This window comes from Pseudoalteromonas sp. DSM 26666 (genome assembly GCF_900116475.1).
GTDB lineage: Bacteria > Pseudomonadota > Gammaproteobacteria > Enterobacterales > Alteromonadaceae > Pseudoalteromonas > Pseudoalteromonas tetraodonis.
On record NZ_FPAR01000006.1, the window covers coordinates 244,468 to 302,138 of the forward strand.

General features: G+C 38.9%; 52 protein-coding genes, 1 other RNA gene and 1 pseudogene (1 of these 54 running past the window's edge). 13 read left to right on the forward strand and 41 right to left on the reverse strand.

What is annotated here, in order from left to right; genetic code table 11:
- The 5 genes in view from murE to mraZ are tightly spaced (at most 28 nt apart) and all read right to left on the reverse strand, a layout consistent with a single transcriptional unit that may run on beyond the window.
- A protein-coding gene (gene murE, locus BM380_RS12975) for a UDP-N-acetylmuramoyl-L-alanyl-D-glutamate--2,6-diaminopimelate ligase (protein WP_175527466.1) crosses the window boundary here: on the reverse strand, window positions 1-1,072 show its 5' portion. 407 nt of this gene lie to the left of the window's left edge; 1,072 of the gene's 1,479 nt are visible here — the first part of the coding sequence; its start codon is at window positions 1,070-1,072; its stop codon lies beyond the left edge, outside the window.
- Window positions 1,065-2,882, reverse strand: coding sequence for a peptidoglycan glycosyltransferase FtsI (locus BM380_RS12980; protein WP_013464053.1), 1,818 nt, complete (start codon window positions 2,880-2,882; stop codon window positions 1,065-1,067). The genes murE and BM380_RS12980 overlap by 8 nt, the downstream gene beginning before the upstream one ends.
- The gene (gene ftsL / locus BM380_RS12985) at window positions 2,879-3,205 is read right to left on the reverse strand and encodes a cell division protein FtsL (protein ID WP_008110697.1); all 327 of its coding nucleotides are present in this window, start codon (window positions 3,203-3,205) and stop codon (window positions 2,879-2,881) included. The genes BM380_RS12980 and ftsL overlap by 4 nt, the downstream gene beginning before the upstream one ends.
- On the reverse strand, window positions 3,202-4,140 hold the full coding sequence (gene rsmH / locus BM380_RS12990; protein ID WP_008110698.1) for a 16S rRNA (cytosine(1402)-N(4))-methyltransferase RsmH: 939 nt from the start codon (window positions 4,138-4,140) through the stop codon (window positions 3,202-3,204). Before rsmH ends, ftsL begins: the two co-directional genes overlap by 4 nt.
- Before the next feature lie 28 nt (window positions 4,141-4,168).
- The gene (gene mraZ / locus BM380_RS12995) at window positions 4,169-4,627 is read right to left on the reverse strand and encodes a division/cell wall cluster transcriptional repressor MraZ (RefSeq protein WP_008110699.1); all 459 of its coding nucleotides are present in this window, start codon (window positions 4,625-4,627) and stop codon (window positions 4,169-4,171) included.
- Window positions 4,628-5,202: 575 nt separating this feature from the next.
- Here mraZ and BM380_RS13000 point away from each other — a divergent pair.
- From BM380_RS13000 to BM380_RS13010, 3 genes are read left to right on the forward strand one after another with little or no spacing between them, the layout of a single operon-like run.
- On the forward strand, window positions 5,203-5,520 hold the full coding sequence (locus BM380_RS13000) for a hypothetical protein (protein ID WP_008110700.1): 318 nt from the start codon (window positions 5,203-5,205) through the stop codon (window positions 5,518-5,520).
- A gap of 5 nt (window positions 5,521-5,525) precedes the next feature.
- Window positions 5,526-5,966, forward strand: a complete 441-nt coding sequence (locus BM380_RS13005) for a hypothetical protein (protein WP_058154148.1) — start codon at window positions 5,526-5,528, stop codon at window positions 5,964-5,966.
- 13 nt (window positions 5,967-5,979) lie between these two features.
- Window positions 5,980-6,222 carry a hypothetical protein gene (locus tag BM380_RS13010; RefSeq protein WP_008110702.1) on the forward strand — a complete coding sequence of 81 codons (243 nt, stop codon included), beginning with the start codon at window positions 5,980-5,982 and terminating at the stop codon, window positions 6,220-6,222.
- A 22-nt stretch (window positions 6,223-6,244) separates the two neighbouring features.
- On the opposite strand, the gene BM380_RS13015 is transcribed toward BM380_RS13010, so the two are convergent.
- Window positions 6,245-7,090, reverse strand: a complete 846-nt coding sequence (locus BM380_RS13015) for a pirin family protein (protein ID WP_090494728.1) — start codon at window positions 7,088-7,090, stop codon at window positions 6,245-6,247.
- Window positions 7,091-7,344: 254 nt separating this feature from the next.
- Between BM380_RS13015 and BM380_RS13020 the strand changes: the two genes are divergently transcribed.
- Window positions 7,345-10,371 carry a bifunctional diguanylate cyclase/phosphodiesterase gene (locus BM380_RS13020; protein ID WP_254772069.1) on the forward strand — a complete coding sequence of 1,009 codons (3,027 nt, stop codon included), beginning with the start codon at window positions 7,345-7,347 and terminating at the stop codon, window positions 10,369-10,371.
- Between the two features lie 23 nt (window positions 10,372-10,394).
- Here BM380_RS13020 and BM380_RS13025 read toward each other — a convergent pair whose 3' ends face one another.
- Window positions 10,395-11,342: a YihY/virulence factor BrkB family protein gene (locus tag BM380_RS13025; protein WP_036955985.1), complete on the reverse strand. Its 948-nt coding sequence runs from the start codon at window positions 11,340-11,342 to the stop codon at window positions 10,395-10,397.
- A gap of 123 nt (window positions 11,343-11,465) precedes the next feature.
- Here BM380_RS13025 and BM380_RS13030 point away from each other — a divergent pair, with 123 nt between their 5' ends.
- Complete coding sequence (locus BM380_RS13030) at window positions 11,466-12,569, forward strand: mechanosensitive ion channel family protein (protein ID WP_058154144.1); 1,104 nt, start codon at window positions 11,466-11,468, stop codon at window positions 12,567-12,569.
- 293 nt (window positions 12,570-12,862) lie between these two features.
- Here BM380_RS13030 and rnpB read toward each other — a convergent pair.
- Window positions 12,863-13,228, reverse strand: an RNA gene (gene rnpB, locus BM380_RS13035) — RNase P RNA component class A.
- 42 nt (window positions 13,229-13,270) lie between these two features.
- Window positions 13,271-14,128 (reverse strand): 16S rRNA (cytidine(1402)-2'-O)-methyltransferase, encoded by an 858-nt coding sequence (gene rsmI, locus BM380_RS13040; RefSeq protein WP_008468384.1) that lies wholly within the window; start codon window positions 14,126-14,128, stop codon window positions 13,271-13,273.
- Between the two features lie 60 nt (window positions 14,129-14,188).
- Here rsmI and BM380_RS13045 point away from each other — a divergent pair, with 60 nt between their 5' ends.
- The 4 genes from BM380_RS13045 to dolP all read left to right on the forward strand — a co-directional run bounded on the left by BM380_RS13045 (window position 14,189) and on the right by dolP (window position 17,754).
- Entirely contained in the window at window positions 14,189-16,069 is a 1,881-nt protein-coding gene (locus tag BM380_RS13045) for a penicillin-binding protein activator (protein WP_090494730.1), read from the forward strand.
- A 9-nt stretch (window positions 16,070-16,078) separates the two neighbouring features.
- A complete protein-coding gene (locus tag BM380_RS13050; RefSeq protein ID WP_013464045.1) occupies window positions 16,079-16,450 on the forward strand; it encodes a YraN family protein in 372 nt (123 codons plus the stop codon).
- A gap of 151 nt (window positions 16,451-16,601) precedes the next feature.
- Window positions 16,602-17,195 (forward strand): SIS domain-containing protein, encoded by a 594-nt coding sequence (locus tag BM380_RS13055; RefSeq protein ID WP_013464044.1) that lies wholly within the window; start codon window positions 16,602-16,604, stop codon window positions 17,193-17,195.
- Entirely contained in the window at window positions 17,188-17,754 is a 567-nt protein-coding gene (dolP, locus tag BM380_RS13060; RefSeq protein ID WP_013464043.1) for a division/outer membrane stress-associated lipid-binding lipoprotein, read from the forward strand. The genes BM380_RS13055 and dolP overlap by 8 nt, the downstream gene beginning before the upstream one ends.
- A gap of 406 nt (window positions 17,755-18,160) precedes the next feature.
- On the opposite strand, the gene BM380_RS13065 is transcribed toward dolP, so the two are convergent.
- The 8 genes from BM380_RS13065 to rplM all read right to left on the reverse strand — a co-directional run bounded on the left by BM380_RS13065 (window position 18,161) and on the right by rplM (window position 23,795).
- A complete protein-coding gene (locus BM380_RS13065; protein ID WP_028834446.1) occupies window positions 18,161-18,598 on the reverse strand; it encodes a ClpXP protease specificity-enhancing factor in 438 nt (145 codons plus the stop codon).
- Window positions 18,598-19,224 carry a stringent starvation protein SspA gene (sspA, locus tag BM380_RS13070; protein WP_013464041.1) on the reverse strand — a complete coding sequence of 209 codons (627 nt, stop codon included), beginning with the start codon at window positions 19,222-19,224 and terminating at the stop codon, window positions 18,598-18,600. Before sspA ends, BM380_RS13065 begins: the two co-directional genes overlap by 1 nt.
- Window positions 19,225-19,303: 79 nt before the next feature.
- Window positions 19,304-20,047, reverse strand: coding sequence for a cytochrome c1 (locus BM380_RS13075; protein ID WP_008110862.1), 744 nt, complete (start codon window positions 20,045-20,047; stop codon window positions 19,304-19,306).
- Window positions 20,044-21,309, reverse strand: a complete 1,266-nt coding sequence (locus BM380_RS13080) for a cytochrome b (RefSeq protein WP_090494731.1) — start codon at window positions 21,307-21,309, stop codon at window positions 20,044-20,046. Before BM380_RS13080 ends, BM380_RS13075 begins: the two co-directional genes overlap by 4 nt.
- Entirely contained in the window at window positions 21,309-21,899 is a 591-nt protein-coding gene (gene petA / locus BM380_RS13085; protein WP_008110867.1) for a ubiquinol-cytochrome c reductase iron-sulfur subunit, read from the reverse strand. Before petA ends, BM380_RS13080 begins: the two co-directional genes overlap by 1 nt.
- A gap of 544 nt (window positions 21,900-22,443) precedes the next feature.
- Window positions 22,444-22,788 (reverse strand): four helix bundle protein, encoded by a 345-nt coding sequence (locus tag BM380_RS13090; protein WP_090494733.1) that lies wholly within the window; start codon window positions 22,786-22,788, stop codon window positions 22,444-22,446.
- A 177-nt stretch (window positions 22,789-22,965) separates the two neighbouring features.
- Complete coding sequence (rpsI, locus tag BM380_RS13095) at window positions 22,966-23,358, reverse strand: 30S ribosomal protein S9 (protein WP_024600778.1); 393 nt, start codon at window positions 23,356-23,358, stop codon at window positions 22,966-22,968.
- A gap of 8 nt (window positions 23,359-23,366) precedes the next feature.
- Window positions 23,367-23,795 (reverse strand): 50S ribosomal protein L13, encoded by a 429-nt coding sequence (gene rplM, locus BM380_RS13100; RefSeq protein WP_002957960.1) that lies wholly within the window; start codon window positions 23,793-23,795, stop codon window positions 23,367-23,369.
- Between the two features lie 408 nt (window positions 23,796-24,203).
- Here rplM and BM380_RS13110 point away from each other — a divergent pair, with 408 nt between their 5' ends.
- On the forward strand, window positions 24,204-24,551 hold the full coding sequence (locus tag BM380_RS13110; protein WP_028834448.1) for a four helix bundle protein: 348 nt from the start codon (window positions 24,204-24,206) through the stop codon (window positions 24,549-24,551).
- 44 nt (window positions 24,552-24,595) lie between these two features.
- On the opposite strand, the gene mutM is transcribed toward BM380_RS13110, so the two are convergent.
- Together mutM and BM380_RS13120 are read right to left on the reverse strand one after the other, a co-directional pair.
- Window positions 24,596-25,405 carry a bifunctional DNA-formamidopyrimidine glycosylase/DNA-(apurinic or apyrimidinic site) lyase gene (gene mutM / locus BM380_RS13115; RefSeq protein ID WP_090494734.1) on the reverse strand — a complete coding sequence of 270 codons (810 nt, stop codon included), beginning with the start codon at window positions 25,403-25,405 and terminating at the stop codon, window positions 24,596-24,598.
- A gap of 13 nt (window positions 25,406-25,418) precedes the next feature.
- Window positions 25,419-25,919: a hypothetical protein gene (locus tag BM380_RS13120; RefSeq protein ID WP_090494736.1), complete on the reverse strand. Its 501-nt coding sequence runs from the start codon at window positions 25,917-25,919 to the stop codon at window positions 25,419-25,421.
- A gap of 117 nt (window positions 25,920-26,036) precedes the next feature.
- Between BM380_RS13120 and BM380_RS13125 the strand changes: the two genes are divergently transcribed.
- A complete protein-coding gene (locus tag BM380_RS13125) occupies window positions 26,037-26,960 on the forward strand; it encodes a manganese-dependent inorganic pyrophosphatase (RefSeq protein ID WP_076922932.1) in 924 nt (307 codons plus the stop codon).
- A gap of 222 nt (window positions 26,961-27,182) precedes the next feature.
- Here the strand turns inward: BM380_RS13125 and BM380_RS13130 are convergent, their stop codons facing one another.
- Complete coding sequence (locus BM380_RS13130; protein ID WP_090494808.1) at window positions 27,183-28,349, reverse strand: nucleotide sugar dehydrogenase; 1,167 nt, start codon at window positions 28,347-28,349, stop codon at window positions 27,183-27,185.
- A 486-nt stretch (window positions 28,350-28,835) separates the two neighbouring features.
- Here BM380_RS13130 and BM380_RS13135 point away from each other — a divergent pair.
- Window positions 28,836-30,217, forward strand: a pseudogene (locus BM380_RS13135) (MBL fold metallo-hydrolase RNA specificity domain-containing protein).
- A 145-nt stretch (window positions 30,218-30,362) separates the two neighbouring features.
- Window positions 30,363-31,730 carry an MFS transporter gene (locus BM380_RS13140; RefSeq protein ID WP_090494737.1) on the forward strand — a complete coding sequence of 456 codons (1,368 nt, stop codon included), beginning with the start codon at window positions 30,363-30,365 and terminating at the stop codon, window positions 31,728-31,730.
- Between the two features lie 374 nt (window positions 31,731-32,104).
- Here the strand turns inward: BM380_RS13140 and galU are convergent, their stop codons facing one another.
- The 21 genes from galU to BM380_RS13250 form a co-directional block, all read right to left on the reverse strand.
- Entirely contained in the window at window positions 32,105-32,995 is an 891-nt protein-coding gene (gene galU, locus BM380_RS13145; RefSeq protein ID WP_090494739.1) for a UTP--glucose-1-phosphate uridylyltransferase GalU, read from the reverse strand.
- 169 nt (window positions 32,996-33,164) lie between these two features.
- Window positions 33,165-35,141: a polysaccharide biosynthesis protein gene (locus tag BM380_RS13150; protein WP_090494740.1), complete on the reverse strand. Its 1,977-nt coding sequence runs from the start codon at window positions 35,139-35,141 to the stop codon at window positions 33,165-33,167.
- A gap of 95 nt (window positions 35,142-35,236) precedes the next feature.
- Window positions 35,237-36,412, reverse strand: coding sequence for a DegT/DnrJ/EryC1/StrS family aminotransferase (locus BM380_RS13155; protein ID WP_090494742.1), 1,176 nt, complete (start codon window positions 36,410-36,412; stop codon window positions 35,237-35,239).
- 45 nt (window positions 36,413-36,457) lie between these two features.
- A complete protein-coding gene (locus BM380_RS13160; RefSeq protein ID WP_090494746.1) occupies window positions 36,458-37,096 on the reverse strand; it encodes an acetyltransferase in 639 nt (212 codons plus the stop codon).
- A complete protein-coding gene (locus BM380_RS13165; protein ID WP_090494810.1) occupies window positions 37,089-37,685 on the reverse strand; it encodes a sugar transferase in 597 nt (198 codons plus the stop codon). The genes BM380_RS13160 and BM380_RS13165 overlap by 8 nt, the downstream gene beginning before the upstream one ends.
- Window positions 37,682-38,899, reverse strand: a complete 1,218-nt coding sequence (locus BM380_RS13170; RefSeq protein ID WP_090494748.1) for a glycosyltransferase family 4 protein — start codon at window positions 38,897-38,899, stop codon at window positions 37,682-37,684. The genes BM380_RS13165 and BM380_RS13170 overlap by 4 nt, the downstream gene beginning before the upstream one ends.
- A gap of 2 nt (window positions 38,900-38,901) precedes the next feature.
- Window positions 38,902-40,716, reverse strand: a complete 1,815-nt coding sequence (locus BM380_RS13175; protein WP_090494750.1) for an alginate lyase family protein — start codon at window positions 40,714-40,716, stop codon at window positions 38,902-38,904.
- Window positions 40,713-42,854: a bi-domain-containing oxidoreductase gene (locus BM380_RS13180; protein ID WP_090494751.1), complete on the reverse strand. Its 2,142-nt coding sequence runs from the start codon at window positions 42,852-42,854 to the stop codon at window positions 40,713-40,715. Before BM380_RS13180 ends, BM380_RS13175 begins: the two co-directional genes overlap by 4 nt.
- A complete protein-coding gene (locus BM380_RS13185) occupies window positions 42,855-43,739 on the reverse strand; it encodes a hypothetical protein (protein WP_090494753.1) in 885 nt (294 codons plus the stop codon).
- A 94-nt stretch (window positions 43,740-43,833) separates the two neighbouring features.
- The gene (locus BM380_RS13190; protein ID WP_090494756.1) at window positions 43,834-44,931 is read right to left on the reverse strand and encodes a glycosyltransferase; all 1,098 of its coding nucleotides are present in this window, start codon (window positions 44,929-44,931) and stop codon (window positions 43,834-43,836) included.
- Window positions 44,932-45,649: 718 nt separating this feature from the next.
- Complete coding sequence (locus BM380_RS13200; protein WP_090494759.1) at window positions 45,650-46,903, reverse strand: hypothetical protein; 1,254 nt, start codon at window positions 46,901-46,903, stop codon at window positions 45,650-45,652.
- Window positions 46,900-48,804 (reverse strand): asparagine synthase (glutamine-hydrolyzing), encoded by a 1,905-nt coding sequence (asnB, locus tag BM380_RS13205; protein ID WP_090494761.1) that lies wholly within the window; start codon window positions 48,802-48,804, stop codon window positions 46,900-46,902. The genes BM380_RS13200 and asnB overlap by 4 nt, the downstream gene beginning before the upstream one ends.
- 18 nt (window positions 48,805-48,822) lie before the next feature.
- Window positions 48,823-49,746 (reverse strand): glycosyltransferase family 2 protein, encoded by a 924-nt coding sequence (locus BM380_RS13210; RefSeq protein ID WP_090494763.1) that lies wholly within the window; start codon window positions 49,744-49,746, stop codon window positions 48,823-48,825.
- Window positions 49,743-51,254 (reverse strand): oligosaccharide flippase family protein, encoded by a 1,512-nt coding sequence (locus tag BM380_RS13215; RefSeq protein ID WP_090494764.1) that lies wholly within the window; start codon window positions 51,252-51,254, stop codon window positions 49,743-49,745. The genes BM380_RS13210 and BM380_RS13215 overlap by 4 nt, the downstream gene beginning before the upstream one ends.
- An 8-nt stretch (window positions 51,255-51,262) precedes the next feature.
- On the reverse strand, window positions 51,263-51,781 hold the full coding sequence (locus BM380_RS13220) for a GNAT family N-acetyltransferase (RefSeq protein WP_254772070.1): 519 nt from the start codon (window positions 51,779-51,781) through the stop codon (window positions 51,263-51,265).
- 27 nt (window positions 51,782-51,808) lie between these two features.
- Window positions 51,809-52,759, reverse strand: a complete 951-nt coding sequence (locus BM380_RS13225) for a hypothetical protein (RefSeq protein ID WP_090494767.1) — start codon at window positions 52,757-52,759, stop codon at window positions 51,809-51,811.
- 3 nt (window positions 52,760-52,762) lie between these two features.
- Complete coding sequence (locus BM380_RS13230; RefSeq protein WP_090494769.1) at window positions 52,763-53,452, reverse strand: WbqC family protein; 690 nt, start codon at window positions 53,450-53,452, stop codon at window positions 52,763-52,765.
- Complete coding sequence (locus tag BM380_RS13235) at window positions 53,449-54,525, reverse strand: DegT/DnrJ/EryC1/StrS family aminotransferase (protein ID WP_090494770.1); 1,077 nt, start codon at window positions 54,523-54,525, stop codon at window positions 53,449-53,451. Before BM380_RS13235 ends, BM380_RS13230 begins: the two co-directional genes overlap by 4 nt.
- Window positions 54,526-54,528: 3 nt before the next feature.
- A complete protein-coding gene (rfbA, locus tag BM380_RS13240; protein WP_090494772.1) occupies window positions 54,529-55,404 on the reverse strand; it encodes a glucose-1-phosphate thymidylyltransferase RfbA in 876 nt (291 codons plus the stop codon).
- Window position 55,405: 1 nt separating this feature from the next.
- Window positions 55,406-56,509, reverse strand: coding sequence for a dTDP-glucose 4,6-dehydratase (gene rfbB / locus BM380_RS13245; protein WP_090494775.1), 1,104 nt, complete (start codon window positions 56,507-56,509; stop codon window positions 55,406-55,408).
- Between the two features lies 1 nt (window position 56,510).
- On the reverse strand, window positions 56,511-57,542 hold the full coding sequence (locus BM380_RS13250) for an NAD-dependent epimerase/dehydratase family protein (protein WP_090494777.1): 1,032 nt from the start codon (window positions 57,540-57,542) through the stop codon (window positions 56,511-56,513).
- Window positions 57,543-57,671: the final 129 nt, after the last annotated feature.

A 57,671-nucleotide genomic window follows, 5' to 3' on the forward strand; every position in this document is an offset into this window, starting at 1 on the left:
CCAACGCATCTGGCGTATGCGCATAATCAACAACGCAAGTAGGCATACTTGGCGCTGTAAATGCTTGCATCCTACCGGCTACCGGCTGTAAATACTCACATCCTGCTACTAACTGTGTTAATGGATAGCCTAGCGCTAATAGCGTTGCTAACGCAGCCGTTAAATTATAAAGATTAAATTCACCAAACAGCGGTGATTTTATGGCAACATCACCCCAGCTAGTAGTTAATTGCGCCGAAATACCGGTTGCTGAATACTGAACATCTGAAAAATATACAAACTGTGCATTTTTAGGGGCTAAGTTTTTACGGCCATAACAAATAAGACTATTAAAGCTGTATTTTTCAATCCATTGCTCTGCTTGTCTGTCATCTTGATTAAGAATGACATGATCAGCATCAAAATCACGAAACAGCATCAATTTAGCATCACCGTAGCTTTGCATATCGCCATGGTAATCTAAGTGATCGCGCGACAAGTTAGTAAACACTGCGGCTTTAAAATGGCATTGATCAACACGGTGCTGTACCAAACCATGCGATGACACTTCCATAGCAACCAATTGGTATTGCTCATTTTTTAAGCCGCTTAAAATACGCTGTAAATCGACTGCTGAAGGCGTAGTATTTTGCAGTGGTGTTAAGTTATCTGGATGGCCGTAACCTAAGGTACCAATGATAGCGGCTTGGGTATGACAAAATTGCGCTAAATGAGCAATCATTGCTGTGGTAGTCGATTTACCATTGGTGCCCGTTACGCCAACTAAATCTAAGTGCTTGCTCGGTTGTTGGTAAAATTGACTCGCCAATACAGGCAGTTTCTTATTCAATTCTGAGACTAAATAAAGCGGCTCAAAATCACTTTCAAATTCACACAGTCTGTCGGCAATAATTGCACTGGCACCATTTTCAATTGCTTTACTAATAAAGTGCCCACCATCTAACTGGTGCCCTTTTATCGCCACAAACACATCACCTGGTTTTACATCGCGGCTATCTAAACGCAGCTCGTTTACCATTAAACGTGCTGCATCTATTTCTAAATGTTTTAAAATTGTGTGTAAATCACGCACCATCATCTTTGCCCTTCACGTATGCCACCGAGTCTTTGTCTGGGGCAACGTTTAAAATTCTTAATGAATTAGAGATTATTTCTGCAAACGCTGGACCTGCTGTTGCGCCGCCATAATAAACATCTCCACCGGGCTCGTTGATTAATACCACAACGGCTAATCGCGGGTTACTCGCAGGAGCAATGCCCGCAAAATAACCTACATATTCGTCACCATAGCCCCCTGCGGCGGCTTTTTTAGAGGTGCCTGTTTTACCAGCAGCGCGGTAACCATCCACTTTAACGCGGCGTGCGGTACCGCCTTCTTCAAATACGCTTTCCATCATATGGACAACGGCTTCAACATCTTCTTGTTGAAAGACACGCTCACCTTCAGGTATAGAATCTTGTTTTAGTACAGTAAGCGGACGATTAACCCCGCCTGCCCCTAACATGGCGTAAAAACGTGCCATTTGCGCGGTACTCACGGCAATATTGTAACCAAACGAGAGCGCTGCAATTTCATGATCTGACCAACGGCGATTAGGGTAAAATAAGCCACTACTTTCGCCTACCATGCCAGTACCACTATCACTGCCAAACCCCACTTTTTGATACAGGCCCACAAAGTACTCTTTGGGTACTGTTTGGCTTATTTTGGTTACTCCCATATTACTGGAGTATTTTAAAATTTCGCGCAGCGTCATTTCGCCATGATTACGGGTATCTTGTACTAAGCTGCCCCCTAAGCGCATCCAGCCTGGGTAGGTATCAACTTTGTCATCCGGTTGGATTGTGCCGTAGTCTAATCCAGCTAAAATGGCTAGAGGCTTAACAGTTGAGCCGGGTTCAAACAAATCGGTAATAGCGCGGTTACGACGTTTATGAGGAGCCGCCCCGCTTAAGTTGTTAGGATTAAATGATGGGCTATTGACCATGGCTAAGACTTCACCGGTTTTAACATCTACTACCATGGCAGAACCTGAGGTCGCTTTATAAGTTAATACCGCTGATTTAACTGCTTTATAGGCAATGGCTTGAATTCGCTGATCAATACTTAGTTGAATGCTTTCAGGCTCTACTCGCTCGCGTTCATCAAGCACTTCAACTTCACGCCCTTGCGCATCTTTGCGAATGGTACGGCGACCTTCTTCACCGGTTAACGCGTTTTCATAAAGCTTTTCTATGCCCTCAATGCCTTTACCATCAATATTGGTAAACCCAATAACATGTGCGCTTACTTCACCAGCAGGGTAATAACGTTTTGATTCATCCAATAAATGAATACCAGGTAGGCGTAAATCACCGATGTAATTAGCCACAGCGGGAGTCACTTGGCGTTTTAAATACACAAAGCGACGAGTAGGATCATCAAGTAATCGCGTGTTAATTTTACTAGGCTCAATGCGCAACACATCAGCCAATTCACGCCAGCGTAAATCATTTTTATAATACAGGGCGGTACGCTTATTTAACTCAGCAACATTTTCACGAAGCGTTTGCTGATCTTCACCGTTTTTGCGTGCTTGCCTAAGTACTTTACTAACCAGTGATTTATGCAGGGCTTTAGGATCCGCATACACGCTTACCACAGGCACACTAACGGCAAGCTCTTTACCGTTACGATCGAAAATCATCCCGCGTTGCACATGCAGTTTTTCAATCCGTACCGTACGTTTATCGCTTTCAGAGCGCGCTTTATCAGGTTCAATTACTTGCAAGTACGCAGCACGCGATACCAAGGTCACAAACACTAAAAAAATCACCGCGCACACTAAAATAAAGCGCCATGCTATTAGGTTATTGACTGGTTTTTTGCCTCGCATTCTCATTGTAATATAATTACCTGCTCATCTTGGCTGGTTGGCCGCTTCATTTCGAGTTGTGACGTTGCCACTTCTTCAATGCGCGCATGTTGTGAATAAAACTCTTCTTCCACTAAAAAATAACGCCATTCTAAATCCAATTCGTCACGCTCTTGAAGCAACGAATCTTGCTCAATTAATTGCGCTCGAGAGAGATGAGTTACTTGCACCACACTCAAGCTTGATGCGAATATCACAACCAACAAGGCCAAGGTGATCTTGTTCGCACCTAGGCCTTTAATTATTTCAAGAAATAAATTGGGTTGGCGATAGCTCGCTTTTTTACTCATCCCAACCTCTGTGCGATCCTTAGCACTGAGCTGCGAGAGCGTGGATTACGCGCCACTTCATCAGCACTTGGTTTAATAGCTTTACCCACTGCTTTTAACGTCAGATTTTTATTTATTTGTGCGTCGGTTAAAGGCAGACCTCTGGGTATCGCTTCTCCCTTACTCTGTTTTTTAATAAATTGTTTAACAATGCGATCTTCTAAAGAATGAAACGAAATAACCACTAAGCGACCACCCGGCTTAAGAACTTTAATCGCCGCTTGTAATGCCGTTTGAATTTCCTCTAATTCGCTATTGATATAAATACGAATAGCCTGAAAAGTCCGCGTTGCAGGGTGTTTAAACTTATCTTTCACCGGTACGGCTTCATCGACTAAATCAGCGAGCTGCTTAGTAGTAGTGATTGGCGTGTGTTCACGCACTTCTAAAATTTTGTGCGCAATGCGCTTACCAAATTTTTCTTCACCTAGCTTTTTGATCACATGAGTAATGTCATCTAATTCAGCCTCAGCTAACCACTGCGCTGCGCTGCGACCTGTACTTGGATCCATTCTCATATCGAGCGGACCATCTTTCATAAAGCTAAAGCCACGCGCTGCGTCATCTAGCTGCGGCGACGACACACCAATATCAAGTAAAATGCCATCAACCTGACCAATAAGATCGTTTTGCTCAGCTACCTCGTATAACTTTGAAAAACGAGAATGAGCAATTGAAAAACGTGGATCATCAGCAAATTTTTCAGCAGACTTTATCGCTTGTGGATCTTGGTCAATGGCCTGCAAACGACCGCTTTCACCTAAGCGCGCTAATATTTGCCCTGAATGTCCGCCACGTCCAAAGGTACCATCCATGTATATGCCGTCTGGCTTAATTGCAAGTGCATCTATGGTTTCGTCCATTAATACGGATACGTGTTCAAATTGCGCTGTCATTAGCTGTTATTTGCCTTTTATTTTGCTGCTAGAGGGTGAAGTTATCTAAATCGTCATTCGGTTCAAAATCACCGAGCCTTTCAAGCTCAGTGTCTTGGCGCATCTGCTCGTGCCAACGTGCTTCATCCCAAATTTCAAATTTATTCATTAAACCCACCAGCATAATTTTTTTGCCAAGTTCTGCATGTGAGCGCAATGAAGGCGCCAACAAAATTCGACCGTTTTTATCAAGCTGATATTCTGTCGCATTACCTAACAACATACGTTGCATCCGTCGTGCTCTAGGATTCATATTAGATATTTTTGCTAAACGGCTTTCTATTTCTAGCCATTCAGCAAGAGGGTATAACCAAAGGCAAGGCTCATTGAGTGCAACTGTGCAAATTACCGTTCCCTGATCTTCAGACAATAGCGTATCTCGGTACTTTGTCGGTACCGCAAAACGTCCTTTATCATCCAAACTCAGTGAACTTGCGCCACGAAACATAAAAAGCCTATTGTAAATTTATTTTAATCAACTTTTTGATTAACCCGATCCAGTTTGATCCACTAAACACCACTTTTTACCACAGTGCTCCAGTTTAGGGCTTGACAAGCCTTTTTGTCAAGTAAGTCACCCAGCTTTAGCACCCCGCGAAGCCTGAAAAAATAAGGCTCCGATTAAAGCGGTTGAATTGTTTAATAAAAAATCTGATCAGCCAGTAAAAAATTTTTTATCGTGCTTTTCATTAGCTCGTTGGCATTATTTGCTTAATGAATAAACAGTGAATAATTACAATTTATTTGAGCCCTGCTGACCTTTGTGAATTAGAGTTTGGTCAAACTAGATGCGGTTTAATCGCGTCGCGAGGTTTGTAACTGAGTGGACAAAGAAAAAAATCAATCTCGAATGATCAACACGTCCTAGTTTGTAAAAATTACAAACTGTTGTCGCAATAGTTACAGTTATAAACCCACTCAAAATTCGTAAATAAAATACAATTCATATAAAACAACAGGTTAAAGACTGGTTTAATCATTGCATCTAAATAATTACTTTTAAAAAACTATTAAGGATTGATTATGGCTACGGCAACGAAGAGCAAAACTCCTATTGATGCAAAACAAGAGATTGAAGCACCGCTAACAGATAAAGCGACATCAGCAGCGCATGACGCAGTTGATGCATTATCAAGCAAAGCGGCGGCGGCAGAAAGTGGCGTTCGTAAAGGCGCAAGCAGCTCAGCTGAAACGCTTAATGAAAAGCAGTTAGCCGCTCGTGAGAAACTAGCAGAGTGTTCGTCTAAAACGCGTCAACTCGCATCAGAAAACCCATTAGCAACGGCGGGTCTGGCGTTTGCTGCTGGTATGTTAGTTACAGCACTGTTTCGTCGTAAGTAATACTAATGCAAAACCAACACTCAACACCAAGTGAATCACAAGGGACAGATTCGCCGTCATCGGCAAAACACGCCGATGACTGGCAAGATCATGTTGCTAAGCTTGCTGATTATGCAGCGCAGCTCAAGGATGATTATCACCAACAAGGAAAGTTAACGCATCAGCTGGCTACAGCTGAGTGGAAGCTGTCGTTAAGATCCTTAGCACTGATCACCATTCTACTAGGATGTTTTGCCAGTGGCTTGGTGTTACTGTGGGTGGGATTTTTAGGTATTGTAGGCTTTGCCACCTTTGATCTGTTTAGCTCTATTTGGCTGAGCATTGCAGTGGTGATCAGCCTACAAATTTTATGCTTAGTTTGGCTGTGGCGAAACGCCGTTTATCTAAGCAAAAAAATTGGCTTTACTAAAACGCTAAATAGCCTAAAGCAGCTGCTTAAATTATAAGGCACACACAATTATGTTAATCAATTATTTGATCAACTCACCGAACGCTCGCGTGCAACAGCTAGATAAAGAAGTTGTTATGCGATCAGAGCTAAAACGTCAGCATCTTGCAGCTATAAAATACAGAGCCAAGCGCTTTGCAGCAACAAAAGTGGGGCTCGCCAGTGCGTTTGCAGCTGGCGCTGTAGTTGAGTCTGCTAAAGGTGATGCTAACACGATAAAAAAATACACTTGGTTATTAAAGCTACTTGCTTAAAAGTCATTCGCGCATCGATTCATCACGACAATGAGCCAAAAAAACCATTTTGATAATCGCTAACAGCCTGGCGAATTTCAGCCTCGGTGGTCATTACAAAAGGTCCCATGTGCGCAATTGGCTGGTTAAGTGGATCGCCTGCGAAAATAAGAACCCCCGCCGCTTTCTTTGCCTGTAATGCAATGTCACTCAATGGTTCTAATATAAGTAACTTACCCGCATTAAACACGTCACCGGTCTGAGATATTAATGAGCCTGTATGAATATAAATCATCACTTTTTGCTGTTTTAAAGCCGGTAAATTAAGCCCTTCACCCGCAGGCAAAGCTACATCGGCTATAGCGCCATTAGCAGCTAAATTTTGTAAGCTTGCAGCCAATTGGTGTGATTCAAATTGCCATGTCCCTGCTAAGGCTTTAAGTGAAACACCTTGTTGATTAGTAAAACTCGGTGCTGGATGCTCTGTGGTATCTTGGTATTGAGGCTCACGCATTTTTTGAGCACTTGGCATATTGAGCCAAATTTGAAAACCATGTAAGCCTTGTTCAGCATCGGCAAGGGGCATTTCACTGTGCATAACACCGCTACCGGTACTCATCCATTGTACGTCACCCGCACGAATCGCCTTTTTGTTACCCATTTGGTCTTGATGTTCAAACCCGCCTTTTAAAATATAGGTAAAGGTTTCGATCCCCCTATGTGGATGAGGAGGAAAGCCACCAATATAATCACTTTCATCGTCAGATTTAAGCTCATCTATCATTAAAAATGGATCTAAATATTTACCATCAAATCCTGGAATACGACGAATATTAACACCATCCCCATCTTGGGTAGCATAAGCAGTTAGTACTTTGGTTATTTTCATTTTTTTTGCCTAAAATAGGTTAAGTAAAAGTATAAAATATTAATTTATTATTATGACTCTACCCGAAAATTAATTAATAAATTTCAGTTATATACAATAAAAGTAAATTTAATATTTGCGATATAACCTTAGTACATTAAAGGTTATTTATAGTAGAATTATTGGTCAGAGTTTTACCCTATATTTATTTGGATACGATTATTTTTACTGCATCATTAAAACATCAGCTTTATCGACTACTTATGCTAATTTGCATGCCTGTAGCTGCTGTCATTTTAGTAACCTTGTGGTTTAGTCGTGACGCGGCTATTAAAGAGCACGAGAAAAAAGTGCGCTCTATCACTGAGCACCTAATTATCAAGCAGCAAAGCATGATTAATGATGTAGAGCATATTACTGAGTTTTTAGCAAAAAAGCAGAAAGACATTAAGTCTTTATCTTCTCGCTGCCCTTCGTATTTTTTAGATGTTAAGGCACTCAATGGCAATATCGCGAATATTGGTTTAGTAAACAAAGACGGCGATTTAATTTGTTCCTCAAATAATGGTGCCCCTAATATCAACGTTAGTGATCGTCCCTACTTTAAAAACGCACTCGCCAGTAAAGAGTTTAGTATTGGCCATTTCCAGCACGATCGCAGCCTTGAAGCCCAGAGCATTAACTTTGCTTCCCCTATTCTTAATGAAAACAATGATATTGAAGGCGTGATAGTAACTGTAATTGCTTTAGACTGGTGGAGCTCGGCACTTAATAGCTTGAATTTACCGACAGAAGTTCGAGTCGCCATCACTGACTCTAATAATCTTATTTTAGCCAACTCTCCTTTTTCAGCCGATAGATTAGGTTATAAATTGGAAGAGTTTGATTTAGAACATAATTTACAAGCAGGTGTCATTTTTAAAGGAAAAGATGGTATCCGTAGAGTTTTTCATCAAACGACTCTCTATCGAGATGGCAATGACAATAAGCTCTCTATTTATATTACTCAACCAATAGATAAAACACTTGAGCGGATAGATATTAACTTTGTAAAAATGGTTTTAGGATTTTTAATGACCATTCTTCTTTTAGCTGTATTAGCTAGACGACTGGTCAATAAAAGCATTTTAAATCCGATTAAAAGTTTAACGCAGGCGGTTAACCGCTTAGCGGCCGGTAATATGCCTCATGACGATGAGCAGCCCAATAGTCCTGAGCTAAATAGACTTTACCATCGTTTTAAATACATGGCCGAAACTCGCTTAACGGCTGAAGCATGCCTTAAACATAAGCATGACGAGCTCAATAGCCTGCTTAATGCATTACCCGATGCTTTTTTACGCGTAGATGTCAATGGCAATATTCTTGATACTGGTGGACGTATTAAATCGTTAAATTATAGCCATTCAACACCCCCTAAAAAATTATCGTGTTTATTCTCTGATGCTAATTTAAAACAAGTGCAAGGGTACTTAATACCCCTGATCGCCCCTGTCACTGTTGAGCTTGAACAAAAACAAGACAATCAGTTTTATGAAGCTAAAATTAGCCCAATGAAAAAAGCCGATGAGTTTATTATCGTTATTAGTAACATCACGCAACGAAAGCAAAATCAAGAATCGTTGCATTTAGCGTCATTAGTTTACAACAACAGCAGTGAAGGCATGGCAATCACGGATGAAAATGGGGTTATTTATGATGTGAACCCTGCGTTTTGTGAAACAACTTTGTATTCTCGAAAAGAAGTACTCAATAAAACGGTGGGTATTTTATCATCGGGTAAACACGATAAGCAGTTTTATAATTACATGTGGCAATCGCTCAATAAAACAGGGCGTTGGCAAGGTGAAATAACCAATCGTCGTAAAAATGGCGAGCTGTATGTTGAATGGTTAACCATCGATACTATTTACGATAAAAATAAAGCCCCGACTAGTCGTATTGCTATTTTTACCGACCTAACCGAGAAAAAACAAGCAGATGAATTAATTTGGCGACAAGCGCACTTTGATCATTTAACCGACTTACCTAATCGATTAGAACTAAAAGAGCGCTTAAACCAACGATTCGCAAACCTGACCAATGCAGATCAAAAACTGGTCATCATGCTATTAGATATTGATCATTTTAAAGATATTAACGACACATTGGGCCACCATTACGGCGATAGATTACTTAAGTTAGTATCTGAGCGAATTGTGCAAACGGCCAAAGAGGCTGACTTTGTAGCACGAATTGGCGGAGATGAGTTTGTTGTTGTGTTTAGTGATTTACATGGCAGCGATAATATAAAGCAAATGGCAAAATCACTTTTGCTTAGCCTTGCCTCCACTATTTTTATTGAAGATGAAAAAGTGTATATCAGTGCCAGTATTGGTATTGCCTGCGCGCCAGATGATGGCCAAAATCCAGAGCAATTACTTAAAGCCGCTGACCAAGCTATGTATAAAGCAAAAAATAGCGGTCGCAATGGCTTTGAATTTTTCTCACATGATATGCGTGAAGATGCAAACGCAAGAATGCAACTACTCAAAGAGCTTCGCTCAGCTATAGAGCTAGAACAATTTGAATTGTATTACCAACCTATCGTATCGCTTAATGATTTACACGTTCATAAAGCTGAGGGACTTATTCGTTGGCAACACCCAGAAAAAGGCCTGATCAGCCCTGCTGACTTTATTCCTCTTGCTGAAGAAACCAGACAAATAAATGCGCTAGGTCAATTTGTATTTGCTGAGGCACTACAAACACTTAATGATATTAAAAAACACATTCAAGATGAATTTCAAATAAGCATTAACGTTTCACCAGTGCAATTGGCAACCGTCGATAGCGGCATAGACGAATGGTACGATATGCTAGCAACGGCAAATATACCAGCCTCAGCGATTGTGGCCGAAATTACTGAAGGCTTAATGGTTAACCCTGAAGAACTTACCCAAAGTCGTTTGAAAGCCTTGGTTAAGTCAGGGATGCAATTGGCCCTTGATGACTTTGGCACCGGTTATTCATCGCTTGCTTACTTGCAAGAAATGGATACCGACTACCTAAAAATAGATAAACGCTTTGTTGATAATATTCAAAAAGGCAGTCAAGAGCTGGCTTTGTGTGAAGCAATTATCATGATGGCTCATCAGCTTGGTTTAAAAGTGATTGCCGAAGGCATAGAAACAAAATTACAAATGGATTTATTACTTGAGGCCGGTTGTGATTATGGCCAAGGCTATTTGTTTTCAAAGCCGCTGCACAAAGCCTCGTTTATGCACCTGATAACAACAAATCAAGTAATTAGTTTAAAATAAAAGTCATTTAGCCCTAATACTGGTTATTTTGTGTCGAGGTGGTCTGCTACATACGCACCTCGCTGCCCTCTTTTTTTATCTGGTCCAATGGTGCTGTCTTGAGCGGTTTGCTGCTCTAACGCAGCATTGATTGTGGCTCCCAAAATAATGATATAAGCGCTAATAAATAGCCACATAAGCATAATAACCACTCCACCTAAAGAGCCATATGTTTCGTTGTAACTAGCAAAATGAGATACATAAAATGAAAAGCCAAAAGATGCCACAATCCATAATACGGTGGCGGTGAATGAGCCCACGGTAACCCAGCGCCATTTAGCTGCTTTTCTGTGAGGCGCATAACGGTATAAAATTAATAATGCAAAGTTAAAGGTCAATGCCAGCAACGGCCATGATATAATCATGATTAAAAAATCAATACTCTCTTTAATTCCGAGTAAATTAAGCGCTAGCGGTAATATACCTATAATTACCAGTGCTATTACAGCCACCACAATTGCACCCACTGAAAATAACAAACGCACAAGTTGCGCCTTTAAAAATGAGCGTTTTTCGTATTCGTGATAACTAATATTACATGCTGTGATCAACGCTTGGCTGCCCTTAGAGCTACTCCAGATAGTTAACAGTAAAGTACCCAGCGCACTAAGGCTTAAACTAGTTTGTGACTTTTGCGCAAGACTTGAAACTTGAGATAAAATAATTTCTTGAGTGCTTTGTGGTAATAACGCCATAAACTGACTTAAATACACACTAATATCATTCGGTGATGCAAAATAAGCATACACAGACACCAATGCCGCAATGGCGGGAAAAATAGCCAGTAACGCATAAAATGCCACGCCAGCCGCCACTAAAGATAAATTATCACGGCTCATTTGTTTTACTATTCGCCTTGTAATATCCCACCAGCCACGCAGAGGGATATGGTTAGGCTGCTTGGCTCTTTGGCCACGCTTAAAGTCACTCATAGTTAACTCCCTTTTTCTAATTAAGTAGCAAAATGTTTGCCAAACAAATACTGCTTGGTATTAAACTTGCTGCTATTGTTTAACACAGACCCTAATTACTTCGACCTAACACGGATGACCTCTATGCTCAGTGCTTTAATTGCAACACTCGCTAATAACACATCAATTCCTGCAATCGACACCGTTAAGCCAAACTCTATTTCTTGGAGCTTTTTAAAAGATCAAAGCGTGCAATTACTACACACATTCATGCAATTACTGCCCACTTTATTATTAGGGATTGTTATTTTGGTGATTAGTTATTTAATTGCCACACCATTATCACGCTTGTTAATAAAGCCTGTTACCTACATGACCAAGAGTAAATTAGTACATCTAGTTGCTAGGCGAGGTATTAGCACCTTAATTATTTTACTCGGGTTTTATCTATTTTTACGCTTGGCAGGACTTACCGAATTCGCGGTCGCAATTATGAGTGGCACCGGATTAATTGGGCTTATTTTAGGCTTTGCCTTTCGGGATATTGCTGAGAACTTTATTGCCAGTTTACTTTTAAGTGTACAGCGTCCATTTAAAATAGATGATGTAATAGAAGTTGATGGCAGAATTGGTATTGTTAAAAAAGTAACTGCACGGGCAACCACTTTAGTTGACTACGATGGCAATCATATTCAAATACCCAATGCGACTGTGTATAAAAATACCATTAAAAACTTAACCGCTAATCCAAAAATGCGCGGTCATTTTTCAATCGGTATTGGCTACGATAATGACATTCGCGACGCACAAAGTCTGGCAATTAGTATAATATCGCAGCAAACCTCTGTGCTTAGCGATCCACCTCCCCAAGTATTGATTGATAACTTAGGCTCCGCCACTATTAACTTTACCGTTTACTTTTGGGTCAACGGCGAACAATACAGCACGGTAAAAGTAGCCTCACAGCTTATGCGAGAGTTAATCAATAGTTTTACGCAACATAATATAAGTATGCCTGACAATGCCAGAGAGCGTATATTGCTCAATAGCCAAGGTGAAGATATTTATCCCATAGCAAGCGAAGCTAAAACAGAGACAACAGAAGAAATTAACGAGCAATCACATATTCAAAAACATAAAACCACAGAGCATGAACACAGTATTGATGATGTAAGTAGTGATACGGATGATATTCGCGAGCAAGCCGATGAATCACGCGACCCAGAGCAAGGTAAAAATATTATATAGAGAGGTTCGAGGTTCGAGGTTCGAGGTTCGAGGTTCGAGGTTCAGGAATCTAAAAATATGCGGTTAACATTACAAGGTTTTTTTGTTCCTATTGGCGGAAGTTTACCTCGCGCCGGGGTTAGTTGTTAGGTTTTAAGCCCGCAACCCGTAGCTCGCTGAACGCTGACGGCTGACGGCTGACGGCTGACGGCTGACGGCTGACGGCTGACGGCTGACGGCTGACGGCTGGAACTTAACAGCTTATTCCAAACACAAAAAAGCCCGCAGCGTTAACTGCGGGCTTTTTTATTGAATGAGTGAGTCAGCCGGTAAGCCGGGTTCTGTCCTTTCCGAAGAAAGTGATAATCATTCGTCTAGGCCATAAATCGCTCTATGGCTCAAGCAACCTACCCGGTTCCAACGTGGGCCACGCCATAAGGAACCCTATTTGGTCTTGCTCCGAGTGGAGTTTACCTTGCAACCGACTATTACTAGCGGCCCGGTGCGCTCTTACCGCACCCTTTCACCCTTACCAATCCGAAGATTGGCGGTCTTCTCTCTGCTGCACTTGTCGTGGGCTCACGCCCCCCAGCCGTTAACTGGCACTCTGCCCTGTGGAGCCCGGACTTTCCTCCCCCTGCGCATTTTCGTTGCAGGCAGCGATTATCTTGGCTAACTCGGCGCGCAGTATACATGAGAGCACCACACTACGCAGTAAACATTTACTGTTTTTCTTCAATAATTGTTTTATAAAGCGCGTTTTTCTTCATACCGAAGTAATCGGCTACTACACCACAGGCTTTTTTCATTGGCATTTCGTTTTCGAGTAACGCTAACATTTTACGAGCTTCTGGTGGAATATCGTCAACTACCTTAGGTTTACCCGGCAGCATGAGTACTATTTCACCGCGCTGTTTAGTAGGATCGTCAGTTAAAAACTGCTTTAACTCAGTCACTGTGCCATTAAAAAAGGTTTCAAATGTTTTAGTGAGCTCTTTGGCAAATACCACTTGCTGCTCACCACCTAGCGCTGCTTCTAAATCGTCTAAGCTTGCCATAATACGGTGGGTACTTTCATACATAATACTGGTAATACTTGAGTTAACCGCATCAATAAAAAAGTCTTGGCGTGCTTTACTTTTAGCGGGCGTAAAGCCAACAAACTGAAAACGGTCGGTTGGCAGCCCTGAACAACATACCGCCGTAATAGCAGCGCATGCACCAGGTACAGGTGTGACAAGTGCGCCCTGCTCACGGCATAAATTAACAACGGCATAACCAGGATCGCTTATAAGTGGCGTGCCGGCATCGGATACTAATGCAATATTTAACCCTTGATTAAGTTGATCAATAATTTGCTGCGCTTTTTGCTTTTCATTATGGTCATGTAACGCAAAGGTTTTAGCCTTAATACCAAAGTGGCTAAGTAGCTTGCCAGTATGGCGAGTGTCTTCAGCAGCGATTAAGTCAACCTGCGATAATGTCGCGATTGCACGCTGACTTAAGTCGTCATAATTGCCGATTGGGGTGGCAACAACGTAAAGAGTGCCAATTTTCTGTGAATTCTCCTCATTTAACATTGAGGTCTCCTGCGTCAGTCAGTAATATAAGCAAATCGCGTTAACGTATGGGAAATCATTGTGCGACTTAAACTAGTTAGTCTATTAATTATATTGTCAGGGTTATCGGCGTGTAGCACAACCGAAAAACCAACTAAAACCAGCGATAACTTAAATAGCAGTGCCAATACGCTGAAAAATGAAGCACTGAACGCGCAATCAATTTATCAATTAGCGCAAAACCGTTTTGGTGCAGATAAAATTCAACTGCTTTATAGTGCCCGTGATAGCGCCATTACTGAAGAAAACTGGCCGCTACTCGAAACAATATGCAGCGAACTTGCACTTACTGCCAGTGTTGATCAAATTCAAAACCGTTTATATATTGCCTTTGCACAAAAAGAGCAGAATAAAAACCAGCAAGCACTTGAAGTATTAAACTCACTTGAGGGACAACTCAAGCAACCCGAACATTTTGCCTGGCACCAATTTTTAACTGCCAGCATTTTTGCTTCTCAAAACTTGCCAAAGCGTGCTGCACCCTATTTTTTTGCGGCGTCAGAATCTGCAACTAAAAACACTATTTCAATTCCTCAGCTTAGTGATGCACTTTGGAAAAATTTAAAGCAACTCTCATCTTACGCATTAGAACGATTTAACCGTGGTTCTGTGATCCAACAAGGTTGGGTTAACTTAGCTTTGTATCATCAAGTTTACGCCAACAGCTCGGTTGATTTAGACCAAGCCATTAATAATTGGCGCCGCCGTTACCTTGGGCATCCTGGTAACAATGTACTGCCAAAACAAGAAACGTATGCTAATGAATTAGCGCCAATTAATATTGAGCGTTTGGTTGTTTTACTGCCTCAGTCAGGTGCTAATAAGCGCCTTGGAGATGCCTTAAAAGCCGGTATATTGGCAGCGCTTGATAAAAAAGAGATCAACGAAACACTGTTTATAGATGAAAACACTGAAACAGAAGCGTTGAGCGCACAAATTTCTCAGTTACAGCCTGACTTTGTTATTGGTCCACTATTAAAAGCCAATATAGATAAGCTCGCTAATACCAATACATTACTCGATATACCCACCTTACATTTAAATACCTTTGATGGCGAAAGAACCTCGCTGCAACATTACTTTTTTGCACTTAATCCTGAACATGAAGTACAGCAAACGCTAGAGCACTTTTTAGCACAGGGTTATCAAAAGCCGATGTTGCTAGCGCCAAATAATACCAATGGCCAGCGCTTAGTTGACTACTTTAATCTGCAGTGGCAACGCTATAGTGAAACAACCACGCAAGTTGGTTTTTACAACGATAACAAAGATATGCCCAATACGATTACTAGCTTGTTAGAAGTTGATAAGTCAAAAGAACGTATTAAATCTGTTAAAGCACTTTTTAATAAAGAAGTTGAAAGCGAAACACGCTCACGTGGAGATATTGATGCCATCTACATACTCGGCGACGCCATTGAAACCCGATTAATTAAGCCTTACCTTGATGTTAATGTGAGTACCTTTGCCGATAGAATTCCTATTTACGCCAGCTCTAAAAGCCACAGTAAGCAAATAGATACCACTGACAAAGGTGATTTAGACGGACTCTACTTTACTGAACTGCCTTGGATGTTAGACTCACAAATTAAGCAATATAATCTGCGTCAGCAATACAATGATTTATGGCCTGAACAAGCCGATATAAGCCAACGTTTATTTGCGATGGCTTATGATTCCGTCACCATGCTTAACGATATTAGACAATTGAGTGTTACACCCGATAAATACTTTTCAGGGTTGAGCGGTAAATTGTCGATTAATAGTGCCGGTGATATTGAACGTTCACTGCAATGGGCTCAGTACAGCAACCGCCGAATAAAACCGGTGGAGTTAAAAACACAACGCCCTGTACCGCTATTTATGCAATCAGCTAACGATGGCATAACCATAATTAACTAAGGGGTCGACATGTCGTGGTTTAAACAGCTGTGGCAAAATAGTCGTGAAAAAGGCCAGTATTATGAGCGCCAAGCGCAAAAGTATTTAGAAGCACAAGGCTTAAAAGCGATTGAGCGTAATTACTACTGCCCCTATGGCGAACTTGATGTCATTATGAAAGACGGTGACACCTTAGTGTTTGTTGAGGTTAAGTTTCGTAAAAATAATATAAAAGGCGGCGCTAATTATGCTTTAAGCCCGCAAAAGCAAGCAAAATTAAGACGAGCTATTTATCATTACCTCGCGGCTAAAAATTTAAAAAATCAGCCATTACGTATTGATTATGTTGCTATAACAGGCGAGCCATCACTACACATAAACTGGCTAAAAAACGTATTTTAATACCGAGCACATACAAATGAGTGAGCAATTATTACAACAGCTAAATGCATTAATGCGTAGTTAAAAATTAACAAGCTGCTTCTAAAAATCATCATCCTTAATAAAGCGGGTGTGAGCTCACACAGAATTAGATATTAATTGTTGGTAATCCATGCAAGACACAATAAAAGAAATTTTTAAAGAAAGTATTCAAGTTCAAATTGCAGCAGGTGAAGTACTTCCTAGCGCATTGGAGTCAGCGGCATTCACCATTGCACAAAGCCTGATCAATGGTAATAAACTGATATGTTGCGGCACAGCAAACTGCCACATGTTGGCACAACACATGGCTGGCGTATTAGTAAACTTTTACGAAACAGAGCGCCCTTGCTTACCTGCAATTGCCCTTTCGCAAGAAAATATTAACCTAGGTCAAGGCCATCAAATAGATGACCACGATACCTTTGCGCGCCAAGTACGTGCCTTTGCTCAGCAAGGTGATTTGCTCCTTGCATTAGCAATTAATGGTAATGAAAAACATATAATTTCTGCAGTAGAAGCGGCACTAACCAAAGATATGAAGGTCATAGTAATGGTAGGTGATGATGGCGGCGAACTCGTTGGCTTACTTGGGCACAACGATGTAGAAATACGTACACCGTCTAAACGCCCTAGTCGCATTATTGAATCGCATTTAGTTAACCTTCACTGTTTAAGTGAATTGGTAGATTTAACTCTTTTCCCGCAGGATGAAAATTATGTTTAAACGCTCCCTGATTATTTTAGGCACCGTTGTGTTATTACAAGGTTGTGCTGCTGCTGTGGTGGCCGGCACAGCCAGTGCTGTTACTGCAGCAAACGATAGACGAACCATTGGCTCGCAAATAGACGACAACAACATTGAAATAAAAGCCAGCATTGCTATTAGTGAAGATGAACGTCTTAATAAGTTTGCTCATATCAGCGTTATAAGCGTTAATGGCGTGGTTTTAATGGTAGGGCAAGTTCCAAACCAAGAAATGAAAAACCAAGCGTTTAAAACCATTGAGAACCTATCTGGCATTCGTAAAATTCACAACCAATTACGCATTGGCTCTAATATTGGTATCACCACGCAAACTCACGACTCATGGTTAACCTCAAAAGTAAAAGCGCAGCTTTTAGCGGCTGAAAACATCAGCAGTAATAATATAAAAGTAGTGACTGAAAATGCCGAAGTATACTTAATGGGGCTAGTGTCTGACGCTGAAGCAAACCAAGCCGTTAATATTGCCCGTAATATCTCTGGCGTAGAGCGCGTTATTAAAGTGTTTGAGTATTTGTAAAGTATCAGGTTCGAGGTTCGAGGTTCGAGGTTCGAGGTTCGAGAAGTTTAAAAACCTTGCGATTTTAACCGCAAGGTTTTTTTATACCTGTAGGCAATGAACCCGCTTAAAAAACCATATACACAAAGAGAAGTGAATGAGGAGTAAATGAGAAAACAATAACCATGAGCCCGAGTGATTAATTGTTTTTTCACTAGCTCTAAAAGCACAGCGTCTCTTAACCTCTTTGTGAATAAATTTATTACCTAAAACCACATGCGCGGAATAAACCCGCTGCTACACCAATCAACCTTAACCCGTTTCTCGCAGCTCGTCGCCCGTGAACTTTCACCTTTCACCTTTCGCCTACTTTTAATCAGGTATAAAAAAACCGCTTATTAAGCGGTTTTTATCTAACATTTACGGGTTATTTTATAACGCGTAAATGTGAGCCTTTTTTCTTTTCAGGCTTAGGATCAGGTGTTTCATCAACTAGTTCAGGTGATGAATCGACACTTTCAAGCTCTGGAGCAAAATCGTCTTCGTCCTCTAAAAACTCATCTGCAGTAAAGACTGTGCCTTCGCCATTTTCGCGTGCATATATTGCAAGTACAGCCCCTAAAGGCACGTACACTTGCATTGGCTGACCGCCAAAGCGTGCGTTAAAGCTAAGCTGAGAATTATCTAACGAAAACTGCGTAACTGCTGAAGGGCTTATGTTCAATACAATTTGGCCGTCTTGGACAAACTGTGTTGGCACTTGCACTGCAGGAAAATCAGCATTAACCACTAAGTGTGGTGTGCATTCGTTATCAACAATCCAATCAAAAAAAGCGCGTAGTAAATAAGGACGATTAGAGGTCATTATAAACGGATCTCACGCTCTGCTTCAGTTAAAGAAGCTTGGAATGATTCACGTTCAAATAAACGGATCATATACTCTTTAAGTTCTTTAGAGCCTGCACCATTTAGCTCAATACCAAACTCAGGTAAACGCCATAATAGTGGAGCTAAGTAACAATCAACCAAGCTAAACTCTTCACTCATAAAGTAAGGCGCTTCACTAAAGATCGGTGCTATTGCAAGTAATGCTTCTGTCAGCTCTTTACGCGCTTGCGCTGCTTCAGACGTGTTGTTAATGATTTTTTCAGCTAGGCTGTACCAATCAGTATCAATACGGTGCATCATTAAACGACTACGACCACGCATGACCGGGTATACAGGCATTAGTGGAGGATGAGGAAAACGTTCATCAAGGTATTCCATGATGATGTTTGCCTGATATAAACCAAGCTCACGGTCAATCAGTGTTGGCACTGTGCCGTAAGGGTTAATTTCGTGAAGTGCTTCTGGCAGATTATCCTTTTCAGCCATATGAATATCTACACTTACACCTTTTTCAGCAAGTACAATGCGTACTTGGTGGCTATACATACAGTTAGCACCAGAAAAAAGGGTCATTACAGGGCGCTTATTGGCAGCTACGGCCATGCCTACCTCCATTAAATAACTAAAACAGCAATAGGGGCTTAAGCCCCTATTGCAAAATTACCTTTAAATATGTTCAAACTTAATGAACATCTCTCCAGTATTCTTTCTTCAGCATAAATGCCAAGATAAATAGAATCACTAAGAATCCAAGTACCTTAATACCTAGCGCTTCCGATTCGAGACGTGTAGGTTCACCTACATACTCTAGGAAATTCGTTAAATCACGAACTGCTTGGTCATATTCATCTACACTTAATTCGCCCGTACCATCTGTTTCTGTACCAGTAATATGAGTGGTTGTTTTACCATTTACTGTTACTTCTTCAGTAATTGCAGTAGGAACACCTTGCAACTCTTGAAGAACATGTGGCATACCCACCGATGGGAATAACGTATTATTTACGCCAAACGGACGAGATTCATCTTTGTAAAACGATTTTAAATAGGTATAAATCCAATCACTGCCACGCACACGCGCAACATTTGTTAGATCCGGCGGAGCCGCACCAAACCATTTTGCAGCATCTTCTTTCTTCATTGCATTATTGATATGACTACCTACTTTTGAACCATCAAAAATAAGTTGCTCTTGACCAATCTCTGTTGGAATACCAATATCGCGGAAAGTACGTTCATAACGTTGATACTGCATTTGGTGACAACCAAGACAGTAGTTCATGAACAACTTTGCGCCACGTTGCAAAGAAGGTTGATCAGATATATCGTTACCCGCTTCCATTAGAGGAACTGACGGGCCTGCCGCCATTGCTGGTAATACGTTTACTGATAAAGCGAATAAACCAATAAGTAGCTTTTTCATCATTTCGTTAACCTCTCAGGCAATGGCTTAGTTTTTTCATTCTTACTGTAAACAAATAACAGTACGAAGAACATAAAGTAAGTCACAGTACAGATTTGCGAAACAAGCGTTTTAAAGTCAGTTTGAGGTGTAGCACCAACCCAACCTAAAAGAACGAAAGTAACTACAAAGCCTGCAATGTTCCATTTGTGGAAACCACAACGGTAACGAACTGAACGAACCGAACCACGGTCAATCCAAGGCAATAATGCTAGCACGACAATAGATGCACCCATTGCTGCAACACCCATTAGCTTGTCTGGAATCGCACGTAAGATTGCATAAAACGGCGTAAAGTACCAAACAGGGAAAATATGCGCTGGTGTTTTAAGTGGGTTTGCCGGTTCAAAGTTTGGCGCTTCTAGGAAGAAACCACCCATTGCAGGCATAAAGAACACCACCCAACAGAACAAGATTAAGAAGCCAACCACACCCACAATATCTTTTACTGTGTAATAAGGGTGGAACGGTATCGCATCAATAATGTCTTTTTTATCTGTGTAGTATTCATGGAACTTAAATTTAGGCTTGTCTTCTTCAGCCAGGGTTCCTTTTTTACGTTTGTTATCAATACCGTCAGGGTTGTTAGAACCCACTTCGTGCAATGCAACAATGTGTAAAAATACTAAGATAACAATAACCAGTGGTAATGCTATTACGTGTAATGCAAAGAAGCGGTTAAGCGTTGCACCCGAAATAACGTAGTCACCACGAATCCACAGTGTTAAATCATCACCAATTACCGGAATAGCGCCGAACAGTGAAATGATTACCTGTGCACCCCAAAACGACATTTGACCCCATGGTAATAAGTAACCCATGAACGCTTCAGCCATTAGGGCTAGGAAAATAAACATACCGAATAACCACAGTAATTCACGTGGTTTTTGGTAAGAACCGTAGATCATGCCACGGAACATATGCATGTAAACAACGATGAAGAACGCAGATGCACCCGTTGAATGCAAATAACGTAATAACCAACCGTACTCTACATCACGCATGATGTATTCTACTGATGCAAACGCACCTTCAGCAGATGGTACATAGTTCATCGTTAACCAAATACCGGTAAGGATTTGGTTAACTAGTACTAACATAGCGAGTGAGCCAAAGAAGTACCAGAAGTTAAAGTTTTTTGGTGCTGGATACTGTGCAATGTGCATGTTCCAAACACGTGTCATTGGGATACGGTCGTCTATCCACTCAACAATTTTTCCAAACATTAGGCCACCCCTTGTTCTTCGCCCACTAAAATAGTGGTCTCATCAAGAAAAGTATATGGTGGAACTTCTAAATTTAATGGTGCAGGTACCGATTGAAATACACGGCCGGCCATATCAAACTTAGAACCGTGACATGGACAGTAAAAACCGTCATCAGTCCCTTCCACTTTCTCACCAAAGCCACCTTGTAAAAAGCTAGGTGAACAACCCAAATGCGTACAAATACCTACAGCGACAAAAATCTCTGGGCGTAATGAACGGAAATCATTGGTTGATGATTCTAATTGTTGTGGCTCTTGCGATTGCGGATCACGAAGTTGACCTTCATGTTCTTTCATCTGCTCAAGCATTTTTGGGGTCCGTGATACAACCCATACAGGTTTACCACGCCACTCGACACGTATTAATTGTCCTGGCTCAAGTTTGCTGATATCTACTTCTACAGGCGCACCCGCAGATTTAGCTCGCTCACTTGGATTCCAAGACGCAATAAAAGGAACAGCAGCCCCAGCCGCACCAACACCACCAACAACAGAGGTAGCTATGGTTAAAAAGCGACGTCGGCCATTGTCTACAGGCGCATTGCTCATCCACTTATCTCCACTATGATTCTCAACACTTGCTATATTGAGAACATCAGTTACAGCAGGTTAATTTTTCGAATTTTAAAAGAGAAACGATCATAATTAAAACCCTTGTTTAAAACAAGGTTATTCACAGCCTCCTGCTCGAATAATCCTGACTTGCTCAAATAGTTGATTAAGTTAGCTCGAGTATGAAACCAAATGACTATAGTATCGCTTCCGTAAAAACAATTTGTAAACAAGTACAATCTCACCAACTAAGTACAGTAACCACTGAATTTGGCGACATTAAACTCATTCACTTTATTTGCCCGCCAATTGTAGCAAAAAAATTCACCAATTAACTGATGGATTTAAACTAATTGCGATAATTATTTAACTTTTTTTGCGTTAGTCGGTCATTTTTAAGCTTTCGTTCAATAAATACGCATACTTGGCCTATTTTGATCAAGCTAATGTCGACATAAGTCTTAAAGGGAAAAGGTTCGGGGTTCGGGGTTCGGGGTTCGGGGTTCGGGGTTCGGGGTTCGGGGTTCGGGGTTCGGGGTTATCATGCATTTTTAATCATAGAAATCAATTTACCAAGCATTTTCCCAATACTCTCACACTCATTTAAAGCGTATTCTGTTTGTTCATAATTAATATGACCTAACTCAAAAGCAATCATTAGCTGAGTTTTTAATTCACCGACAGACCCTTTAGCCACAGAAAGAAAATAAGCTCTTTCTTTATCAGAGTAACGCTCATAGCCCTCTGCAATATTGCTAGGCACTGAAACTGCGCTTCGACACATTTTATCTTTTAAGCCGAAATCCCTCAAAGCAGCAAAGGTTTGGTATACAAACAAACTTAATGAGAAAGACTTTTTCCATACATCTAAACGTTCATACCTCACAACCACTCCTTAGCCTTAATCCCGCTTTCATCATAAACTATAGTAAACATATAATTTAACGCACGGAACTTAATCTCTTTCGCAGCTCGGTTCTCGTAGCCCGTTACTCGAAACTCATTATCTAAAAACAAAAAACCCAGCATAAGCTGGGTTTTTGAATTCTTGATAACGTAAAAATTAACGTTTTGAGAACTGTGGACGCTTACGCGCTTTCTTAAGACCCACTTTCTTACGTTCAACTTTACGTGCATCACGAGTAACGAAACCTGCTTTACGAAGTTGTGGACGTAATGACTCGTCAAACTCCATAAGTGCACGAGTGATACCGTGACGGATAGCACCAGCTTGACCAGTAGTACCACCACCAGCAACGGTGATGTGTAAGTCAAACTTTTCAGTCATGTCAACAAGCTCAAGAGCTTGACGAACAACCATGCGTGCTGTTTCGCGACCAAAGTACTCTTCTAAAGAGCGCTTGTTGATTACGATGTTACCAGTGCCTGGGCGTAAGAATACGCGAGCACTTGAACTTTTACGACGACCTGTACCGTAGTATTGATTTGCCATGATAGTGCTCCTTAAATGTCTAGAACCTGAGGCTGTTGTGCAGCATGATTGTGCTCAGTACCCGCGTAAACTTTAAGTTTACGGTACATAGCGCGGCCTAAAGGACCACGTGGCAACATGCCTTTAACAGCTTTTTCGATGATCATTTCAGGCTTTGCAGCTTGAAGTTTATCAAAAGTAGTAGACTTAAGACCACCTGGGAAACCAGAGTGAGCATAGTACACTTTGTCTTTGAATTTATTACCAGTAACAGTAACTTTCTCAGCGTTAATAACGATGATGTAATCACCAGTATCTACGTGCGGTGTGTACTCAGCTTTATGCTTACCGCGTAGGCGATGAGCGATTTCAGTAGCGATGCGACCTAAAGTTTTACCTTCAGCGTCAACTACGTACCAGTCACGTTTTACTGTTTCTGGTTTAGCAACAAACGTTTTCATTTATAAAAATCCAATGTTTTTCAATTAAAACCACAGGTAGTTATGTTTAACTACCGCTCTAAGTTTGCTACAACCCCTTCGAGTTTTAGACTTTTGCGCCGCTCACAAGTGGCTAAACTATATGAGGACATAGAACGCAACGTGGCAGACGCGGGAGTATACCAGCACTTAAATCACATTGCTACCGGCCGGTTGTTTTTTCCGCAAGAAAAGTTATTACTCAGCGGTCAGCGGTCAGCGGTCAGCGGTCAGCGGTCAGCGGTCAGCGGTCAGCGGTCAGCGGTCAGCGGTCAGAAAAGCTAATTATAATTTTAGATTCGAAAAAAGTACTTTCTTTGCGAAAGTAACTATTTTTTGTTAAAAAAATCTCAACTATACTTTAAAAATTAAGCATAGGGATTTTGCGTTATGAACTTTGAAAACTTAGAGGTATGGAAGCGCTCAGCCCGCCTTAGCGCTGATATTTACAGAAATACACAACTAATTAAAGACTTTAGCTTTAGAGATCAATTAACACGCTCTGGTTTATCTGTTCCTAGTAATATAGCTGAGGGCATGACAAGAGAGAGTGATAAAGAAAAAACACGCTTTTTAGATATCGCTCGCTCTTCGCTTGCTGAGGCAAGAACCCAAATATATATTGGCATCGATATTAACTATATTGATACCGACATAGGTAAGTCTTGGCTAAATGAAACAGTCCAGCTGTCAAAAATGCTAACAAGTTTGATAGCAAAAATAAAAACAAGTGAGTAACCATTCTTACTGACAGCTGAAAACTTACAGCTGACAGCTATTCTCTACTTCTGACACACCTCACAAAAAACGGTGCTGCGTTGCCCTAGGCGAATTTCGGTTAATTCGCTCTCGCAATTTACACAGGGTTGGCCTTTTCGGCCATACACTAATAACTGTTGCGCAAAGTAGCCAGGCTTACCGTCACTTTGGGCAAAGTCTTTTAACGTTGTGCCGCCTTGAGTAATTGCAGCGGCTAAGGTGTCTTTTATAATTGGGATTAACGCTTGGTAGCGCTTAAGGCTTACCTTTCCGGCTTCTTTACGAGGGTCAATACCCGCTTTAAATAATGACTCGTTAGCATAAATATTACCGACCCCCACCACCACGGCGTTATTCATAATAAACTGCTTAACGGGCACTTTTTTATTACGTGATTGCTCATAAACACGTTTAGCAAAAAAGTCATCAGTGAGTGGTTCAGGGCCTAATTTAGCTAGTAGCTTGTGCTCTTCATTGGGTGCTTGCCATAAACAACAACCAAAGCGGCGTGGATCGTTTAAACGCAGTGCTTTGTCGTTCGCTAAAATAAACTCAACATGGTCGTGTTTTTTAAGTGGCTCGGTTTTATTTACAACGCGCAAGTTCCCTGACATCCCTAAGTGCAATATAGCCGCCCCAAGCTCACATTCTAATAGCAAGTATTTTGCGCGGCGTTCAATACTGCTAACCACCAACCCCTCAAGTTGGTATACCTCATCTGGCACAGGCCAGCGCATACTGGCATTATGAATGTTTACCTTAGTAACGACTTGGTTTAGCACATGGGGGGTAATGCCCATGCGGCTAACTTCTACTTCTGGTAATTCAGGCATTTATAAAACTCACTTATGAAAAGGTAAAACTAGGAAATAATTGCTTGGCAGTGCTTAAATCAAGCAACATTAGCCGCTGACTGGTTTTCTCGAGAAGATAATACTCACCATTTGCTTTATATAATAAGTACATCCAAGGTAGGGGCTCACCCGCGAGTTCAAACGTCGCTGCCGATAGTGGCTTATTAATATCAAGCGCATCAGGTGTGGCTGTCGTCATTAACGCTGTATTTTGCCATAAATAAACAAGCTCACTAAGTTGCTGCTCTGAACCTTGCCAACTAAGCGGTACATTTTTTTGCAAAGCAGTAGTACGCCAGCTTGTACCAATACGCTCAATTTTTTGGTCGCTAAATTCAAGTGTTAACACAAAGCTTTGCACAGGAAGTAGTGGCTGCAGTTGCGCCTGCGTTTCATCGGATCCAATCTTTTTATGAAGACCATTTAAAAAGAAGATCATGATCAACATAGAAAAAATAATAACATTGTTCCAACCTTTGCGGCTTAATCGCATATGCAGTTCCTAATTTGTATAAGGTTTTCAAGTTTAGCTAAAACTTAATTGCACTGTCTATATGTTAAAAGCTGCATACTTTGCTAGAATATCGGCAAATTTTAAGGAGTTTAGTCAATGTCAATGTATGTAGTGGGCCATAAAATCCCAGATTCAGATTCAATATGTGGTGCAATTGCACTGGCTTATTTAAAAAACCAAATTGATGAGCCGGCAATTCCAACCCGCCTTGGTGAAGTATCACCAGAAACACAGTTTATTTTAGATAAATTTGGCTTCGAAGCACCTGAGCTTAAACTTAGCTACGCTGGCGAAGACGTTTACATTGTAGACCACACAGAAAAAACCCAAGCACCTGATGATATCGACCAAGCTCGCGTTGTTGGCGTAGTTGATCACCATAAATTAGGTGATTTAACCTCATCAACCCCGCTTGAATGCTGGATCCGCCCTGTTGGTTGTTCTAACACCATTATTAAGATGATGTACGATTTTTATAACGTAGAGATCCCTAAAGATATTGCTGGCATTATGCTTTGCGCCATATTAAGCGACACGGTTATTTTTAAATCACCAACCTGTACCACTGCCGACATTAAATGTGTTGAAGCCCTTGCTGAAATTGCAGGCATTGAAGACTTTAAAGAACTAGGCATGGACATGTTCCGCGTTAAATCAGCCGTTGAAGATACGCCTGTACGTGATTTAGTAATGCGTGACTTTAAAGACTTTAACATGAACGGTAACCTTGTTGGCATTGGTCAGTTAGAAGTTATTGACCTTGCAGTATTTGACGAGATTAAAGCTGACCTTGAAGCTGACATTGCTAAGCTTAAAGAAGAAGGCGGTCGTCATTCAGTATTTTTACTACTAACCGACATTATGAAAGAAGGCTCACAAATGCTGATTGCATCAGACGATGCCAGCCTTGTTGAGCAAGCCTATGGTGAAAAGCCAGAAGACGGTAAAGTATGGCTAGATGGCGTATTGAGCCGTAAAAAGCAAGTAGTACCACCACTACAAGACGCTTTTAAGAACTAGGTTCGAGGTTCCAGGTTCCAGGTTCCAGGTTCCAGGTTCCAGGTTCCAGGTTCCAGGTTCCAGGTTCCAGATATTTAAAAACCTTGCGATTAATATCGCAAGGTTTTTTTATGCCTGTACAGCGGGTTCACCCCGCGTCAATATTTGGTTTTAGGGTTTAGGGCTTAGGTTTAGGTGCCTAACTCGTCGCTCGCAATCAGCACTTAAGCCTTTAACGATATTTTAATCACTACCAAATAAATCGCGTGTGTATACTTTATCTGTTATGTCACTCAGCTCATCAACCATTCGATTAGACACAACAATATCTGAAAGTTGTTTAAACTCATTTAAATCACGGATTACTCGTGAATTAAAAAATACATCATCTTTCAATTCAGGCTCATAAACAATCATTTCAATGTTGTAGCCCATAATACGTTTCATAATCCCTTGAATGGCTGACGCCCTAAAATTATCAGAGTTGGTTTTCATAACTAACCTGTAAATACCCACAACTTTTGGATTACGTTTAACAATTGAGTCTGCAATAAAATCTTTGCGGGTAGTATTGGCATCAACAATCGCACTTATCATATTATTTGGCACATCTTTGTAATTAGCCAATAGCTGCTTAGTGTCTTTTGGTAAGCAGTAACCACCATAACCAAATGAGGGATTATTGTAATGTTCGCCAATTCGAGGGTCGAGTCCCACCCCCTTTATGATCTGCTTACTATTTAAATTATGTGATTCAGCATAGGTGTCTACCTCATTAAAATAAGCAACACGCATCGCTAAGTAAGTATTAGAGAAAAGCTTTATAGCTTCAGCTTCAGTTGAGTCAGTAAAAAGAACCTCTATATTCTCTTTAATAGCGCCCTGCTTTAACAAATTTGCAAATGCAGTGGCGCGTTCACTTTGCTCTCCGACAATAATTCGTGATGGGTATAAATTATCGTACAAAGCCTTACCTTCACGTAAAAATTCTGGTGAAAATAAGACATTATCAATACCAAACTGCTTTTTTATTCGCTGAGTAAAGCGCACAGGCACCGTTGATTTAACTACTATCACCGCATCGGAGTTATACATGAGTGCATCTTTTATAACTGCCTCAACAGAGCTAGTGTTAAAGTTATTCGTATGAGTATCGTAATCGGTAGGTGTAGCAATAATAATGAAATCAGCATCTGTATACGCTTGATTTTTATTTATTGTAGCAGTGAAATTTAAATCATTTCGCTGTAAATATTCACTAATGTAATCATCAACAATGGGGGACTGCTTATTATTTAATAACGCAATTTTTTGTTCGTCTATATCCAATGCAATGACTTCATTATGTTGTGCTAACAACATTGCATTAGATAAACCAACATAACCCGTGCCCACCACTGTTATCTTCATAAGTAGCCTTAAAATAAAAAGTAATGCTATGAATAACAAAAGTATAGTTAAAGCTAAGTTATTGGCAAATAAGGAGCTCTTTTGTTTATAATTTTGTTCCTTACTTTGCACCTCTAAATCATCATGCGCTCTTCGCAACTTAGTATATAACCCATTTAAGTTATGCATGAACTGAGAGAGAAGTGAGCGAAAGTGAGACACCCTTGCTTCACAACTAAACTTTAAATCGCGCTCCTAGCTCGTACTCTTCAACATTCCACTCTCAACCAAACACCTGTACGGCATAAAGCCCCGCCTTCAGTAAAACTCTATATTAACCCTACCCGTAGTCGGGAGTTTACCTCTCGCAATTTCGCTATGGTAACCCACTAAAATTCCAAACTATTAATTGCCTGCTATATTTACTTATAAAATAAAGGCGTTAGGCTCTAAGTGCTAGGCTCGGGCTTCAAGCCGTAACCCGCAGCCAAAACATAAGGACATAAAATGCACATACTTCACCATGGAGCAGTCAATGGCGTGACAGGCTCATGCCACCAGCTGATAATAAACGACCAAAGCTCTTTTCTAATTGATTGCGGACTATTCCAAGGTGAAGATTCTGTAGATGATCTAAGCATTGAATTTAATATAGACACTGTTCGCGCATTAATAGTTACCCATTGCCATATTGATCATGTTGGCCGAATTCCCTATTTGTTAATGGCTGGCTTTAAAGGCCCTATATTTACCTCTGTTGCATCAGCAAGCTTATTGCCTTTAGTCATTGAAGATGCATTAAAAGTGGGCGTTACGCGAGACCAAAAAATAATAGATACCTGCTTAAGGCTGCTTAAACAACAAGTTGTAGCTGTAGACTTTAAAGCTTGGTTTGAGCTTCCTTGCAAGGTGAACACACAGCGAAAGCCCGACTACAACGAGCAGGGCATATTTTAGGCTCCGCTTATGTAGAAATAGATATAAATAGACCAACTCGTAAAGCTAAAAACAGTCATCGGGTCGTATTTTCAGGCGATTTAGGGGCGCCCCATACGCCTTTACTACCCGCACCTAAAGCGCCCTATAAAGCCGATACCTTAGTCATAGAGTCAACTTATGGTGATAAAAATCACCAAGGCCGCAAGCAGCGTACGCAAACCTTAAAAAACGTGATTGAACGCGCTGTTGCCGACAACGGCATCGTTCTTGTGCCTGCCTTTAGTATTGGCCGCACGCAAGAACTGTTATACGAGCTTGAACAGCTAATTCATGCTTCTGCTAAAAACTCACCTTGGCGCACAATACAAGTAATACTCGACTCGCCTATGGCGGCTAATTTTACTCAGCAGTACCGAAAGTTTAAATACTTATGGGATGAAGAGGCAAAACAAAAAGTAGCCAAAGGCCGCCACCCTCTCGACTTTGAAAACCTCACTACAATAAACACCCATAGCGAGCACTTAGCGTTAATAAATTACTTAGCCAGCCGCCAAACACCTGCCATTATTTTAGCAGCAAGCGGTATGTGCACCGGCGGGCGTATAGTTAATTACTTAGAGCGATTTTTAACCGACAAAACCAGCGATGTACTCTTTGTAGGTTACCAAGGGCGCGGCACGCTGGGTCGCGATATACAAACCTATGGCCCACAAAATGGCTATGTGTTGATAAATAATACTAGGGTGAATATTAACGCAAAAATACACACTATAAGCGGTTATAGTGCTCATGCAGATCAGGCAGGTCTCATCAAATTTGTAACCGGTATGCGCAAAAAGCCCAGCCATATAAAAATTGTTCACGGCGATGATGACGCTAAAAATACACTCGCAGCAAAATGCAGAGAAATATTGGGAGATGAGGTGACGGTAGAAATTGGCAAGGGATAGGTTCGAGGTTCGGTGTTAAGCTCTAGGCTCGTAGCTCGCTCCCCGTTGCCCACCGCTCGTCGCCCGCAACCCGCTGCCCTTTAAATCCTGTACAAGCAAGTATATTCACGTATCATTTTAAGGCTAATAAATAAAAGGATACCTCTTGCTTAACCTCCCCCCCACTACGATTGCACTTATTATCGTTTGTAGCGGCTCTATTATTGGGCCGCTTGGCATGGCAGGCGTTAATATCGCGATTCCTGACCTTGCTGAAGATTTACACGCAAGCGCAAAAATGATTGCGTGGATGCCCACCTTGTATTTACTCAGTAGCGTTATCTTTATGCTGCCGTGCGGTAAAATAGCAGACAACTATGGTCGCAAACGCGTGTATGCATTTGGTTTAGGCTTAAATGCACTGGCCTCGCTAATGTGTGCGTTAGCAAACTCTATTGAGTGGGTGCTTTTTTGGCGCTTTATACAAGGGGCTGCAGGCGCCATGATTTTTGGTATAGGCGTTGCCATTATCACCTCTGTTACGCCTGATAATAAACGCGGAATGGCACTGGGCATCTCTGCGGCGTGTGTATACATAGGACTCAGTGCAGCGCCTGCGGTTGGTGGCTGGCTCACTGAAATATGGGGATGGCGCGCTGTGTTTTACTCGCAAATCCCCTTGGTACTTGTGCTACTTATTGCCATTAAACTATTTTTACATGGCGAATGGAAAAACGATAAAAAATCGCCGTTTGACTGGTGGGGTATGGTTATTTTCTCGCTCTTTGCACTGTGCTTAGTATTAGGATTAAGTGATTTACCGAATATAGCTGGCTGGCTATTAACCGCACTTTCAATCATTTGTTTAATGCTATTTATTGTTCACCAAAGTCGCAGTCGACGCCCCTTAATTAGAGTACAAATGTTTTTAGAAAGTCGTGTATTCAGCCTATCGTTGACTACTTCGTTTCTCATGTATGCAAGTAACTTTTCACTGGCCTTTTTGTTAAGTTTGTACCTGCAATATATAAAAGGATTAAGCCCCGCACATGCAGGACAAATAGTATTACTACAAGCGGTTTCAATGGCTATCATGGCGCCCCTAGCAGGTAAACTTGCCGATAAAATACAACCACGCTTACTTGCCACGCTAGGCTGTGTAATTGTTCTGGTTGGATTTTTTCTGTTATCCCAGTTATCGGTTAGTTCAAGCACCGCTTACATTAGCGGCTCACTGTTATTATTAGGGATTGGGTTTGGCTTATTTTCGACCCCTAACAACAATGCCATTATGGGAGCGGTGGATAAAAGTGAGCTAGGTGTGGCGTCTTCCTCAATGAACTTATCACGCACTATTGGTAATTTATTTGGCATGAGCTTAATCAACTTAATTGTGCATTATTACCTTGGTGACAGCACCTTCTCAGCGCAAAATAGCCACGCATTAATGAGCACCATTTCATTGGCGTTTAAAGTGTCATTAGGGTTTGTCATGCTGGCAAGCTGTATTTCTGCGCTACGAGGCCGGGCTTAAAAGGCTGCTAGGTTCGAGCTGCGAGGTTCAAGGTTCAAGGTTCAAGGTTCAAGGTTCAAGGTTCAAGGTTCAAGGCATCAGAAAAACATAAAAACACCGCGTTTGATACAAATGCGGTGTTTTTTTATACCTGTAGCAGCGGGTTCACCCCGCGTCGGTATTAGGATTTAGGCTCGAGGCCCGAAGCTCGTCGCCCGTAACTTCCTCTAAAAGCGCAGCGTCTCTTAAACTCTTTGTGCATAAATATTTTAAGATCTTATTCACAAAGAGAAGTGAATGAGGAGTAAATGAGAACATAAAACCATTAGCCCAACTGGTTAATTCGAAGCTCTAGGCTCGATGCCCATACCCCGTCGCTCGTAGCTCGTAGCTCGTTACCCGATGCCCGTTACCAACTCTTTCATATATTCAGTAAACTCATCGCCTAAGCTTTTATCGCGCATGCTGTATTCTACAATCGCTTTTAAATAACCGAGTTTATCGCCACAGTCGTGTGAGCGGCCACTCATATGAAACGCTTCTACCGTATCAATAGCCAATAATGCATCAATAGCATCTGTTAGCTGTATTTCACCGCCTGCGCCTACATGAGTTTTAGCGAGTAATGGCCAAATGTTTTTACTTAAAACATAACGACCAACAACGGCTAAGTTTGAAGGAGCAACCTCTGCGGCTGGTTTTTCAACCATCTTTTTAATTGCTGCACTTTCACCAGCAGCAAGCTCTACACCATTAATATCAGCAATGCCGTACTTACTTACATCTTCAATAGCAACAGGCTCTAACATAATTTGACTGGCATGGGTTTGCTTAAAACGTGCGATCATCGCCGCTAAGTTTTCAGTCTTTTGATCTGCCGTATAAGCATCCAATATTACATCGGGTAACACCACAACAAAATCACTATCGCCAACTATTGGCTTGGCGCACAAAATAGCGTGCCCTAAGCCTTTAGCCTCACCTTGGCGTACATGCATAATGGTTACATCAGGTGGGCAAATAGAGCGTACTTCTTCAAGCAGGGTACGTTTTACGCGTTTCTCTAACGTGGCTTCTAACTCAAAACTGGTATCAAAATGGTTTTCAATGGCATTTTTAGAGCTATGTGTTACGAGCACAATTTCTTTAATATCCGCCGCCACGCATTCATTTACTATGTATTGAATAAGCGGTTTATCAACCAAGGGGAGCATTTCTTTAGGGATTGCCTTAGTCATTGGCAACATACGGGTACCTAAACCGGCAACAGGAATTACAGCTTTCACAAATAGTCCTTTAATATAAGTGAGTATATTTGCTTACAAAAGTAGCATAGCTAAATATATACAGCCTGAATCAGCTAAAGGTAAGAATAAATTATAGGTGCATAATATTACACAAAGTAAAACACCGAGTTGCTAACTCGGTGTTTTGATATAACTAACTGATAAATTATTAAAGCATAGCGCCTTTACCAGTTTTAGGTAAGTTAACTACATTGCAGCCACTGTTATGCTCTTTGAAATTTTCATGTCTAGCATTCCATACTAAATCACAAATCCCATCAGTCGGATTAAAGCTAGTTGGCGCATCGAGAAGTAATTGGCGAATCTTTTCATGATCAAAGTTATGACAGGCTGTATCTAGCGCGTCTATAAACACATTAAGCTCACTAAGCGGTAACATCACTTCATTAGCAGTCATAATTCGTTCATGAGTTGTTTGCCCTACGTTATCCCCTATTAATAGCTCTTCGAAGAGTTTTTCACCTGGGCGTAACCCTGTACAAAGTATTTCGATATCGCCATGCGGGTTAGATTCACTTTTAATTTCAAAGCCAGATAGCCTGACCATTTTAGTGGCTAAATCTTTAATTTTAACTGAATCGCCCATATCGAGAACAAATACATCGCCCCCTTTACCCATAGCACCTGCTTGTATAACAAGCTGTGCGGCTTCAGGTATGGTCATAAAAAAGCGAGTTATGTCTGGGTGAGTTAATGTTATTGGGCCACCCTCTTTTATTTGACGTCTAAATAAAGGTACAACAGAGCCACTTGAGCCTAGTACGTTACCAAAGCGCACCATGCAAAAGCGTGTATTATGCTTAGCACCTTGTTCTTGAGCTAACCCCTGTAAAACAAGTTCAGCCATTCGCTTGGTTGCCCCCATTACATTGGTAGGGCGAACGGCTTTGTCGGTCGATATAAGTACAAAGGTTTCTACTTTGGCATTTACCGCTGCCTTTGCCGCATAATAAGTACCAAATACATTATTACGCACCCCTTCAACTACGTTGTGCTCAACAAGTGGTACATGCTTGTAAGCAGCGGCGTGATAAACCGTGTGAACACCAAAAGCCACCATCACAGTTTCAAGTCGGTTAATACGCTGCACGGAACCCATAATAGGAATTAATTCTATTGAAAGTTGATTATGAGCAACATATTCACACAATTCTTTTTCTATTGAATATAGAGCAATTTCACTGCGTTCAAATAAAATTATTTTTACAGGATTTTGTTTAATAATTTGTCTGCACAACTCAGAGCCTATAGAACCACCTGCACCTGTAACCATAACCACTTTATTGGTAATATTAGCCGCCATTAAATCGGTTTTAGGAGTTACAGGGTCTCGGCCTAATAAATCCTCAATTTCAACTTCTCTAAATTCAGAAAGTTGTGCTTTGCCCTCAATAACATCGGCCATACCAGGTACAGACAACACCTTAATCGAAAGCGGCTCTAATTGGGCCAATACTTCTTTTCGCCTTGCTCTAGATACACTAGGTATAGCTAAAAGCACTTTAGTGGCATTGCGCTTTTCAATTAGTTCCTGAACATCTTTAAAAGCAATGACAGGTATACCTTGCACAATAGAGCCATGCTTTGCAGTATCATCATCTATAAAAGCACTTACAAAATACTCAGGGCCTGCATTTAAACCAGTAGCTAGCTGCCGGCCTGCCGATCCTGCTCCATATATAATGACTGACTCTTTATTATTCGTCATTATTTTACCAATAATGGCCCTCACTAAAATCCGTGAACCACCGACTGTAAGCAAGCATAACCAAGCAAATATAAACGGCATAGTTCTAGGTATGTTTACACCAGTAAAAAAAGCCAGCAACACTAAGCTTATAGTCGTTATTAATGTGCCTAATATAATTGCCCATAAAGCCTGTGAGTTCATATACCTGAGTACAGCGCGGTATAAACCTAACTTAATAAATGCACTCAGACTTGTGGGAATAAGTAATGCTAGCAACAACCAATTATTTATACTTTTAAGAGGCTCTAAGCTGTCGAGCCTTACAATAAGCGCCAACCAAAAAGCTAACATAATAAAAAGCGAATCAATACATAACGTAATTATTCGTTTCTTTGCACGTGAGGCGTTAATAATAGAACGGATAATACTATCCAAAACAAGTTCCTTTAATACAAGACTCTAGGCTCTAGAGCTATACAAAATTTATTTAATAACATAAGTACAAAAAACTACACCTGAAACTGTTATTGCTATTTAGATGCAAGCTCAAATACTTCTTTTATTACTTGTGCCGTTTTAGCCATTTCGGTTTCGGTCAGTGTGGGGTGAACTAAAAACATAATTGATGTTTCACCCAGCTCAACCGCATTAGGTAAACGCTTACTTGGTCGCCATGCTGTATTATCAAACGCTTTTTCAAGATAAACCTCAGAGCAACTCCCCTGAAAACAAGGAACGCCACGTTCAACAATTTCATTAACTATGCGATCGCGGCTCCAACCATCAGCTAATTGCTGAGGTTTAACAAACATGTAATGTTTATATTCAGCATGTTTAGTATAGTCAGGTACTTCAACTAAGCGAATACAGCTGAAACCTTTTGCTGCCTGATCTAATAATGCTCCATAAGCTTGGCGTTTTGCTGTCCAATCATCCATTCGTGTTAACTGTATTCTGCCTATAACAGCTTGCATTTCAGTCATGCGCCAGTTTGTGCCAAAACTTTCATGTAACCATCTAAAGCCAGGTGGATGCTCACGATTGTAAATAGCATCAAAACTCTTGCCATGATCTTTATAACTCCACATAGCAGACCACAACTCTTTTGAGTTAGTTGTAACCATGCCACCCTCACCACCTGTAGTCATAATTTTATCTTGGCAAAAGCTCCATGCACCAATATGGCCTATGCTGCCTACCGAGCGGCCTTTGTATTTGGCACCATGCGCTTGTGCACAATCTTCAATTACATAAAAGCCATGCTCTTTACTCAATGCCATTATGTCGTCCATTTCCGCAGGCATTCCCGCCAAATGCACCACAATAACCGCTTTAGTTTTAGGTGTTAATACCGCTTTTATTGACTCTGTCGTGATAGCTTGACTATTTAAGTCAACATCTGCAAATACAGGCGCTGCTCCAGCAGTTACAATACTTGATGCCGACGCTAAAAAAGTACGAGGTGTGGTTATTACTTCATCGCCAGCGCCTACACCGAGCGCTTTTAGGGCTATGTCGAGCGCTAATGTACCGTTACCTAGGGCAACTGCATATTCACTATCAGCCCAAGTAGCAAATTCTTTTTCAAACTCGCGGCCTTCAGTACCCGTCCAGTAATTAACTTTATTTGAAAGAACAACACGGCTTACGGCATCGGCCTCTTGTTGAGTGAAGCTAGGCCAAGGAGAAAATGGGGTATTTAACATGGTATTCCTATTTATTCTGTATAGAAAAAATCATACAAAGTATTTTTAGTGACTTTTTATTACGACAGCGGGAGAGCCAAATGCTGTTATGTTGCTAGGCATATTTTTTACAACTGTACTACCTGCGCCTATTAAACAATTATCGCCAATCGTTATTAATTGTTTTACTTGGCTACCTATACCAACCCAGCTTTTTGTACCAACAGATACTCCACCGGCTAAAACTACATTAGGGCAAATATGGCTAAAATCACCAATACTGCAATCATGTTCAATAACTGCAGCTGTATTTATAATACACCCAACACCAATGTTCGCAAAAGCGTTAATAATAGCGCCTGCAAAAATCACTGTGCCCGGCGCTATCTTAGAATATTGACTTATAACCGCTGTTGGGTGAGTTAAGGTAGCCAAGTTAAAGCCATTTTGTTGTAATAACTTTATTTTTTGTTGGCGAATATCGTTATTACCAATAGCAACTAAAACGTCATTACTAGGCGTTACAGTTAAATTATTAAGGGCTATTAAGTCAGCGCAAGTTCCCTTAATTGCCCAATGCTCAATATGCTTTTTTTTAGGATAAGCATCATCGTAAAAGCTAACAGTAAAACCAAGTTGTTCAGCAATATCAGCAACAACCTTACCATGACCGCTTGCACCTACTATAGCGAGCTTTTTAATCATTATTAGAGCCCTTAAATGGCTCTATTGTGACATGTCCATCAGCATTAATGCCATCGCGAATAAATACCTTTTTTACTGTTAACAACAAAATTTTTAAATCTAACCACATGCTTTGATTATTCACATACCAAACATCAAGCTCAAATTTTTGTTCCCAGCTAATAGCATTTCGACCATTAACTTGGGCCCAACCAGTAATGCCTGGGCGCACATTATGCCTACGAGCTTGTTCTTTGTTGTATAAAGGCAAGTATTGTACAAGCAAAGGCCTTGGCCCTACCAAACTCATATCCCCCTTCAATACATTAAATAGCCCTGGTAATTCATCTAAGCTAGTTGAGCGTAAAAATGAGCCAAACTTAGTCATACGCTGATCATCAGGTAATAAATTTCCCTGTTTATCTTTAGCATCTAACATGGTTCTAAACTTCATCATTTTAAAAATATCGCCATTTAAACCAGGGCGATTTTGAGTGAATAATATAGGCGAACCTAATTTAAAACGGATAAGTGTCGCAACAACGATTATTACTGGTAATAAAGTAAGTAATGCGCAAAGAGCAACTATAAAATCAAAGAGACGCTTCATTTTACAGCCCCAGTTACCCAAGTTACCCATTTATCAGCTAAGTTATGTCGATTAAAATCGCGCTTAGCTAAAGCTTGTGCTCTTTCACCCATTGCGGGTAGAGACTCCTTATTATCAGCCGCATTTTCTAAAGCATCAGCAAAAGCCAGTGCATTATCAGGCTCAATTGCGTAACCACAATTATTATCTTTAATCATACCAGCTAACCAACCTGGATAATTATTAAGCACAGGTAAGCCAGCTGAAATGTAATCAAAAAATTTATTTGGCGATGTACCATAATAAAATGCCGGGATATTCGCTAATAATTGCAAACCAATATCAGCTCCTTTCAAAAGTTCGGCAAGTTTACTTTTATTAACTGGAGAGTGAAATATGACATTATCCAAGTCTGCCCGTTTAGCTCTTGCCTGCAAATCCTCTTTTAACTTGCCTTGACCTACAAGAACGAGTTTAATATCATTACGCCCGCGCATTTTTAGCTCTTTGGCTGCATTCAATGCAGCATCTAAACCATTAGCTAAACCGTGAGTACCGGTAAATACAGCCATTAAATCAGTATCTTCAACACCATCAGGTCGCCAAGGAGCAACATCGTCTGCAAAAATTGTGAAATCACATCCATTTGGGACTATTGCAACTTTACTGGCTTTTACACCACGCTTTTTTATTCCCTCAACTATACCTGGCGATAAACCTATACAACGATGAGCAGAGCGATAAGAACACCATTCAAGTATAGACATAGCAGTTAACACTAATGGATTTTTAATTACTCCCATCTCTTTTGGTAATTCTGGCCATAAATCTCGTACCTCAAAGACGAAGGGCTTGCCTCTAAGCCAACGTGCAAATATACCAGGTATTCCTGCAGTTAAAGGAGTAGTTGTTGCAAAAACTACATCGTACTTATAAGTTAGCGCAATACTAATACTTTTAATTGCAAACTTTAAAAATGTACCTGCGCGCTTTACTAACCCATCAGTATTAGAATAAGCTAAATCAAACTCAACAATATGAATCCCATCAACAATACCTTCCCTACGACCTTTTATAAAATCTGAGATTAAACCCGTTTCACCACCACCATAACTACCACACACCATAGTTACCTGATTACCTTGTTTTAATAATCGCTGTGCCATTTCATAAGAACGAATACCTGTCGATCCATTCGGTGTGGAGAAGTGTTGATGAAAATATAAAACATTCATAATTAAAAATTTACTTCCGTAATGATGATTCCAGGTTCATTGATTTCAATTTCTAGCACTGGAATTTCAGATTCTTGATAGTAATAGCGGGACTCAAAGCCAACAGTTAAATCAATACGCTTAAAGTCTATGTCTGCTGAAAAACTAATTGTGCAAAGCTTACTTTTTAGAACATTACCCACAAGCTGCCATTCTGCAGGTATAAGCCTAAACCTAAGCACTGCTTTTTCCTTAAAACCACTAACACTATCCCGAATCGTTAGTGTAGATGGCTTTAATTCAATAGTTCGTGAATGCGTACAACCAAAGCGGTCTTTGTAACCAGCAGTAATTTCTTGTTTATCAGTTGAAGCTACTAAGTCTTTCTTTATTGATGTTTTTAACCAATCGCCTAATAAAAAACGACTTATCCGAGGCATTTGTTCATGATTATCAAACTCAATTGTATTATGGCTCTTTACTCCACCATAATAATCAATATATTTCTGCCCAGCATTATAACTAAATGTTCCACCGTCTCGAAATATATTTTGCCCATTTAACCAAAAGTCGACGTGTAAAGCGTCACATTGGCTTGGCCTAAACTTAAATTTAGGGTAGTTAAAAAACAGTTCAGCTTGCTCAAATGCTAAATAAGCATAACCGCCATTACTAAAATCTTTATGTTTTTTTGAAGAAACAAGTGAAGTTGGTACGACTAACTCAAGCCAGTACAAAGGAAGATTATAGCTTCCATTATTTTTATAAGCTTTCTGCTTTTTAAACACGGCGCTAGCAAGCTGAACGCTTGGTCTAAAATCTCTATAGTCGCAGTTTGACAAAGGAATTAAACGCGCACCATCATTAGCTCCTAAGTTTGGTGAATCACCACTTTCAACAATTGTAAAATAAAAAAGCCAATCAGTAGCCGTTTTTAACTTTGCATACAAACCTGCACTAAAGGGAGATAAGCTATGCTTTTGGCGCCATACTTCAACTAAACTATAAGTATCGAGCATGACTCGATGGTAATTCACTGAGTACTGGCTAAAACTGCCATCGTCTTCTATTAACTTATCTGCCCTATTTTCAAGCCACTTTAGACCTTGTTTCTGCCATTTAATACCTTCATCGTCACCATTTAGAACAAGCCATGATCCACCAATATAAAGCGCTGCGGCTTCAGAAGTACCATGATTATTATCTTGCGCAATCGCATACATAACTGTCGGTGATATTCTTTTTAAATGCGCCTTTATCAAGCTTAAAAGTGCGGGGGTCGTATCTTTGGTTTGCTTTAATAACAATGAAGCTAACGCTAAATGCATCACTCTTATTGATGCCTCTTGACCACATTTCCAATTAACCCCGTTATAGGTAGGATTACTTTTTATCCAGTCAATTAACCATGAATTTATTTTTCTAAAAGCACTTTCATCTCCAGTCGCTACTTGTTGAGCAAAGCAAACAACCCAATCAAAACGTGATGCTTCCCAAACGCCTTTGATATCACCTAATTGGTGACTAAAATCACCTATTAAATACCAAGGCTTATCAGAAGGCGATAACTTACTAGTTAAACAACTTTTATGCCAATTAGGGATCGCTGAATCAGCTTTTTCAACTCCAAAGTAAGCATGTTTATCGCTCCACTGGGTATTAAATTGCTTTTTTGATATTGAACCGGTGTAAGGGGTAAAAAAAACTCCAGGCTTAATTTTGCTGGTGATACTTTTTACTTTATTAACCCCAGTTTTTATACCTAACTGATACACAAACACTCGAGCTAGGTTTAGTAAACCTAATCCGAGTGCTGTCTTTACTTTAACTACGCTCATTTCTGTATGCGCAACTGCTCTGCAACATCAATGGTTATCTTAGCAACTTCAAATAACTCATCTGCCGCTATTGGTGCTGTGATGCCTTTCTTTATAGAATCAATGAAGGCTGCAGAGCAAGCTGCTTGGCCCTTATCTTGTTTCCATAAATTAAGCTTCTTAAACCCTTTCCAGCCAAAACCTTTTAGTTTTATAAAATTATCCAACTGTAATGTTCCGCCAGCTGCAAACACTTCGATTCTTTCTTTTGGAAAACTAGCAGCGCCATTTGCTAAATAATGAATAGTTCCAAATGATCCATCAGCAAAGCCAAGAATAATTGCCGCTTTATCTTCAGTGACATCAACTGCGTTAGTGTCGCCCATTCTACGTGCTTGAACGCTTACAATTTCACTATCAGCTAAATAACGCATTAAATCGATAAAGTGACAGGCCTCACCAATAATACGTCCACCTCCTACGTTATTATTTTGCGTCCAATGATCGGCAGGAATACTGCCAGCATTCATTGTCATAATAAATGATTTAGGCTCTTTAATAGGTGCTAATAGTTTTTTCATTTTTTGTATTTGAGGTGAAAAACGTCGATTAAAACCAACCATTAATTTAGGTGGTTTTTCTGCTTTAATAGCCTCCTCATAAGCTGTCTTAACTCCAGCTAGCTCCCCATGACTAATTGCTAACGGTTTTTCTACAAATACATTTTTACCTGCTTTAAGCGCTTGTTGAACAAAATATGCATGACTATTATGCTGAGTAACAATAGCAATAGTATTAATACTCGGGTTTTCAATCATAGCCTGTGTATCAGTGGTTGCCTCAGTAAAGCCAGCTTTTTCACCATGAATTACACCATTAATGCCACCAGAAGTTGAAATACTATGGAGTTGTGCTCCCGCTTGTTTAAAAGCTGGAATCAACATACGTGATGCATAGTTACCAGCACCAATAAAGCCGACTATGGCATCATCAGGGTGATATTCAGGTACTGCTTTTAAATTTATGATTTTTTCATGACGACCTGCTGAATCAGATTCAAACTGTAATAAAATACCTAAAGCACTTTTATCTGTTGTTAGTAAGTCATAAGCATCATTTGAATTCTCAAATTTAAATCGATGCGTAATTAGTGGTTTTACATCAATTTGGCCACCCGACATCATATCAAGTATTGCTTCAAAATTACGTTGCTCGGTCCAGCGCACAAATGCTAATGGATAATCATTACCTTGCTCTTCATAGCTTGGATCATAACGGCCAGGGCCATAAGAGCAAGAAACTTGAAATGTCAGCTCTTTTTCATAAAAGTCAGCACGACTTAGTTCAAGGCCAATTACCCCCACTAAAATAATACGGCCACGTTTACGACTCATTCTAGCTGCTTGAGTTACGGGGTCGTTTGATTTAGTTGAGGCTGTAATAATTACACCATCTACGCCAACCCCGCGACTAAATACCATCCCTGCAGCGACTGGGTCTTCACCTTTACCGGGGTTGCAAATTTCTGCGCCAAACTGCTTAGCTAAATCAAGCTTTGATTGGTCAAAGTCGATTGCCAGTACGCGGCAACCTTGAGCACGTAGCATTTGTACAGTTAATAAACCTATTAGGCCAACACCTGTAACAACAAAACACTCACCCATTGTTGGGTTAGCTAACCGTATACCTTGTAAGCCTATACTGGCAACAACTGTAAATGCAGCTTCTTCATCACTAACGTTATAAGGTATTTTCGCAACTAGATTTTTAGCAACACGCACCACATCAGCATGTGGGCCATTCGATACCACTCGGTCTCCAACTTTAAAACTCTCAACACCTTTTCCTGCGCTTTCAACTACACCTACATTGCAATAACCTAAGGGTAATGGCTGAGCAAGCTTTGACCTCACAGCATCAACTGTAGTCATCAAACCATCCGTTTGTACCTTTTCAAGCACCATCTTAACCTTATCAGGCTGGGCACGTGCTTTATCTATTAGGTTAGCTTTACCAAAATCAACGAGCATTCTCTCAGTACCTGCAGATATGAGCGTAGTTGTAGTGTTTATCACTACATTATTTTTTGTTGCCTGAGGAGCAGGAGCTTCAACTACAGTTGAGCCGCCTTTTGCCATATCTTGTAATATTTGTTTCATTTATAAATGCTCTTTTAATACTCTTTTTAAATCTTCGAAAGAATCATATTCATAACTCACACACTCTTTCGGACGAGCGATTGAATTAGAAGCTATAGTCAAGCAAGAAAAATATAATGCTTCTCTCACACTAACGCTATCGCCATCTGTTGGAGTTAACCTTAAACAAATTGGCTTTTTCTTAAACACAGGCCAAAGCTGATGTTGGCCCGTTAAAATACAAAGGCGACCTGATTGAGTATGCCTATCTATTAATTTTTTACACTCATCAGACAATACCTCTGGCTCGTATAAGCCTATAACCAATAATAATTTCATGTTAGGTATAGCATCAAGCAGTTTTAAACTTGTCCCTACACCATATAAATCTCCCCCTTCATAGGGAATATATTTCCAAGCAGAATTAACCGTAAAACAACCATCCTCTATGAAGTTTTTTACAGGTTGTGGATAATTTTCAACTATAGAATTATGCTCTGACTCATCAGGTGGTACGAAAGGTGATATCAATTCGATATTAAACTGAGGAGGGTAAAAAAAGACTAACTTCGGATTAACAACGTAAACTCCGTGGCAATATTTTAAAATAGCTAATAATAGTTTTTTCTTAATGCCACTATAGTGTCTTGAAGCATTATGATCGATAAAAACACAATTTCTTATCTTCCCTAAAAATAAAAATGCTAAAACAATATATAAATTAAGAGAGTTAACCTCATACTTTTGAGCTTTTGAGTTAAACAAATTAAATAAAAAGCTCTTTTCTGAAAAATCTAATTTTGTAACTTGTTCTGAAGTTTTGAGTAATTCAGCATAACGTCTTGTAACATAAACACTAACGCCACCGATTGGTGGTGGAAACCTTCCAGCAACACATATACTCATAATAACCTGATCACTTAAATTGAATTTATAAAAAATATCTATTTTACATATTATGACATTAAGTACTTATTGCGTCCCTCTTTCATATAAAAAATTAATCATTGAGTAATTTTATATATTTTTTTAAAACACTTTCAGACTTAAAATTCTCTGTTGCATAATATTTAGCATTTTCACACAACTGCTTATATTCAATAGCATTAATTTTTGTGGCAGCCTCTAAACAACGCGATAACTCAATAGGCTTTTCTAAATCCACTAAAAAACCAGCAGAAGAATCTTTTAAAATAATTTCATGATCAGAGATATTACCAAGTATTGTAGGGGTTCCTGTTGCTAGAGCTTCTGCAACTGAGTTGGACGACGATTCAAATTTAGAAGGATGAATCAGCATAAATGAGTTTTCTAATATAAGTGGTATATTCTCAGCCGCCCCGTAAAAAACTAAATTATCAATTAAGTCATGCTCTTGCAATAACCTTTCAACCAAGTCAAACTCATTAGATTTTATAATTCGGCCATACCAGTATATTTTTGGTACGGGAGACGAAAAACTTGTTTTGTATAAAACAAGTGCTTCTGCAACATATCTAAAATTTTTAAATGGCGTTGTATGCGCTACAACAGTGAATATCCGCTTCTCAATGGCTTTAGGGTTGATTTTAATGTCAAAAAAAGGCTTTGGCATAGCATTAGGAATATAAACAACATTTTTGTTAACATGAACTAACTTTAATTTCTCAGATTGGACAATTGAATTTGAAGTGATGTTTTTACATACGCCATGAAATTTGTATCTTATTTTACTTAAAAAACTTGTTGGCATTAGCTCAAGAGAGGTTCTTTCGGAATAAGTAAGTGTAATTTTTTTCACATAAAATAAACTCGCTAATTCCAAATAAAATGCAGGCGTGTTTAAAAATACAAGAGCGCTTTTATAGTTAAATTTATACAATAAACCAATCAATTTAAATACCACAGAAAAACCAAATTTATTGGATTTGACTGTTTCATGAACCATGACTCGATTATCTAAGTTAGCTCTATGATGAGTAAACTCTGGGTAGTATATAAATATATGAACATCTTCACCAGCTTCAACCAAACCATTAGCAATATTAACAATTTGCCTTTGTGCTCCGCCTGAGCCAAAATGATCGATAACCAGTAATATTGGGGAATTTTCTTTCATAACTAAACTTATGTTACCTAAAAATAGCTCTATGGTTTGTAATTATATGTATTATCTTTAACTTGATATCGCATCAAAAACTATTTCATTTCATATTAAAAAACTGTGGTAATACTTAAAAATACAAGAGGTGATAAATCATACCCAGATATATTTAATAGCTACTTCAGTAAAATATTATCAAAAACAGATCTGAGTCTTGAGCTACCCGTAATTGTAAAGTGGTGGCCATCAAAATAATGATGAGCTCCGTTATCATTAGAATATTTATATTCAGAATTACAGAAATACTCAACTACAGATACCGTTGCATATTTAACTTGAGTTATTACCTGCTCTGTCTGGTTCGGGGTTCTTACTAAATAAGAAAAGACCAGCGTAAAAAATATCACAAAATAATAAGTAAGCAAAAACCTTTTAGCGCTTCTTATATAAAACTCAACCTTGTAATTATTGTTATATAAAACAGCCATCAAAAAGCCACTAATAAAAAATGTCTACACCTAAAAGGCACTTTGCAATGAATTAAATCCGAAATGAAATAGAACCACAAAGATATAGCAACACTTCTGAGAATCTGTATTTCTGACCGATAATTCGCAAAAAATCCTCATTTTATTCGTAGAGTACATTATTTTTATTATACTAAATAAATAAAAACAAATACTAAGCCTGATAAGTTATTTAAATATAAGACTTTAATCGTTCATTTGTTAGATTATAAATCTTTATTAGTACGTCTAAGGCTCTCATTATTAATCTCTTTTTTTGACAAAAATATCAAAGTAAATAATATTAATGGGTAGATTATCTTTGTAATAAATGGCTCTTTAAGTTCAATAATAAACAAAGGTATAAAAAAAACAGCGCATAAGAGTTTATTCGTAGAGTTAGGTAAACGAATAATATTTTTCACTAAATAAATAAAGAGTGTTGCGTAAAATAAAATAGAAACAATTAAACCAAAACCATAATAAGTTTGAACATAGCCTATATCACTGCCAGAGGCATTTAGGCCATTAGCTTTAGCTGCCAAACCTGTGCCTATAATGGTTTTTATTTCAAGAGCAGGAATAGGCATTTTAGCTAATGCCCCAGCGGTTGCATCTTCACCCTTTAAGAAGATCGAAAAAGAACGCTCTAATGGATATGCTATCGCCTCCCAATCAACCTCTGAGCCAAGATATAAAGTAAATAAACTAATTAAAAATATAAAGACTATAAAGAGTGTGTGTTTGAAATTACTCGAAGATATTATAAAGAAAATAAAAATATAAAAAAAACTAAGAAATAAACCTAATTTACCTACCAAAATGCAAGATGCACTCATAATTAAAGATACAAACAAGTATAATATTTTTCGCCTTAACATTGTTGAACGCCAATAAAGTGCCATAGAAGCAAAAACGCCCGCTGATATAGTTAATGCTAAACTCGCACCAGATCCTGTAGAAAAACCGGGTACCCTAAAAGGGTCAGTTAAAGGAATATTACTGCCTTCAACCATCACTGTTGAAAGCCAATCCCTGTATGCTGGAAATATAAAAGAAATAAATATCATTACGGATTGTATACAACAGCAAATCATAATTACTTTTAAAAAGTGCCGTACATCCCTAAAAAAAAATGACGCTGCTGCCGCTATATAAAGAGTAAAAACTAAAAATACAATTATTTTACTTAACATCCCAAAATCTGTAGGTAAAATAATAGCTTGAAAAATAACATATAAAAAAACAGAGAATTGAAAGAAATAAAAAATTATATTTTTTTCAATCTCTTTTTTAAAAAAATAAAGTAACTTTATGCCTATAATTAAAGTACACAGTAGAAAAACGAAACGTGTAGCTGGCATCCACTCAAATTTTAAAAACTTTAATTGAAATAAATAGGAAAATGTTAAAACTAGCAATAAAGACCGAAACAAAAAGCCTTCTTGAGATGTTTTAATTGTTAGCTTTGGTAGTTTCATTGTTCATCTAACCAAGCATTAAACATTAAAATTGACCAAAGTAACGTTCCCCAGTTATTGACTTTACTTTGATGCTGTTCCCACATTTTAGTAACAAAATTGACATCAAAAATATCATCTTGCTGTAGCCTTGATGGACAAAGTAAATCATTAGCCCACTCATTCAGAGCACCTCTTAACCAATCGTCAAGCGGAATAGCAAACCCCATTTTAGGACGCTCAATCAATTTTTTAGGTACTTTTTTGTAGAGAAGTTCTCTCAATAAGTATTTACCCTTTCCATCAAACCTATGAATATCTACAGGGATTTTTTTTGAAAATTCAACAATATTATGATCAAGTAAAGGAATGCGTCCTTCTAGGCTTGAGCCCATAAAAGCTCGATCAACTTTTACTAAAATATCATCTGGTAAATATTGCATAGAATCAGCATTCATCATGTGATTATATAAATCATACCCAGCTTGCTCATCATAGGCAGATAAAATAGGTGAAGCACCTTTTACAAGAGATTCTACATTCATAAGAGTGGATACAGAGCGCTTATAGAAAGAATTAAAATCAGCACAACCTAAATAGTCCAAACTTCTTATTAATTCATGGGTGCTTTTACCCATAGCTTTAAAGTTATGAACATTATTTAAAACATTAATATGTTTACTTGTACTATTTATTAAGCCACGGACTGGCTCTGGAATTTTGCTAACCTTATTCCAGCGCTGGTAAGTTCTTTCATAGCGGCTATAACCACAAAATAATTCATCACCACCATCACCAGATAACGCCACTGTTACTTTTTGTTTTGCTAAAGCTCCTACTATATATGTAGGTAACTGCGATGAATCTGCGAAGGGTTCATCATAAACAAGTGGGAGTTTGGGAACTACTGATAACAAATCAGACTGGTCTATATAATGCTCTGTATGATTTGTACCTAAATGGTTTGCTATTTCTTTAGCAAATTTAGCTTCATTATACTTAGGATCTTTGAAACCTATTGTGAAAGTATTAATTGGTTTAGAGGACTGAGCTTGCATATAAGAAGTAATTAAAGACGAGTCGATTCCGCCAGACAAAAACGCCCCTAAAGGCACATCTGCTTGAGATTGTTGTTTTATACTTTTATTGATTAATACATCTAGTTCACTTAATGCTAATTTTGGATCATTTATTCTGTCTTTATTTTTATATGTTTCACACACGTTTTTAAATGACCAATATGCGGCTGTTGGACTAGTTATTACTTCATTACCTCTAATATCAATAACTAAAAAGTTACCTGGCATTAATTTTTTAGTATTTTTATAAACACTAAATGGTGCAGGAATATAACCATGTCTTAAATATAACCCAATGGCATTCCTATCTAGTTCTTTATCAAAAAGAGGGTGCTGGGTTAAGCTGCCTAATTGCGAACCAAAAACAATACCACTCGGTAGAATCGAATAATAAAGAGGCTTTTCACCCATGCGATCGCGAGCTAAATATAATTGTTTATTTTCTTTATCCCATAAAGCAAAAGCAAACATGCCTGTAAACTTCTTAAGAGAGGCTTCTACTCCCCACTTTTCAATACATGCTAGTAATACTTCCGTATCAGATTCACTTTTAAACACACTTCCCAATGCTACAAGCTCTTCTTTAAGCTCTAAGAAATTATAAATCTCGCCATTAAATACAACAACAAACCGATTCGAATAGGAGTGCATAGGCTGATGACCTAGCGGAGATAGATCATGAATAGACAAACGTTGATGCCCAAAAACAACGCCATCCTCAATCCAAGTACCAGAGTCATCTGGACCACGATGATTAATTTTACTTAACATATCCCTAACTACAGATTCCGCTCCAAAATCTATAGTCTTCTTTATACTTATAAAACCGGCAAAACCACACATGTAAAAGTCTCTACTAAATTATTTTTTTATTTTTTTTATTAAATATAAAACACAAAAAATTAAAGGAAAATGCCTCGTAAAATGCAAGAATTTGTGTGACCAAGTTGCATATTTATATTCTTCAGCCGAAAGTTCAATCCACTTTTTGAAACCGAAATATTCACCAATAAAACAACAATTTAGAGATGTAGTTAGCTTTTTGTGTACTTGCGCTTTTTTTACTATTGCTTTATTTACCCCCAAGCTAAGGGCTAAATTATAGGCATCAAGATAAAAGTCTTCTATCGCTGATCTATAAACAGGATTTGATGATACACCACCACCATGTTTACGATAACAACCAAGCACTGATTTATCTAAATAAATAGGACCATTAATTGCTGTATCAATATAAACATAGAAATCTACAGCCTCAAATCCTTCAGGGTATTTTTTTCTACATTTGTATCGATACATAACACTACTATGCACAAAGTATGTCCCAAGAGATACTAATTTCTCAACGCTCGCTATTATAGGTAACTTGGGATCTGCCCCAATCACTTCTTGACTATCTATAACTTTAACAGCATGAGTTGTCATCGAAATAAAGGGTTTTTCATCAAGTAGATCAGCTTGTTTTTGGAGTTTGCCTGGCAAAAACAGATCATCACCATCACAATGACTAACATATTCACCAATAGCTAAATTATGTGCATCAAAGTAGTTGGCGCCCGCCCCTACATTTACTCTTCGTAAAACAGGTCTAACAAACGCATATTTATCAGCATACTCTTGAATGATTTCAGCCGTACGATCAGTAGAACAGTCATCACTGACAATTACTTCAAAATTAAAATTAGTACTTTGATTCACTATGCTTTCTAGGCAATCACGGATATATTTTTCTTGGTTATAAGTGACAACACAAACAGAAACTTTTATTTTACGATTTTGGGTCAAGACATTACCTTATTGAAATATTTTTCACCTAAAATCTTTCTTGCTATAGGAGAAAAGAATAAAGAAGTTAAAAAAACAGGCATACCAGTACTTATAACTACATAAAAGTTATCTAATCTAGTCACAGGTTCAAATACTATATGATGAGTAATATAACCTACACATACTGCTGGAATACACACAAGTATAACATTATTAAATAGCCACTTGAGATGTAAACCAGGTTCAATTTTATAATGAATAAATCCCACCCAAAACGTTAAAAATAAAAGGTTTATAATAACCCAAGTATAGCCTGCCCCCACTGCCCCATAATACTTAGCGACTAGTACTATAGCTGGAAGTAAAATACCCGCAAATATAAAGTTACCATATAAATGATATTTCAAATTACCCTTTGCATATTGAAGATAATAAGGAAACGAAGTAATTATTAAAAAGCTGTTCCCTATAACATACAGACGTAATATAGGAGCTACTGCTTCAGACAAATGTTTATCTCCAGTCCATGCAAATAGCAAGCTTTCAGCACTAAAGAAGATAGTGATTGCTGCGGCACCACCAATGATTGCAACCAATTGAGTTGCGCTGTGATACACGTTTAGCATTTCAATATTTTTGTTCTGAGCAAATAATGATGTCATTCTAGGTAATACAGCATTACTAATTGGACCGCTTATTATCATAATGCCGCCAGCAACCAAAACCGCTAAAGTGAAATAACCATACTCAGCTAATGGCAATACATTTGAAAGCACCAACTTATCTGTTTGAGTAACCAATACCCAGATAGAAGCAGTAAAAGCGATAGTCATTGAAAATTTTAATACAGGTAATAGTGGCTTTAAAGACCAGCCAATTGCTTCTAGGTTAGAGTTTATAGGGGGTAATAACGTACGCGACTTGTTAAAAAGCACTGAGGTTTCTACAAACGCTATTATTAACTGATAGACAAAAAAGGTAAAAATTGTAAATCCAAATTCAAACATTACAACAAATACACCTAAAGATCTTAATGTAGCCATAACTATATTAAAGTAGCTAAGCCATACAAGGCTCTCACTCCCAGTTATCACCCCTCTGTAAAGACCACAAAGCCACCTAAATGCTACTGTAAGTGCCATTATCTTTACGGAGAAAATTACATTATTCATGTCTAGGCTATCGAAATTCAACCACCTTCTGGCAACTACTTCTGATAACAAATATAAAGAAAGCCCTCCAACTAGCGCAATAATAAAAAATATAACATTCAACGCTCTATATATTTGACGAAATCCTAAAGGTGTTGTAGCTCCTGATTTAAAACGAGCTGTTTCTCTGCTAATTGTGGGTGTTAAACCTAAGTCAAGCAAGTTAAACCAAGCTTGCAACAGTACAAAAAAGCCAACTAATCCATAGGCCTCCGCTCCCATGTACTCTATATAGTAAGGTAGTATTAATATTCCTATAGCAGTTACATATATTTGACTGACATAATTTGCTATTATATTTTTCTTCAATGACATAGTATCGCTTAATTACTTTTCTTAATTATTGCCATTGACGTCATGTTGATATATTTCCCATTTTTGTAAACTGCGTCCACTAAAGTGCCTTCTTTTTTGAAGCCTATCTTATTATATAACCCTATTGCTGCTAGATTTTTTTCTAATACAGTTAGATATACCCTATGTAAATTTAAATCTAAAAATGCATGCTCTAAAGCAAGTGTCGTAGCACGCTCTCCAACCCCTTGTCCTCTAATACTTTCATCACCTAACCAAATTGCAAACTCCGTATTACGGTTAAGCCAATCTATATTAAGCAAATAAACAGCACCTAATAACTGATTAGTTTCTTGGCAGCAGATAGCTAACCGAACGTTATTTGCCCTATTATTCTGATAATTTTCAAACCACTTTTTATCTATAGCCATATCCACATAGCGAAAATTTGCACCTAAGTAATCAACAGTTTTTTTTGTATTTCGCCATTCATTTAAAATTTCTATATCTGCTATAGATAATTCTCTTAAAAAAATCTCTTTCATCATATATCTCTTTTAATAAGCATTTTAAACTTATAGCTTGTTTCTAATTAATTTAACCAGCTGCAGTAATTTAGTTGTGCTAATACGTTCGTCAACAGGTAAAAATAAAGTGTTTTCAAACATATCTTTCCCTACACTACCGCTATGATAACTACACCAGTATCTAGGTAAATAAACAGCACTACTAACAAGTTCTTTACAAATACTAGCAACATTGAAACTAATTTTTAGTGGGTAACAAAGTGGTACATGCTCATCTACAGGAAGATTTAACTGATTTATTGATTTAAATTCATTATATAAAATTTTATAGTTACGTCGTCGTTTCTCTTTAATTGCGTTTATGTCTGCGCATTTAATTAGGTGAGCCGATATTACTGATATCTTTTTTGGTATAAAGCATTCAAGCGCCTGCTCCGCGGCTAAAAACCGCACGTACCCTGCTTGCACATCACCTGCAGCACGGAGTAACAAATGCCCAACATTTTCGCTAGCATCATATAGAGCTTCTGGCATATTAATTTTTATCTCTGTTCTCAGCAGCCCACCATCGGGGATGCCTAAAAATTTACGAGGCGAGTAAATACTTGTTGTACCTTCTATGTGCTCACTAAACAAAGCTTGTGAATTATCAACAATAAATAACTCAGGAGATACTGCAGTTAACGTTTTGATTTGCTCATTCAACAAACCAAAATAATTCACTAAAAGTATTCTACTGTTGCTTTTATTTATTTGCTTTGGACAACTTTCAGGAAGTAACTGCTCATTAACCGAATAAAACTTAACCTCAATAGTTAATGACTTAAGTGCTGGAAAAATGCTATCGCAAATATAATTTGGTACATACAGCGTTTTAATTTTCGCGGCATTTAAGTACGCGTATAAAGCTGCTCGAGCTGATTGAAATTGATAGGCATCAGCCCCTAATTGTGTATCTAAACTGATTAATGGTAATTGATTATACCCACCAATAGCCATCAGTTAGACCAACTTAAATTTATCTAATAGCTCAACGACTTGTATTTTGTTATTCCACATCAATACATCTATAATCGATAAATGAGGAATAAATTCGTCATTATTCTGTGAGTATTCATATTTTTCAGTTTCGATAAACGATAAACATATTTCTTTTTCAAGAAAATACTCTTTATCATAAAGCGATTTTCCACCTGGGCTATTTATGTAATCATTTGATTTTAAAATACCAGCCATAGCTATCAACTTATCGGCAGCAGATAAATCACGGTTATACTCGAGTTCACTTGAATAATAAAAGTCTTTACTAATACCTAAATAATCAAACACGACTGAAATACTCTTCGCACAAAGATGATCCACACGTCTGTTTTCATTATTCAATACGGATTTAATAAGTGGAAAAACATGCTCAAAGTAAGGGGCTTTTTTATAACTTTGTTCAATTGTTTTAAGTATTTTTTTTATATTTTTATCAAAGCTTAGTTCATTAATTAATGTATTTGATGACATGCCAGGCACCGGGATAGTAAAACGCTGAGCTTTACCATTTGATAGAATGTTATTCCGATTTATATAGCCTCCTTTTATAAAGGTTACATCGTCATAAAAAACAAATTTATCTACAGCATTGACCAATTGATAATAACCTAAATAAGGGAATAAATAAGGCTGCATTACAGCAAAGCTCATAGTATTTCCTTAATAACGTTAGTGACGGTTAACACATCTTCAGCGCTCATAGAGTTATGCAATGGTAAACAAATGATCCCGCCTGCTACCTTTTGACTGTTGCCGCAACCAAAGCTTTTTTGTTTGCTATAGGCTAGATCAAGTGAGGGTGTAAAATAGCGACGGCATTGAATATCATTTTTAGCCAGAGCTTGCATTACATCTTTCTGCTTTTGTGCATCCGCGATGTATATAGGCATATAAGCACCATTGAGGCTTGCTTGCGAATGCCATTGTGGTAATTCAACCACATTTTTCAACTGATTTGTGTAGTTATCAAATAGTGCTGTTCGATGCTTTATAACACTTTCAATATCATCAAGTAATGTTAAACCTACAGCACATTGGTATTCGTTAAGTTTGGCATTGATACCTGCCGCGCCAAGTGTTCCATCAGCTTGTATACCAAAATTTATCAGTTGCTTAGCTTTATCAAAATCAGCCTTACATTTGAAAATAATAGCGCCACCTTCAACCGTATGGAAAACCTTAGTAGCATGAAAACTTAACGTGCTTGCATCACCATAATTAAGCACTGATTGCCCAGCTATTTTCACATCAAAAGCATGTGCCGCATCGTAAATTACTTTTTTATTATACTTATTGGCGACGTCAGCTATATCGTGAACATTACATGGGTTACCATAGACATGAGTTGCAACTACGCCATCGTAGTTATTATCTTTTGCGAGCGCTTTATCAAGTGCTATTGGGCATAAGTTATAGCTGTGCATATCAATATCACTGAATGCTGTGTCAATGCCTTGCCACAATAATGAGCTAGTCGTTGCTACAAAAGTAAAAGGAGTTGTAATAGCTGAATTAATATTTAATGCTTTACAAGCGACTTGAATTGCGATAGTACCATTAGAGACTAGCAATAAGTTTTCAACACCTAGATACGCCTCTAGACGCTTCGTGAGTTGCTCATGTAATGGACCAAAATTAGTGTACCAGCCACTCTCATTGACTTGCGCTAAATAAGCAGTCAACTTAGTTAAGTCTGGGGTTAGTGGTTTATTAAGTGCTATCATTATTTAATCTTTTATCAATTGCATTAGGTATTGGCCATAACTATTTTTTAAAAATGGTTTTGCTAGTACCTCAAGCTCTTGCTTACTTAACCAGCCATAATTAAATGCAATTTCTTCCAAGCATGCGATTTTATAGCCTTGGCGTTTTTCTATAGTTTCTACAAATTGTGCGGCTTCAAGCAAGCTTTCGTGCGTGCCTGTATCTAACCAAGCAAACCCACGACCAAGTATCTCAACATTTAGTTTACCTTGCTCTAAATAAATTTCGTTAAGGCAGGTAATTTCAAGCTCACCACGCGCTGAAGGCTCAACTTGTTTCGCTAGTTCAACTACGGAATTATCATAAAAATAAAGGCCTGTTACTGCAAAGTGTGACTTTGGCTTAACTGGCTTCTCTTCAATTGAAATTGCTTTTTGTTGCTCATTAAATTCGACTACACCAAATCGCTCAGGATCTTTAACTTGGTAACCAAATACTGTTGCATCTTTTCCACTTTTAGCATTCTCTACAGCCTGTTTTAATTTAGGTGTAAAACCTTGGCCATAAAAAATATTATCACCCAATACTAAACATACATCGTCATTTCCAATAAAGTCTTCGCCTAAAATAAAAGCCTGCGCTAAGCCATCGGGGCTTGGCTGTACTGTATAGCTAAGCTCAATACCAAATTGTGAACCATCACCCAGTAAACGCTTAAATGAGTCGCTATCTTCTGGAGTAGTAATAATAAGCACTTCTCTAATTCCAGCTAGCATTAATACCGACAGTGGATAATAAATCATTGGCTTATCATAAATTGGTAATAACTGCTTTGATACCCCCATTGTAATAGGGTAAAGACGAGTGCCCGAGCCGCCCGCGAGGATAATCCCTTTCATACTACTCTCCTTCTACACGTGTGTTTAGTTCACCTAAGCGCTCGCGCTTGTATGAACCATCTTGCACATTTTTACACCATGTTTGGTTATCTAAATACCACTGAACCGTTTTGCGAAGCCCTGTTTCGAAAGTTTCAACAGGCTGCCAGTTAAGCTCTTCACTCATCTTTGATGCATCTATAGCGTATCGGCGATCGTGCCCTGGCCTATCATTAACAAATGTTATTTGTTCGGCATAACTCGACTTTTTTGGCACCAACTCATCTAGAATACTGCAAATGGTTTTTACTACTTCAATATTTTGCTTTTCGTTATGTCCGCCAATATTATATGTTTCGCCAACTTTACCTTCAGTTACTACTTTATATAGTGCACGTGCATGATCTTCTACATAAAGCCAATCACGAATTTGGTCGCCTTTACCATAAATTGGCAGCTCTTTCCCCTCAAGTGCATTAAGAATAACCAGAGGAATTAGTTTTTCAGGGAAATGGTAAGGGCCATAATTATTTGAGCAATTTGTAATTATGGTAGGTAAACCATAAGTACGCAGCCAAGCACGCACTAAATGATCGCTTGACGCTTTGCTCGCGGAATATGGGCTACTCGGTGCGTAAGCTGTTTTTTCGGTAAACAAAGGTAGCGTTTTACTCTGCGCATTATTTTCTTGTTCATCAGGATGCGGTAAATCACCATATACTTCATCGGTAGATATATGGTGGAACCTAAATACATTTTTAGCTGTATCAGTTAATGTATTCCAATATTCGCGAGCGGCTTCTAATAAATTATACGTGCCTACAATATTGGTTTGAATAAATTCCGCAGGTCCAGTAATTGAGCGGTCGACATGACTCTCAGCAGCTAAGTGCATAACGGCGTCAGGCTGATACTTTTTTAAAATACGATCTAATTCTTCACGGTTACAAATGTCAGCCTGCTCAAATGTATAACGAGGATTGTTATCTATAGGCCTGAGTGATTCTAAATTACCGGCATAAGTAAGCTTATCTAGGTTGATAACCAGATCACTTGTATTCTCAATGATATGACGGATAACAGCAGAACCAATAAATCCTGCACCACCAGTTACAAGTATTTTCATATTATTTTTTACCTAAAAACTCTTTATACCAAGGCATTGCTTTACTTATACCTTGCGATATTTTGAATTCTGGCTCGTAGCCTAAATTGTTCTTAGCCTTACTCACATCTGCTTGAGAATGGCGTACATCACCAGCTCTAAAATCTCTGTAAGTAGGATCTTTTTTAACAAAAATTGAGCTCTCACTCAGGGCTGCTTGAATAGCTTTGTATAAATCATTTAATGTAGTTCGATCGCCTACTGCTACATTATAAACATTATCTTTGACATCATCTGAAGCTGTAGCTGCTAAAATATTCATCTGAACTGTATTTTCAATAAAGCAAAAGTCTCTGCTGGTTTCGCCATCACCGTTTATAAAAACCTCTTCGCCTTTTATCATATCAGCGGTCCATTTTGGAATTACTGCAGCGTATGCTCCATTTGGATCCTGTCGCTGTCCAAAAACATTAAAGTAACGTAAACCGATTGTTTTAAAGCCATATGTTTTTGCATAAACACCTGCATATAATTCATTAACATATTTAGTTACCGCGTAAGGAGAAAGCGGGTTACCAATATTTTCTTCAACCTTTGGTAATGCAGGGTGGTCACCATAAGTAGAGCTACTTGCAGCATAAGTAAAGCTTTTAACGTTAGCCTCTTTTGCTGCTTGTAACATATTTAAAAAACCAGTAATGTTAGCTGCATTAGTTGTAATCGGATCAGCAATTGAACGTGGTACAGAGCCTAATGCTGCTTGATGTAATACATAATCTATTTTGTTATTTATGGCTACTTCGCAATCTTGATAATTACAAATATCACCTTTGATAAATGTAAAACGACTCCATTGTTCACTTGAAACCAAGCCTTTCACTTCATCTAAATTATACTGATGACCAGTTGCAAAATTGTCTAGTCCGACAACAACTTGATTTAATTTTAACAAGTGCTCTAAAAGATTTGAGCCTATAAAGCCAGCGACACCTGTTACTAACCAAGTTTTAGGGGAGGCCAATAATTCAGCTTTAATTTGTTCGTAACGAGTCATGGTATTCCTTGATTCGAGCTTCGAGCTTCGAGCTTCGAGCTTCGAGCTTTTAATAATAAAATCTAGATTTAACAAAACAAAGGGTAAATAAAAACTTGAATCTTTTGCCTTTACCCTTTAATCAAAATT

Excerpts from the sequence above, each read along its gene's own strand:
- BM380_RS13130 (WP_090494808.1), bottom strand. The coding sequence starts at position 28,349 with ATGAAGATAACAGTGGTGGGCACGGGTTATGTTGGTTTATCTAATGCA.
- BM380_RS13230 (WP_090494769.1), bottom strand. The coding sequence starts at position 53,452 with ATGAGCTTTGCTGTAATGCAGCCTTATTTATTCCCTTATTTAGGTTAT.
- BM380_RS13110 (WP_028834448.1), top strand. The coding sequence starts at position 24,204 with ATGAACTTTGAAAACTTAGAGGTATGGAAGCGCTCAGCCCGCCTTAGC.
- BM380_RS13015 (WP_090494728.1), bottom strand. The coding sequence starts at position 7,090 with ATGAAAATAACCAAAGTACTAACTGCTTATGCTACCCAAGATGGGGAT.
- petA (WP_008110867.1), bottom strand. The coding sequence starts at position 21,899 with ATGAGCAATGCGCCTGTAGACAATGGCCGACGTCGCTTTTTAACCATA.
- mraZ (WP_008110699.1), bottom strand. The coding sequence starts at position 4,627 with ATGTTTCGTGGCGCAAGTTCACTGAGTTTGGATGATAAAGGACGTTTT.
- BM380_RS13170 (WP_090494748.1), bottom strand. The coding sequence starts at position 38,899 with ATGAATGTTTTATATTTTCATCAACACTTCTCCACACCGAATGGATCG.
- BM380_RS13125 (WP_076922932.1), top strand. The coding sequence starts at position 26,037 with ATGTCAATGTATGTAGTGGGCCATAAAATCCCAGATTCAGATTCAATA.
- BM380_RS13025 (WP_036955985.1), bottom strand. The coding sequence starts at position 11,342 with ATGAGTGACTTTAAGCGTGGCCAAAGAGCCAAGCAGCCTAACCATATC.
- BM380_RS13175 (WP_090494750.1), bottom strand. The coding sequence starts at position 40,716 with ATGAGCGTAGTTAAAGTAAAGACAGCACTCGGATTAGGTTTACTAAAC.
- rsmI (WP_008468384.1), bottom strand. The coding sequence starts at position 14,128 with ATGTTAAATGAGGAGAATTCACAGAAAATTGGCACTCTTTACGTTGTT.
- BM380_RS13000 (WP_008110700.1), top strand. The coding sequence starts at position 5,203 with ATGGCTACGGCAACGAAGAGCAAAACTCCTATTGATGCAAAACAAGAG.
- BM380_RS13185 (WP_090494753.1), bottom strand. The coding sequence starts at position 43,739 with ATGAGTATATGTGTTGCTGGAAGGTTTCCACCACCAATCGGTGGCGTT.
- ftsL (WP_008110697.1), bottom strand. The coding sequence starts at position 3,205 with ATGAGTAAAAAAGCGAGCTATCGCCAACCCAATTTATTTCTTGAAATA.
- BM380_RS13200 (WP_090494759.1), bottom strand. The coding sequence starts at position 46,903 with ATGAAACTACCAAAGCTAACAATTAAAACATCTCAAGAAGGCTTTTTG.
- BM380_RS13075 (WP_008110862.1), bottom strand. The coding sequence starts at position 20,047 with ATGATGAAAAAGCTACTTATTGGTTTATTCGCTTTATCAGTAAACGTA.
- BM380_RS13225 (WP_090494767.1), bottom strand. The coding sequence starts at position 52,759 with ATGGCTATTGGTGGGTATAATCAATTACCATTAATCAGTTTAGATACA.
- BM380_RS13030 (WP_058154144.1), top strand. The coding sequence starts at position 11,466 with ATGCTCAGTGCTTTAATTGCAACACTCGCTAATAACACATCAATTCCT.
- BM380_RS13165 (WP_090494810.1), bottom strand. The coding sequence starts at position 37,685 with ATGAAGCGTCTCTTTGATTTTATAGTTGCTCTTTGCGCATTACTTACT.
- BM380_RS12980 (WP_013464053.1), bottom strand. The coding sequence starts at position 2,882 with ATGAGAATGCGAGGCAAAAAACCAGTCAATAACCTAATAGCATGGCGC.
- BM380_RS13155 (WP_090494742.1), bottom strand. The coding sequence starts at position 36,412 with ATGTTAAATACCCCATTTTCTCCTTGGCCTAGCTTCACTCAACAAGAG.
- rplM (WP_002957960.1), bottom strand. The coding sequence starts at position 23,795 with ATGAAAACGTTTGTTGCTAAACCAGAAACAGTAAAACGTGACTGGTAC.
- BM380_RS13080 (WP_090494731.1), bottom strand. The coding sequence starts at position 21,309 with ATGTTTGGAAAAATTGTTGAGTGGATAGACGACCGTATCCCAATGACA.
- BM380_RS13215 (WP_090494764.1), bottom strand. The coding sequence starts at position 51,254 with ATGTCATTGAAGAAAAATATAATAGCAAATTATGTCAGTCAAATATAT.
- dolP (WP_013464043.1), top strand. The coding sequence starts at position 17,188 with ATGTTTAAACGCTCCCTGATTATTTTAGGCACCGTTGTGTTATTACAA.
- BM380_RS13055 (WP_013464044.1), top strand. The coding sequence starts at position 16,602 with ATGCAAGACACAATAAAAGAAATTTTTAAAGAAAGTATTCAAGTTCAA.
- BM380_RS13010 (WP_008110702.1), top strand. The coding sequence starts at position 5,980 with ATGTTAATCAATTATTTGATCAACTCACCGAACGCTCGCGTGCAACAG.
- rsmH (WP_008110698.1), bottom strand. The coding sequence starts at position 4,140 with ATGACAGCGCAATTTGAACACGTATCCGTATTAATGGACGAAACCATA.
- rfbA (WP_090494772.1), bottom strand. The coding sequence starts at position 55,404 with ATGAAAGGGATTATCCTCGCGGGCGGCTCGGGCACTCGTCTTTACCCT.
- BM380_RS13220 (WP_254772070.1), bottom strand. The coding sequence starts at position 51,781 with ATGATGAAAGAGATTTTTTTAAGAGAATTATCTATAGCAGATATAGAA.
- BM380_RS13235 (WP_090494770.1), bottom strand. The coding sequence starts at position 54,525 with ATGATAGCACTTAATAAACCACTAACCCCAGACTTAACTAAGTTGACT.
- BM380_RS13160 (WP_090494746.1), bottom strand. The coding sequence starts at position 37,096 with ATGATTAAAAAGCTCGCTATAGTAGGTGCAAGCGGTCATGGTAAGGTT.
- BM380_RS13120 (WP_090494736.1), bottom strand. The coding sequence starts at position 25,919 with ATGCGATTAAGCCGCAAAGGTTGGAACAATGTTATTATTTTTTCTATG.
- BM380_RS13250 (WP_090494777.1), bottom strand. The coding sequence starts at position 57,542 with ATGACTCGTTACGAACAAATTAAAGCTGAATTATTGGCCTCCCCTAAA.
- BM380_RS13180 (WP_090494751.1), bottom strand. The coding sequence starts at position 42,854 with ATGAAACAAATATTACAAGATATGGCAAAAGGCGGCTCAACTGTAGTT.
- BM380_RS13005 (WP_058154148.1), top strand. The coding sequence starts at position 5,526 with ATGCAAAACCAACACTCAACACCAAGTGAATCACAAGGGACAGATTCG.
- asnB (WP_090494761.1), bottom strand. The coding sequence starts at position 48,804 with ATGTGTGGTTTTGCCGGTTTTATAAGTATAAAGAAGACTATAGATTTT.
- BM380_RS13190 (WP_090494756.1), bottom strand. The coding sequence starts at position 44,931 with ATGAAAGAAAATTCCCCAATATTACTGGTTATCGATCATTTTGGCTCA.
- sspA (WP_013464041.1), bottom strand. The coding sequence starts at position 19,224 with ATGGCCGTAGCTGCCAATAAGCGCCCTGTAATGACCCTTTTTTCTGGT.
- mutM (WP_090494734.1), bottom strand. The coding sequence starts at position 25,405 with ATGCCTGAATTACCAGAAGTAGAAGTTAGCCGCATGGGCATTACCCCC.
- BM380_RS13050 (WP_013464045.1), top strand. The coding sequence starts at position 16,079 with ATGTCGTGGTTTAAACAGCTGTGGCAAAATAGTCGTGAAAAAGGCCAG.
- BM380_RS13020 (WP_254772069.1), top strand. The coding sequence starts at position 7,345 with ATGCCTGTAGCTGCTGTCATTTTAGTAACCTTGTGGTTTAGTCGTGAC.
- rfbB (WP_090494775.1), bottom strand. The coding sequence starts at position 56,509 with ATGAAAATACTTGTAACTGGTGGTGCAGGATTTATTGGTTCTGCTGTT.
- BM380_RS13065 (WP_028834446.1), bottom strand. The coding sequence starts at position 18,598 with ATGACCTCTAATCGTCCTTATTTACTACGCGCTTTTTTTGATTGGATT.